The following is a 57,671-nucleotide window of genomic DNA, read 5'->3' as shown; positions in this document are numbered from 1 at the left end:
AAACCGAAGAGCATGGTTTTGTTTGCCAAAAAGCAACAATCGACGATGATGACTATTGTCTGCAGTTTGAAACGCTCACATCCACCGAACAACAAGATTGACCCGGAGGTTAGATGAGCGATACGCCAATACTTTTCAAATACATGCCCTACAGGAAGGAGTCCTTCGAAAATTTCTTCCTGCGCTGCACACCACGCAGTGCACTGAACGACCCGTTCGAGCTGCGGCCCTCCAACGAATATATGTTTGACCACACGTTGGATATACATGCCCAGCTAGAGATGACGCCAGAGACAGACGTCAGCAAAGAACTATTCGACTTCAACCGTAGTTTTTTAAAGCGAGCTTTCAAAAAAATAGGCATCGTCTCCTTCACTGAAACCAGCGATAACCTGCTGATGTGGAGTCATTACGCCGGCAACCACCGCGGAATCGTAGTTGCCTTCGATACCTCCCATAACTTCTTTAAAGAAGACGGTAGTAAATCCAGGCAATTAGGCCGGGTTCATTACCGCAAAGACAGAATGAAAGCCCTCCCCCAGAGACTGAAGAGCAGCTTTCATATGGCTGACAGCACCCGAATCTATTTCGAGAAGTCTGATGAATGGATCTACGAAAAGGAACATCGCCTACTCAGCGACCTGTACGCCGTCGATGCCACTTTGTGCACTTCGGACTATTACGACACGAAACTCCACTACAAGTATCCAGATTACGAACCTACGCCAGTCACGGATAACCTGGTGTCGATAGGCGATATCAAAAACGGTAATCCCCCCACTCCGATATACCCACAATGCTCCGTTGCAGATCGCCACAGCCAGCTTAGAATCTTAATTAACTGATGACCCCACAGCTGAGCTTGGGATGCAGGATTGCTGGTGTTTGTATCATCTGGATTTGAGGGTTGGTGGTACGTTTCGGCAATCGGGTCATCAGTTGTTTTATGCATTGCCACAAGGTGTTTAGATGAACATAACCTCCTACGAAGATCTGATTCTGACGGCCATGAGCCAGCCGGAACCACAACGCCTGTTATTTGTGATGGCCAGGTCTGAATTACCTGAAGGCTACAGCCAGGAACAACAGCAGAATTTTGAAAACGGCAGTGGTGGTGTGCTCAGCCCGGTGTTGTGTGTGGATAAGTTACCTGGTGAGGTGATGCATTTTCACGAACTGGTAAAGGAATCAGAACGAACCGGGCAAAACTGGGACATTACTTTTGTCAGTTCAATGGCCGGGCACGATGGTTTCCCACCTCAGGCGGAAGAAGCCGATCAGTATCTGCAGCTGATGGTCAATAAAATAACCAGCGGTATGATTGCCGAATACCTGACCTTTAACCGCAGCGGCGAACTGATCGCGCTTTACTAGCGCTCGTTAACAGGCACTAGTCTGCTTGCTCGGCAGCCAGTTGTTGCTGCCGGCTATGAATACCACTGATCAGCTTCATTAACGCTGACGGAATTCTGTCTGCCAGCTCAAGCCGGTCAATCAGATTTTTCAGTTCCAGTCCCAGTTCAGTATCCCCGGTGATCAACAGCCGGCGCTGAAAAAATAGCGTATCCGGGTCAATTTCAGCGTGTAACATTTCCAGCAGCGCCTGCTGATCGGTACGTAAGGTTACCTGTGCTTCCCTGGCCGGTACTCTGACGTGAATTTTATTCCCCAGCAGGGTGGTACTGAAACAAAAATTCAGATCCGTGATATTGACAGTGGCCATTTTACGCTGCAGAAAATCCAGCTCCCCCTGCGCGATTTCCGTCGCCATTAAATGATTCAGGCCAACGGCAATCAGCTGCTCCAGCACCAGGTCTGGCGTATAGCGGGTAATCACAGCCGGCAGTTTGATCAGATTATGCTGCAACAACACAGCGGGATTTAACAAAGCCATAGTCAGGTTCTCAATCAGCGTCATGCCAGCATAAAAACTTTGTAGCAAGCAGACAAAACCTATTAATGAGTAATTTAAAACTACCCCTAATTGGGTTTAGCGACAAACACCCGGCTCTAATACCATACGCTGGAAGTTTATTACGGCGGATAATGTATGGAGTTATTGTGCCCGGCGGGAAGTTTACCCGCTCTGAAAGCAGCCATTAATCAGGGAGCCGATGCGGTTTATGTTGGCCTGCGCGGCGATACCAACGCGCGCCATTTTGCCGGCCTTAATCTCGCGGGTTCTGGCCTGGATGAAGCCGTTGCCTACACTCATCGTCATGGCCGTAAAATCCATGTCGCCATCAATACCTTTGCCCATACCGATCACTGGAAACGCTGGCAACAGGCCGTCGATAGCGCCGTCAACAGCGGCGCTGATGTATTAATTCTGGCCGATATTTCATTGCTCGAATACGCTCACGAGCGTTATCCGGGAATTGAAAAACATTTATCCGTGCAGGCTTCTGCCACCAATCCGGCAGCCATTGATTTTTACCGCAGTCTGGGGGTCAGCCGGGTGGTATTGCCGCGGGTGTTATCCATATCTCAGGTTAAAGCACTGACCCGGATGTCGGATATGGCGCTGGAAGTTTTTGCCTTTGGCAGTTTATGTATTATGGCGGAGGGTCGCTGTTATCTGAGCTCTTACATGACCGGTGAATCACCCAACACCGCCGGTGTCTGCTCGCCGGCGGCTTATGTACGCTGGGAAGAAAAAGCCGACGGCACACTGGAATCACGGCTAAACGGCGTCACAATCGATCGTTTTAAAGCCGGTGAAAATGCCGGTTACCCAACTCTGTGTAAAGGCCGTTTTCGGGTGGAAGATGAAGTCTTTAATGTGCTGGAAGAACCCACCAGCCTGAACACCCTGGAGCTGTTACCTGAGTTATATAACGATGGAATCTGCTCTCTTAAAATCGAGGGACGTCAGCGCAGTCCGGCCTATGTCGAAAAAATCACCCGTGTCTGGCGCCAGGCAATCGATACCCTGATGGCAGACCCACAGCGCTTTCAGGTACAGGACGAATGGAACCGAACCCTCAGTTTATTATCAGAAGGCAGCCAGACCACTCTGGGCGCCTATCACCGTAAGTGGAAATAACCCATGAAATTATCGCTGGGAGCTATTCAGTATTATTGGCCCAAAGAGCAGGTTATCCGTTTTTACCAACAGGCCGCAGAATCGGATGCGGATATTATTTACCTTGGCGAAACCGTGTGCAGCAAACGCCGGGAACTGAACCTGAAAGATTATCAGCAGATTGCCCTGACTTTAAGAGAAGCCGGCAAACAGGTGTGTTTGTCGACCATGACCCTGCTGGAAAGCCCGACACTGGTGCGTGAAATGACGCGTTACATCGACAACGGTGAATTTGTCGTGGAAGCGAATGATATCGGCGCAGTACAGCTTGCGAAAGAAAAAAACTTACCTTTTATTGCTGGACCCGCCATCAGTTGTTACAACCAGAATACCCTGAAATACCTGATTAACGCCGGCCTGCAACGCTGGGTAATGCCGCTTGAACTATCACGCGACTGGCTGGAATCTCTGTTGTATCAGAAAGTGATTCGTAATGTACGCAGTCAGTTTGAAACCGAAGTGTTTGCCTTTGGCCATATGCCGCTGGCCTGGTCGGCCCGCTGTTTTACTGCACGTTCTGAAAATCGCCAAAAAGATCAGTGTGAACTGTGTTGTATTAACTACCCTAAAGGCCGGCAAGTATATAGCCAGGATGGCCAGCCCTTGTTTGTATTAAATGGTATTCAGACCCAGTCGGGGATGCGTTATAACCTGATTAACGACCTGCCCTCGATGCCACCTCTGGTCGATGTGGTGCGCCTCAGCCCGGAGCCGGAAGGCACCTTCGAGTGGCTGAAAAAATTCCGCGCCAATATGAAAGGACAACAACCGGTCACACTGGGCAGCAAAGAAAGTAACGGCTACTGGAACCGGCTGGCGGGTATGGCGCTGGTGGAATAGCCAGCGCTCATAAACTAATCAGTGGAATAATGTCACTTTTAATCAAGTCAGAAAAATGTTTCACATCAGCGTCGCTGTACTCTTCGTGCTGACGTTTTTTCAAACCAAAATCAGACAGCAACAAATGATGATCCGCCGTCACACCAATATGATGTAGACTTTTCTGTACACAACACAGTGGACAGCCATCAATTGCCAGCACCGGCCGGCCTGAGCGGGCCAGTTTCAGAATGGCTTTAACCTGGCCGCCAATTCCGGCAATACAGGACATCTCAGCAACGTCATTACGATCCAGATCCACCGCAATCCGGTTCGCCAGCTGAGCAACCTGGGAACAGCCCGAGCAGGAATAGACCAGTGGTTTATTGGTATTTTTCATGCCTCGCTCCGTAGGTAATAAAATGCCCGCCACCAAGCAGTGCGGGCACAGAGTTTTTATTTGGCTTTTTGCTGGCTGAAATAGGCCGCCAGGTTAGCAATATCCTGGTCGGTCAGGGTTTTTGCCATCGGCGCCATCACCGCTGCATTACCTCCGGTGCGCTGACCGTCACGGTAGGCTTTTAATGCGCTTTCAAGATACGCCGCATGTTGCCCTGCCAGTTTAGGGTACATAGGAACCATGCTGTTGCCGTCGGTGTTATGGCACGCCACACACATACCGGATTTTGCTTCACCGGCGGCCGCGTCTCCTGCCGCTGAGCTGACAGAGCTGAAGGCCATGGTCATCACCGCAGTAGCCAGAAGTAATTTTTTCATCATCAATCTCCTTAAGGTTGCCCGAAGGCTCATAGCTGCCTGATGGCAGTCATTGTTACCGCAGAAACGGTCAGAATTAACCAGCCCTGCAGAATTCGTTGCCAGATCAACGGAGCCCGGTTCAGCTCCATAAAATAGCGGATAATCCACAAACCTTTAACGACGGTTACCAACCAGACCGAAACAGCCAGCATCAGCCAGTGCTGGCGCGGCAAAACAACCACCGTCAGCGTCAGCAATAACATTAACAGCCATAATCCTGTTACCCGGCGGGTATTGCTGTTGATCAAACCATCACCTTTATTCAGCCTAGTACATACAGCGTGGGAAATAAGACAATCCACACCAGATCAACCATGTGCCAGTAACAGGCGACACTTTCTGCCCCTTTACGGCGGCCGAGCGGATCGCTGTTGTTCTGCTTCAGCCAGGCTTGTGTCAGCAGCAACAATATGACGCCTGCCAGTACATGTAATAAATGAAAAAAAGTCGTGAAAAAATAAAAGCCGAAAAATATATCGTAATGTAATGAATAACCGTCAGTATAGAGTTGTTGATACTCACTGATCTTGATAATGATATAAATCATGCCACAGGCGGCAGCGGCAAAAAAATATCCGCCCGGCGACATTTCTGTATGACGCACACGTTCAACCGCTAACACCAGAAAATAACTGCCCGATAACAACACCAGCGTATTGGCAATGCCGGCCGCCATATGTAACTGCTGCAGACCGTGATAAAACATCTCAGGATACTGCAGCCTGACCAGACAAAAGCCGATAATTAATAAACCAAACACGGCCAGCTCAGCACACAGAAAAAACCATAATGCCAGGTCTCCGGGCAACTCTCGGGCCTCAGACGAATAAACACGGCTCACGAATTCAGCCCGGTCAGGTTCAGGTAAAGACGAGGCAACATACGCGGTAACTGATCGGCCCGTTCGATGCGGAAATAGCCAAGATGACCAAACACGTAAGGCACATAATCCTGGCAGTCCTGATCGATCGTGACACAATGAGTGGTGATGCCTTTACGATGGGCTTCAATAATCGCCATGCGGGTGTCTTCTAAACCATATTGTCCTTCATAAAGATCGAGATCGTTGGGTTTGCCATCGGTCAGAATTAATAACAGCCGCTGCTCAGCCGGCTGATCCTGCAGTATTTCATTCGCCTGGCGGATGGCCGCCCCCATCCGGGTGTAATAGCCCGGCGTCAGTGCTTTAATCCGGCCATGAATCTGTTGTCCCCAGGGTTCATTAAAATTTTTCACCATATTAATGCGCACATGATCACGCCGCCGGGAAGAAAAACCATACATGGCAAACTGATCATGGCTGGCATCCAGTGCTTCACCCATTAAATGCAGACTGTCGCGGATTACGTCGATCACCTGCTTGTCATTATTAGCCCAGGCATCGGTAGACAATGACAAATCAGCCAGCAGCAAACAGGCCAGATCGCGTTGATTACGCTGTGGTTGCCGCCACACCGGGGCCAGGCTGTCGCCGTTTCCCTGTTGCTGTCTGGCCTGCTGCGCAATCAGCGCATCAATATCCAGCTGGGTCCCCTGCAGCTGATGCCGCATCAGCTGTGGCTGAGTATTAAATGAGGCAAACTGCTGACGCAAACGCCGCGCCACGGGCTGTAAGGCCGCAGGCAGGCCGGTCGCGGCAACAGCGCGTGGCAACATCGGAATCACCCGGCAATAATCCGGCAACAACCGTTGTTTACGATAATCCCATTCCGCAAATAACCGGCCATCGCTTAATGGAATATCATCTTCTGCAGCACAAGGCAGATCGAGATCTAAGCGTATTTTTGACGCCTGGCGACTGCGTTGCTGCGATAACGTAATCACATCCAGGTCTTCGGCAATACGCAGGCTGTCGTCTTCATCGTCATTGTCATCGGCAGTCCGGTCCAGCGGAATAAACTCCGACCACGACAATAAACTCTCCAGCCGGAACACCATCAGGCCATCACGCCCGTCCGGGTCTTCGGTCAATGTTGCACGCCGCCGGATATTGGCTTTTGGTTGTGCCGCGGGATGATCCGCGGCTGTCGCTGCCACATCATCCGTGCGACTCAACGCCGGCCCCTGAGTCTGTGGGTATAACCACAACGGCACCGGATCCGCATCCCCCGGTCCGGCGGGCAGATAGCTCACCGAACCCGGCTGCAGAATCGCCTGGCGCAGTGTCTGCTCTCTGGGCAAGGCCGCCTGGCTGAGGGTCAGGCGCTGATCACGCTGTTCCACCTCCGCCACCGCCAAACGACGATAAACACTGACCAGGCCGGGAAAGCGTTGCAGGCAAAGCGTGACACAGCGCTGATTCAGCAGCAGCCAATGTGGCTGCTGCGCTTGTGCCTTATGCTGTTGTTCATGCTGTCGTGGTTCCGAACAGGCTGCCAGAGCCGCCAGCCACAGATATAAATCACGGTTCAGCCCGGCATCGGGATAAAAATCCAGCCGTTCCGGCAGATACAGGCAGGATTCGTCACGCCAGGCCAGTGCCTGACGCAACCCCGAGCCGGCGACTTTCTGTACCCAGCTGCGCGACGTTTTCAGCCGTTGCTCTGCCGCCAGCGCCAGACGTAATCCGGCATTACCGGACAATGCCCGGAACACAGTTGCCAGACTCGCCTGCTGCTCGGCAAAACAGGCACTCGCCTGCGGGTAAGTCCGCACCGCCATGCGGGTAATAAAATGGTGCCAACGGATACCAACAGCTTCTTCCATTGTTATGACTCCTGTTAGCTGGCTGCTGCCGGCTGACAGCAGCCAGGGCTGCGACTAACCATCTCAGGCACTGGCTGGCAATGCCGGAGCATCCTCAGCGGTTTTACCAGCCACCACAAAGCTGTAAAGGTACATCAGTACACCGGCACCAAAACCCAGTCCGGCCAGCAGACGTCCCCAATACACCGGCGTAATTAAATCCTGGGTCGCCATATAACCGAGGGCGATACCATCGGCCGGCAAGCGCTGCTGCATCACCTGAATAACACCCGCGGCGGTTAATAACAGCGTAATGATCAGCATCGAAACACACATCACCCAGATCGATGCAATTTCCAGTTTTTGCGCCTGCGGACTGTTACTTAACCGGCCTTTCAGTTGCGGCCAGGCATAAGAAATAATTGCCAGAACAATCATCACGTAAGCGCCAAAAAACGCCAGATGACCATGCGCAGCAGTTATCTGAGAACCGTGGGTATAATAATTAACCGGTGCCAGGGTATGCAGGAAACCCCAGACTCCGGCTCCGAGAAATGCCATCACAGTACAACCGGCAGCCCAGGCAACCGCCGCTTTATTGGGATGTTCACGGCGACGTTTTTTAATCATACTGAAGGCAAATACCATCATCATAAAAAACGGCAAAGGTTCGACCGCAGAAAATACCGAACCAATCCATAACCAGTATTGTGGTGCGCCAATAAAGAAATAGTGATGCCCCGTACCAAGAATGCCACTGATCAGCGCCATCGCAATAATCAGGTATAACCACTTCTCCACCACTTCGCGGTCCACACCGGTGGTTTTAATCAGGATAAATGCCAGAATACTGCCGAGGATCAGCTCCCAGACTCCTTCCACCCACAGGTGCACCACCCACCACCAGAAATATTTATCCAGCGTCAGCGACGCCGGGTTATAAAACGAAAACAGGAAAAATACCGCAAGCCCTAATAAACCGCTGATTAATACCATGTTCACCACTGTTTTGCGGCCGCGTAAAATGGTCATTCCGACATTAAACAAAAACCCCAGTGCAACAATCACAATACCGATTTTGGTAATGGTTGGCTGCTCAAGGAATTCCCGCCCCATGGTGGGTAACAGGTTGTTATAGGTTATTTCCGCCAGAGTGGCGTAAGGCACCGATAAATAGCCGACAATCGTCAGTGTCCCGGCAACAGCAAACGCCCAGAACAGAATCCAGGCCAGTTTAGGGCTGTACAGTTCACACTGGCATTCTTCCGGCACCAGATAATAGGTTGCCCCCATAAAACCGCATAACAACCAGACGATCAGCAGATTGGTATGCACCATCCGGGCGACATTAAACGGAATTTCCGGGAATAAAAAATCGCCGATTACATACTGTGTGCCAAGAATCAGACCAAAAACAATCTGACCAACAAACAGCAGCATGGCAAAGGCGAAATACGGTTTTGCAACCGCCTGACTCTGATATTTCATGATGTTTGATCCTTAGTGTATTAATTCGTGCGGCTCGCCATGTTTCAGCCTTCGATGTTCGGTGGCCAGTTATTGGTATCGATACGCGAGGTCCAGATCAGGAACTCAGCCAGGTCATTAATTTCGTTGTCCTGCAGATGGAACTGCGGCATCTGGCGTCGTCCCTCAACTCCGGTTGGCATCGCCTTCATCCAGGCGGAAAAATACATTTTAAATGCCTGTTCATTGCCCATACCGCGGCGCTGAAACACATTGCCCAGCTCCGGCGCAAAGTACGCACCTTCACCCAGCAGCGAATGACAGCCAACACAGTTATTTTTTTCCCAGATCTCCTTACCGTGAGCCACTTCAGCGGTCAGCAATTCACGGTTTTCGCGCTTAGGCAATACCGTGACTGTGTCCACCGTCAGGGCGATAAATAACAGGAAGAAAAACGCTCCCCCGCCATAATAAATATTTCGGGCCATGCCCTTAGTAAAACGTTCAGACATACACTGTCCTCATCACGATTGCTGAAAAGTGCTCACTGCCCGGCTGGCAACAGAGCGTGAATAATCTGACGAATCGCCTGCTGTGTGGCAGCTTCGTCACTGAGTGCTTCGGTCAGTGCGGCTTCCGTGGCAACCTGTGGCGGCAAACCGCTGTTAATCAGCCGGGCACAATGAATCAGCAGCCGGGTTGACGGTGGCTGCTCTAAATCGGCATCACTCAGGCTGCGTAACGCCGCGGCAATGGCACATAACGATTCGGCCAGCGGCAGTTCAACCCCACTCTCTCGCTGAACGATGCGGGCTTCTCGGGCCGCATCCGGGTAGTCAAATGCAACGCTGACAAAGCGCTGGCGGGTGCTGGGTTTCAGGCCCTTCATCAGATTGCGGTAACCGGGGTTATACGACATCACCAGCATAAAACCCGGTGCTGCGGTTAACTGCTCGGCGGTGGCATCCAGCGGCAGAATACGGCGCTCGTCGGTGAGTGGATGAATAACCACCGTGGTGTCTTTACGCGCCTCAATAACTTCATCCAGGTAACAGATCGCGCCTTCGCGAACCGCGCGGGTCAGCGGGCCGTCCTGCCAGAAAGTACCGTCTTTGCCAATCAGGTAGCGGCCCACCAAATCAGCTGCTGTTAGGTCGTCATGGCAGGCAACGGTGTACAACGGCCGTTGCAGCTGTTCGGCCATATGCTCGACAAACCGGGTTTTGCCACAACCGGTAGGACCTTTGATCAGAACCGGTAACTGGTTCTGGCTGGCATGCAGAAATAATTCAACTTCGCGCCCATGTGGCTGATAAAAGCGGCGTCCGGTATCCGCCGGTGAACTGACAGGAGCATTCATAGCGCGACCTTATGATTCAGTGAATGGCACTCATGCTCGCCGTTAATAATCAGGTCTTAAATACCAAAATTTAAATAGCCAACTACCTATTATTAGGTATAAACGACGTATAAAAGAAAAATAAACCCAACAAAATGATTTTTAATTTCTTACCAGAATTAAATATAAGTACTTGAATTTAAATGATTTCTTAAAAAATAAAACAATCACCAAAAATAAAAATGGTAAATAAAACCTAGCAAATGGTTAAAAATACACTTTTATAAAAAACACCAACACAGATCAATTTTATTTCCTTAAGAAAGCCGCTTTTTTATCTTTTTGATCTGTGTCAGTTTTTTATCGGCCGAGCTGATTAAGCATGCAGGCTCATTCAGCAACATGTGGATACCCGGATGTGTCACCAACCTCTGAAGCTGTCACTGCTCATCGCGTTATTGTCCGCCAGCTGCACCTCAGTGGCTGAAGATGCCACCACCCGCCTGCCGACTATGGTGGTTTCTGCCGCCGGGTATCAGCAACAGACCTTGTTAGCCCCGGCCACCGTCAGTGTGATTGAGGTGCAGCAATTATCCCAACCGAGCGCCAGTCTGGCGGAGGCATTACGCGATATTCCCGGCGTCACACTGACCGACGCCTCCACTCCGGGGCTGAAACGTCTTTCACTGCGCGGTGAAAAAGCCCGCCGGGTATTAATTAAAATTAATGGCCAGCCGCTGGCCGATCATTCCAACTACGGCACACCACTGCTGATCGACCTGGCCATGGTCGAACGGGTTGAAATCGTGCGCGGAGCCGCCTCAGTGGTGCACGGCAGTAATGCCATTGGTGGAGTGGTTAACATCATTACCCGGCAATTACAGCCCGGCGATCAACAACTGCTGCTCAGCAGTGGTTATTATTCCGCCAGCCGCGGCCGGCGCCTGGCCGTTGCAGCACTGACGGCAACAGAACACTGGGATGGCCGGCTTGAAGCCAGCCGGAATAACCATAACGACCAGCTGTCAGCTTCCGGCCGGCTCAGGGATACCGCCTCCGAGCAGCAGGCCGTAGCGGGCGAAATAGGTTACCGCCTTAACTCCCGGCAACGCCTCAGCCTGCAGGCCGACTACTTCGACAGCGAAGCCAGTGCCTGGGTCGAACAGAATCCGGGGGTCGACCATTTGCGTTTTCCACAACGCAGCGCCGCCAGAACGGCACTCAGTTATCAGTATCAGAATGACGACGCAATGCTGCAACGACTCACCGCCCGCCTTTATCAGCACCGTGGCATACGCCGCTTTAACACCGCCATCAGCAGTCACAGCGCGACCATGTCGGTAGCCATCGATAATTATTCCGACGACACACTGCTGACCGATGGCGTTCAGCTGGCGACCGAGTCCTCACTGCTGGCAGCCGGGCGGACGTTATGGGGGCTGGAATATCAGCACGACGAACTCGACAGCGATAAAAAAACCGTCACCCGGATTCAGAACAGCCTGCCGATGCCGCCCTCCGGCACAACGGAAAAAACATCACAACAACTGGCCGAACAACGTTTGTTGTCAGCCTATGTGCAACAACAATTAACCTTCAGCCCACAGCTGGAAGCGCATATCGGCAGTCGCCTGTATCAGATCAGATCCCGCCTGATCCGCAGTACGGAACGCAGTCGCAGCGACAAACAGGAAACTCAGACAGTGGCATCAGCAGCGCTGGTCTGGTTACCGCAGCCAGACCTGGCACTGCGCAGCAATATCGCTCAGGGCTATAGCTACCCATCGCTGACGCAACAGTTTTCGGTCACCAGTGGCGGCAGCGATGTGCACTTTGGTAACCCACAACTGGAAGCGGAACAGTCGACCACCATCGAGCTCGGACTGAGACTGGAAAACCACCGCTGGAGCCTGGATCTGAGCGGCTATCACAGCGTCGCCCGCAACTATATCGACCGCCAGGCCCTGACCGCCGTGCCGGACGAATACAGCACCGACCCCGGCGCCCGCAAACGCTTATGGCGCTGGGTCAATGTGAATAAAGCCAACAACCTGGGGCTGGAAACCAGCCTGATGTACGTCGCGCCATCGACCCGGCTGCGGCCCTACCTGTACGCCAGCATGCAACGCCGTGAGCTGGAATTTGCCAACGGCTATCACACCAGCCACAGCGGTTTGCCGGGCTATCAGCTACGCACCGGCATGCAGTGGGACCTGTCCGGTCAGCTGACACTGGACGGTTACCTGAGCCGTTATGGCGATGCCAGCCGCCGCGATAACAACGGCCAGCAGAGCGAACACTACGGCGCCTACACCAGCTTTACGCTGACAGCACAGTATCAGCCATCCGCACAACTGAGCGTTAACGCCGCGTTACGCAACCTGACCAACATCCGTTACCAGAACCCTGAAGAATTGCCAGCTGCAGGCCGAGCTGTAGACGCCGAACTCCACTGGCGTTTCTGACCTGAGCCGACGATACCGGAACTGAGAGAAGAGAGAGGATATTCTATGAAGCTGTTAAAACACCCACTGTGGCTTGCGGTCGCAACCTTTTGCCTGACCGCACACGCCGTCCCGAACCCGGAAAATGCCGCTGCCGCTTATCAGGGCGAAGCCTCGGCCATCGATCCGGCACTGGCCAAAGTGGTTCGTTCCCCCGGCGCCCCGGATCTGACCGAGGCGGAATTTAATCATGCCAAAGAAATTTATTTTCAGCGCTGCGCCGGCTGTCATGGTGTCTTGCGTAAAGGCGCCACCGGCAAACCATTAACCCCGGATATTACCCAGGAAAAAGGGCTGGCGTACCTGCAGGCACTGATTGGTTACGGTTCACCGGCAGGCATGCCTAACTGGGGATCATCCGGGCAGTTCAGCGAAGAAGAAGTGACGCTGATGGCAAAATACGTGATGCATGAGCCACCGACGCCGCCGGAATGGGGCATGCAACAAATGCGTGATTCCTGGAAAGTGCTGGTAAAACCGGAAGATCGCCCGACCAAACAAATGAACCGCTTAAATCTGGATAATCTGTTCTCAGTAACGCTGCGCGACGATGGCAAAATTGCGTTAATTGATGGCGACAGTCACCGCATTGTGAAAACCATCGAAACCGGTTATGCCGTCCATATTTCCCGGCTGTCGGCTTCCGGCCGTTACCTGCTGGTGATTGGCCGCGATGCCCGTATCGATATGATTGACCTGTGGATGAAAGAACCCGCCCGGGTGGCGGAAATTAAAGTGGGCATTGAAGCCCGTTCGGTGGAAACCTCCAAATACCATGGCTACGAGGATAAATACGCCATTGCCGGCTCATACTGGCCACCGCAATACACTATTATGGACGGCGAAACACTGGAACCGTTACGGATTGAATCCACCCGGGGGATGACCGTCGACAATCAGGAATATCACCCGGAACCCCGGGTGGCGGCGATCATCGCGTCACATGAACATCCTGAGTTTATCGTTAACGTCAAAGAAACCGGTAAAGTGATGCTGGTGAACTATGAAGATATCGATAACCTGAGCACCACCACCATTGGTACCGCCCCCTTCCTGCATGACGGAGGCTGGGATGTCAGCCACCGCTATTTTATGACAGCGGCCAACCAGTCGAACAAAATTGCCGTGATCGACTCGCGGCAACGTAAAATGGCCGCCCTGGTCGAAGTTGGAAAAATTCCGCACCCCGGACGTGGCGCCAACTTCAGGCACCCTGAATTTGGTCCGGTGTGGGCAACCAGTCATTTAGGCGATGCCAGTATTTCACTGATTGGCACCGATCCGGACAATCACCCGGAACACGCCTGGAAGGTGGTGCAAACACTGCAAGGCCAGGGCGGCGGTTCGTTATTTATTAAAACCCATCCAAAATCCACTCACCTGTATCTCGATACCACCTTCCATCCGGACCCTGAAGTAAGCCAGTCGGTTGCGGTATTTGATATCAACAACCTGGATAACGGCTATAACGTTCTGCCAATTGGCAAATGGTCGGGCATTAAAGAAGGTGCAAAACGGGTTGTTCAGCCGGAATTTAATGCCGCCGGTGACGAGGTCTGGTTTTCGGTCTGGAACGGTCAGGAGGAAACCTCTGCCATTGTGGTTGTTGATGATAAAACACTGCAGCTGAAAAAGGTCATTAAGGATAAACGTCTGATTACTCCCACCGGTAAATTTAACGTTAAAAACACACAATTTGATATCTATTAATCCTGCAGCATAACTCGTCAGGGCGGCCGCTTATGGCCGCCTTTTTATTGCAGAAAAAAGACAACTCACCGCCAGCAACACAATCCGGTCAGTCAGGGAAACTTTTCCGGATCAGGCTCATTTTGTCCGGGACATTACGGGCCAGCATTTCTTCATAAGCTGTTATTAAAACGTCTTAAGGCCGTAGTGAATAAGACAAAAAATATTGCGCTAAATCAGGAAGTAACAAGCAACTCCCATAAAATTGATCTGAGCCCTGCTCACTACTCACAAAGGGGTATGTCGACCCCGGAAGATGACTGCGACAATTTGACACATCTATCAGCCTGAACCAGTTTTATGGCCGGGCCGACGTCGTATAGGAAATAAATCATGTCTGTTGTAGTCCATACGTTAAAGAAAATTTTCTGTCTTATGCCGCTGCTATTGCTGGCGCTGGTTCTGCCGGCCAGCGCCGACAATACCGACCTTGAGCGCATTCATCAGCTGTTACCCGAAACAACCCGGATTACCGATCCGGAAGGTGAATATGGCATCCGCCGGGTGCTGGCCGGAGATACCCTGCTGGGTTATCTGTTCGAAACCATTAATGTCGCCAATATTCCGGCCTACTCCGGTAAACCCATTAACATGCAGGTCATTCTCAGCCCTGAGGCGGTGATTCTCGATTCCTGGTTACTGGAACATCACGAACCCATTCTGCTGGTTGGTATTCCGGAGCAGAAACTGGTGGATTTTGGTGTTGCCTACCAGGGCATTAAAGCCGACCAGCGGGTCGTGGTGGGCAGCACCAGTGACGAATCCGCCGTTACCGTAGATGCCATTACCGGCGCCACCGTCACCGTGATGGTCGTCAACGAAATTATTATGAAAGCCAGCCACGCCGTCGCTGCCTCACTCGGCCTGGTGGAGGCACAGCTGGCACAGCGGCAAAAACCGGCCAATATTCTGACCGATGTTTTTACCCCAGCCGACTGGCAAACACTGACCGGCGACGGCTCTATTCGCCGCATGCAACTGCTGCGTTCCGACGTTGATACAGCGTTTCAGGGCACTGCCGCAGAACATATTGATACCGCCAGCGCCGATCAGGCGGATGACACCTTTATCGATCTGTACCTTGCCTATCTGAATGCCCCGACCGTCGGACGTAATCTGCTGGGCGATAACCAATACCGTTTTCTGATGCAGGAACTGAAAGCCGGCGAACATGCCATCGCGGTATTGGCCAACGGCATGTATTCCTTCAAAGGTTCAGGCTATGTACGTGGCGGTATTTTTGATCGCGTACAACTGCGCCAGTTCAGCGATGTCATCAGTTTCCGCGACCTTGATCAGCAACGTCTGTATGACGTCATGGCTGACGGCACTCCGGAATTTAATGAAAAGTCAGTGTTTATTATTCGTGATAAAGCACACTTTGACCCAGGCACCGACTGGACTCTGGAATTACTGGTGCGCCGCCAGACCGGCCCGGTTGACGGCGTCTTCACCAGCTTTGAGCTGGGTTATCAGCTGCCACAAAATTATTTTGAACGCCCGCCGCTGACTGCCGAAGAACTGGCCGCCATTGAAGAAGCCAACCGTCCGTTATGGCTGAATATCTGGTACCAGAAGAGCTTCCAGATCGGTGTGCTGATCAGTGCTCTGCTGGTATTACTGGTGATTTTATTTCTGCAGGATTATTTCGCCAGCAAACCCCGCTTCTTACACTGGTTGCGTCGTGGCTACCTGATGTTCACCGTATTTTTTATCGGCTGGTATTGCCTTGGCCAGCTATCGATCGTCAATGTACTGACCTTCGTACATGCACTGATGCAGGATTTCCGCTGGGAATTATTCCTCAGTGACCCGGTTATTTTTATTCTCTGGGCCTTTACCGCGGCCACCATTCTGTTGTGGGGACGAGGTGTGTTCTGTGGCTGGTTATGCCCGTTCGGAGCGTTACAGGAACTGATCAATGAAGCGGCACGCAAATTAAAAATCCGTCAGTTCGAATTACCCTTTGCCGTCCACGAACGTCTGTGGGCGATCAAATATATGGTACTGCTGGCGCTGTTCGGTCTTTCACTCGAATCTCTGGCAACCGCCGAGCGCTATGCCGAAGTGGAGCCGTTTAAAACAGCCATCATGCTGAAGTTCAGCCGTGAGTGGGGATTTGTTTTTTATGCCGCGTTATTACTGGTGATTAATATCTTCACCCGCAAAGTCTATTGCCGCTATATCTGCCCGTTAGGCGCTGCATTAACCATCCCAAGCAAAGCAAGAATGTTCGACTGGCTGAAACGCCGTAAAGAATGTGGTCAGCCCTGCCAGCTGTGTGCCAACGAATGTGAAATTCAGGCCATTCACCCTAATGGCGAAATCAATCACAACGAGTGCCACTATTGCCTCGACTGTCAGATGACTTACCACAACGACCATAAATGTCCGCCGTTAATTGCCAAGCGCAGAAAACAACAGCGGCAAAAAGCTCCCCCGCAACGAATCCCGGCGGTAGAGGTAGATTCGTCTAATTAAAAATCAGACCTTGTTTAAGGAGATTGACCATGACTGACAGCAAAAAAGAAGTCGTGACTGAAAATGAAGAAACCGGCATGAGCCGCCGGGGTTTTCTCGGCGCCAGTGCCCTGACCGGTGCCGGTGCTGCTCTGGTGGGTGCCACCGGATTGGGTACAGCGGTCATGAGCCGCGAGACCTGGGCAGCCGCAGTAAAAGATGCCAAACAGAAATTTCATGTCGCCCCGGGTGAACTGGATGAGTATTACGGCTTCTGGAGTGGCGGTCACCAGGGTGAAGTCCGGGTACTGGGTATTCCGTCGATGCGTGAACTGATGCGGATTCCGGTGTTTAACATCGACTCCGCCACCGGCTGGGGTATTACCGATGAAAGTAAAGCCATCATGGGCGAAAGTGCCAAATACCAGAACGGCGACTGTCACCACCCTCACCTGTCGATGACCGACGGCAGTTATGATGGTAAATACCTGTTTATTAATGACAAAGCCAACAGCCGTGTCGCCCGTATCCGTCTGGATATCATGAAGTGCGACAAAATGCTGACCGTGCCTAACGTTCAGGCAATTCATGGTCTGCGGCTGCAAAAAGTGCCTCATACCAAATACGTTTTTGCCAATGCAGAGTTTGTTATCCCACATCCGAATGATGGCAAACATTTCGATTTGCAGGCTGATTACAGCTACACCATGTTTAACGTCATCGATGCAGAGAAAATGGAAGTGGCGTTCCAGATTATGGTGGATGGTAACCTGGATAACTGCGATGCCGACTACAGCGGTAAATACGCGGCATCCACCTGTTATAACTCGGAAAAAGCCTACGACCTCGGTGGCATGATGCGTAATGAACGCGACTGGGTGGTGGTCTTTAATATCGAACAGGCCGAAAAAGCTGTTAAAGCCGGTGACTTTATCACCCTGGACGATTCCAGGGTTCCGGTACTGGATGGCCGTAAGAAAAATGGTAAAAACAGCCCGTTCACCCGCTATGTGCCGGTGCCGAAAAACCCACACGGTCTGAACACCTCTCCGGACGGTAAATATTTTATTGCCAACGGTAAATTATCACCCACCGTTTCGATTATCGAAATCGACCGTCTCGACGATTTATTCGCCGGCAAATATCAGGACGACCGCGACGTGATCGTCGGTGAGCCGGAACTGGGACTTGGGCCACTGCATACCACCTTCGATGGTCGTGGTTTTGCGTATACCACTCTGTTTATCGACAGCCAGGTGGTGAAATGGAATATCCAGGATGCCATCAAAGCCTACACTCAGGAAGGCGTCAGTTATATCCGTCAGAAACTGGACGTACAATATCAGCCCGGCCACAACCACGCGTCGTTAACTGAAACCAAAGACGCCGACGGTAAATGGCTGGTTGTATTGTGTAAGTTCTCCAAAGACCGCTTCCTGCTGACAGGTCCGTTACACCCGGAGAATGATCAGCTGATCGATATTTCCGGTGACGAAATGAAACTGGTACACGACGGTCCGACCTACGCCGAGCCACACGATTGTATTATGGCGCGTCGTGATCAGATCCGGCCGCGCAAAATCTGGGATCGTAACGACCCGTATTTTGCCAATATCGTGGCGATGGCCAAAGCAGACGGTATTAACCTGGAGACAGACAACAAAGTTATCCGCAAGGGTAATAAAGTGCGGGTATATATGACTTCAATGGCGCCGACCTACGGCATCAATGAGTTTAAAGTAAAACAGGGCGATGAAGTCACGGTGGTGATTACCAATATCGACCAGATCGAAGACGTTTCGCATGGCTTCTGTATGACCAATCACGGCGTCAGTATGGAAATCAGCCCACAACAAACCTCGTCAGTTACCTTTGTTGCCGACAAACCCGGCATGCACTGGTACTACTGCAACTGGTTCTGTCACGCGCTGCACATGGAAATGGTTGGCCGTATGTTGGTTGAACCAGCCTGATCGCTATTCAGGGGGGCTTGCCCCCCCTGCTGTTTTAAATGGCCCATTTATGAAATATATATTGCGGTATTATTGGCTCACAGCTTTGTTGTCTGTCAACCTGGCTGAAGCCCAGCCCGACGTCACCCGGCCTCTTCCGCTGAGCGTCGCAGAAAACGGCCATTATTATCTGGCCGAAGGGCACTATCGTGGCAATTTCCGGATCAGCAGTCCGGCCACCATCGAATGTCATAAACACGCCATTATTGATGGCATGGGTCAGGGCAATGCTCTGCTGATCGATGCCGAAAATGTCAGCCTCAGTGGCTGCACTTTGCGTAATGCCGGCAGCAATTTAACCGATATGAACGCGGCTGTTTTTGTAACCGCACGCTCGCACAATACCACCATCCGCCAGAACCACATCCGTGGTAAAGGCTTTGGCATCTGGGTTGACGGTGCCCGCCAGGTTAAACTGCTGGATAATACCATCCGCGGTGACGACAGCGTCCGCTCCCAGGACCGCGGCAACGGCATTCATTTATACGCGGTACAGAATGCGCTGGTGCAGGGTAACCGGATTGAAAAAACCCGCGATGGTATTTATATCGATACCTCAAACCACAACCACCTGGATAACAATGTCATCAGTGATCTGCGGTATGGCATTCATTATATGTTTTCCAATAACAACCGGGTGACCAATAACCACACCCGCAATACCCGCACCGGTTATGCGCTGATGCAAAGCCGCAAGCTGACGGTGACCAGTAACACCTCCGAGAATGATCAGAATTACGGCATTCTGATGAACTACATTACCTATTCTACCCTGCAGCATAATAACGTCAGCGGCGTACGCAGCGGTTCCAGCGGCAACAACCAGATTGACGGTGCTGAAGGTAAAGCATTATTTATTTACAACTCCGTATTTAATGAAATTTCAGCCAATCATTTCAGTAACAGCAGCCTGGGCATTCATCTCACTGCCGGTTCAGAAGACAACAAAATTTTCAGCAACGCCTTTATCAATAATGAGCAACAGGTTAAATACGTTGCCACCCGGACTCAGGAATGGTCTGACAAGGGGCGAGGTAATTACTGGAGTGATTACCTCGGTTGGGACCGCAACGCCGACGACATCGGCGATATCAGCTACGAACCGAATGACAATATCGACCGCCTGATCTGGATGTACCCACAAATGCGTTTATTACTGAACAGTCCGGCAATCGAATTATTGCGCTGGGTACAGCAGGCTTTTCCGGTGGTTAAATCCCCCGGCGTAAAAGACAGTTTCCCACTGATGACCCCAGCGCTGACAGAGGCTCCTTAATATGAATTTAATCGAACTGAACGATGTCAGCCTGGCTTATGGTTCCATGCCGGTGGTGCATAACCTGTCGTTAAACCTGGCCGAAGGGGAAATATTAGGCCTGTTTGGCCATAATGGTGCGGGCAAAACCACCACCATGAAACTGATTCTGGGTCTGTTAACCGCCAGCAGCGGTCAGGCCCGGGTATTTGGCCAGGCCCCCAGCCACCCTCAGGTTCGCCAGCAACTTGGTTACCTGCCGGAAAACGTTATGTTTTATCCACAACTGAGTGGCCGCGAAACGCTGCGTTATTTCGCCCGGCTGAAAAATGCCCGGCCACAACAGGTTGACGAATTATTGGAAAAAGTAGGTCTGACAGCTGCCGCCGGGCGCAGAGTAAAAACCTATTCCAAAGGCATGCGTCAGCGGCTTGGGCTGGCCCAGGCGCTACTGGCACAGCCGCGCTTATTATTACTGGACGAACCCACGGTAGGCCTCGATCCGGTGGCCACTCAGGAACTGTATCAGCTACTCAATGACCTGCGTGAAAATGGCAGCGGCATTATTCTCTGCTCCCATGTATTACCCGGCGTAGAACCTTATATCAGTCGTGCCGCTATTTTATCGGCCGGAAAATTACGTGCCTGCGGCACCCTCAGTGAATTGCGCCAGCAGGTATCACTGCCAACCCGTATCCGCCTGAACAACCTCAGCCAGCCGGAGCAATGGCAGATCACATTATCCGCTCAGGGAGTGAATGCCCAGCGGGTTGGTCATGATGCACTGGAAGTGTATTGCCACAACGGCGCCGGCAGGGAACTGCTGAACCACCTGGTTAACGACAGCAGCAGCGGCGAGCTGGAAGTTTCACCGCCATCACTCGACGACCTGTACCGTCACTTCGTTAATAATCTGAATCCGCAGGAGAGCCGGCCATGATGCAGATCTGGAATATTGCCGTCAAAGAGCTGAACGATGGCTTACGTAACCGCTGGTTGTTAGCCATCAGTGTCTTATTTGCGTTATTAGCCGCCGGTATTGCCTGGTTTGGTTCTGCCGCCGCCGGCCAGGTTGGCTTCAGCTCAATTGAAGCCACCATCGCCAGCCTGGCCAGCCTGGCTACTTTTCTGGTTCCTCTGATTGCCTTATTGCTGGCCTACGATGCCATCGTCGGCGAAGATGAAGGTGGCACACTGTTATTACTACTGACCTATCCACTGAGTCGCAGCCAGTTATTATTAGGAAAATTTATTGGCCACGGCCTGATTCTGGCACTGGCCACCAGCTTAGGATTTGGCAGTGCCGCCATTGCTATTGGTTTATTGGTTGCCGATCTGGATTTAGCCCTGCTGCTGCAATCGTTTTCCCGGTTTATTATTTCCGCCACCTTGCTGGGCTGGGTATTTCTGGCGATTGCCTATTTTATCAGCAGCAAAGCCAGCGAAAAATCCAGTGCCGCCGGCCTGGCGCTGGGCATCTGGTTTTTATTTGTGCTGGTGTTCGATCTGAGTCTGCTGGCGTTACTGGTGTTCAGTAAAGGCCAGCTGAATCCGGAACTGCTGCCCTGGCTGTTATTGCTTAACCCCACCGATATTTTCCGCCAGATCAACCTTTATGGTCTGGCCGACAGCAACAACATGAGCGGCGTGATGACCCTGGCTCAGGACCTGCCGTTTGGCAATCCCGGCTTATGGCTGTCGCTGATTATCTGGCTGGCCAGCAGCCTGACGCTGGCACATTTCACCTTACGTCGCCGACCTGTTTAATCCCAAAGGGCTATATTATGAAATTATCACAACACCTTCTGACCACCGCAATGATTGTATTGTCTGCCTTGTTGGTTGCCTGTAACCAGCAGGATAAACAGCAGCAGGTACAACATAACCCGGTTGCCTTTCATTCCGCAGATGAATGCCATGTCTGCGGTATGGCCATCACCCGCTTTCCCGGCCCCAAAGGTCAGGCGATTAATGCCCAGGGAAAAGTAAAAAAGTTTTGCTCGTCAGCAGAAATGCTCAACTGGTGGCTGCAACCGGAAAACCAGGTCAGCGCCAGCGCCATTTATGTTCACGATATGAGTCAGGGCAGCTGGGATAAACCGGATGACGGCCACCTGATCGAAGCGCAACTGGCCTATTATGTGGTTGCTCCGGATATGCCAGGCTCCATGGGCACTCCGATTGCCAGCTTTGCCGATCAACAGGCGGCGGAATTATTTGCCGCTGACCGGAAAACCACGGTGATGAACTTCAGTCAGTTAAAAGACGCATTATTGCAGCAACAGTTATCGTCTGCGGCACAACATGCCGATCATCAGCATATGAACCACTGAGAGGAAATGATCATGATGGGAATCAGCGCCTGGCAACTTATGATTGTGTTATTAATTCTGATTATTCTGTTTGGCGGCAAACGAATCCGCTCACTCGGCGGTGATCTGGGAGCCAGTATCCGCGACTTCCGGAAAAGCGCACGCCACGACCGACTTGAGGAAAAATAATCCCTGAATCCCTGTCTCCACCCTAACCGGGTGGAGATAGCCGTGGCAGTTTTTACCATAAAAGCGGTGACTGAATATTGTCAGCCGCCGGCGAGCGGAGTTATTTTCCCGGACGAAAAACAGTAATAACGTCGCCGTCACATTCCAGGTACGGCCCTTCAAGCAGATCAATGCAATACGGCACGGCCGGAAAAACAGCATCCAGACACTGACGAATAGCACTGGGTTTTCCGGGTAAATTAATAATTAATGCCTGATGACGTAACCCGGCAGTCTGACGCGATAAAATGGCAGTGGCGACATATTTCAGCGATTCAGCCCGCATCAGTTCACCAAAACCCGGCATCATACGATCACACACGGCGGCTGTTGCTTCCGGGGTCACATCGCGTTTAGCCGGTCCGGTGCCACCGGTGGTCACGACCAGGCAACACCCCTCGTCATCCACCAGCTGACACAACGCCGCTTCAATCTGATCACGCTCATCGGCCACCAGACGATAACAGGCAGTCCAGGGCGATGTCAGATATTGCTGTAAGGTGCTGTTAATGGCCGCGCCGGAAATATCCTCGTACACACCGGCACTGGCACGATCACTTACGGTAACAATACCAATTTTTATTCGCTCAGCCATGTTATGCCCCTGTAAAAATTATCAGAATGAATTCTGTTAGTTTACGTCAGACAACCGCCGGGCTGGCACTGGCATAACGGATTAACCCATGATTGCCACGTTTACCCACTGCGGGGTATTCCGCCGCCCGGCCTGTCGGCCGACAATAATATCCGGTCGGACCTTTCACAGGCCGCCACTTTCCCCGTCCCCGAATGATGTTTTCAGCTGTTGCAGGAACAACCATGCCCGATGAAACCGCTTCTGTCCGTGCCGCCTTTGGCCATAATTTTCTTGGCCAGTCGCCGCGCTGGTATAAACACACCATACTGCTATTTCTGTTGCTTAACCCTCTGCTGTTTTTCCTGAGCGGCCCGGCGGTCACCGCCTGGGCACTGATTGCCGAATTTATCTTTACCCTGGCGATGGCATTAAAATGTTATCCATTATTACCCGGCGGCTTATTAGCGGTTGAGGCGCTGTTATTAGGCCTGGCAACCACCGATACCCTGTATCAGGAAGTCGAAAAAAATCTGCCGGTGATTCTGCTGCTGATGTTTATGGTGGCGGGCATTTATTTTATGAAAAACCTGCTACTGGTCGTGTTCACTAATATCCTGATCAGAATCCGCTCAAAATACCTGTTGTCACTGACGTTTTGCAGCACCGCCGCATTATTATCGGCATTTCTTGATGCCCTGACTGTCACAGCCGTTATTATCAGTGTGGCGGTTGGTTTTTATTCGGTTTATCACAAAGTGGCATCCGGCAAAGGTTACCAGCAAACCGATCACAACCATGGTAACGATCAGCAGGTTTCGGAACTGCACCGTGAGCACCTGGATATCTTCCGCGCCTTTTTGCGCAGCCTGTTAATGCACGGAGCCGTCGGTACGGCGTTAGGTGGTGTCTGTACTATGGTGGGCGAACCACAAAACCTGCTGATTGCCAAAGTTGCCGGCTGGGATTTCATCACCTTTTTCCGGCTGATGTCGCCGATTTCATTACCGGTGCTGGCGGCCGGGCTGTTGACCTGTGTGCTGCTGGAGAAGCTGCGCTGGTTTGGTTACGGCGCCCGGCTACCCAAAGCGGTGCTGGCGGTACTGAAGGACTTTGCCGATTCAGAAAAAGCCCGGCGTAATAACAGCCAGAAAGCGGCTCTGGCCATTCAGCTGCTGGCCGCCATTATTCTGGTTGCCGGGTTGTCTTTTCACATTGCCGAAGTAGGGCTTATCGGCTTACTGGTCATTATTATTATCGCCTCGTTTAATGGCGTCACCGATGAACATCAGATCGGAAAAGCGTTTACCGAAGCGCTGCCGTTTACCGCCCTGTTGGTGGTGTTTTTTGCCATCGTAGCGGTGATTCATCAGCAACATCTGTTCAGTCCTGTTATTCACTGGGTACTGAGCCTGCCCCAGGAACAACAGCCGGGTATGTTTTTTATCGCCAACGGCCTGTTATCCATGATCAGTGATAATGTGTTTGTCGCCACTGTCTATATCTCAGAAATACAACAGGCATTAAGCGATGGCAGTATCAGCCGGCAACATTTTGATCATTTGGCCATTGCCATCAATACCGGCACGAACCTGCCCAGCGTCGCCACCCCGAATGGTCAGGCGGCTTTTTTGTTTTTATTAACGTCTGCTATTGCGCCACTGGTACGCCTGTCGTATGGCCGTATGGTCATCATGGCCCTGCCCTATACCCTGGTTATGAGCAGCATCGGTTTGCTGGCCGTGGTTTTGTGGCTGTGATTTTATGACTGTGCTTTTATGGTTGTCGGAAGTGACGGTGGTGCAACAAAGCTGTGAATCCAGAACGGCCGGGGGATGTTTTACCGGGCCGCCTGAATCCTTGTTTATTGCCGTTATTTACTGGCAACTGCCACAGCAGCTGGTGTTTTCGGAAATTTCTTCCGGGATAAATAAAAAATAATTTTCCAGCGTTATATGTTGCATCAGGTCATCGGCAAATTCTTCCAGATTCTGATACAGGGTGCGCCAGCTGTTGCAGGCGCCCGCCGGAGCTTTCATATTATTGGTCAGACTGAATAAACGGTTAATCATTTGCAGGTGTTCGATATGTTCATCCTGCATCACATTAATCGGCCCGTTAGGGTAAATACCACCAGCCAGCATCGGAAACAGGATCTGCTCCTCTTTCATCATATGGCTTTCCAGCTCATGACTGATATCACGCAACAGCTCGGTTAATCCCTGCGGACAACCGGCAGCACGGGCATGCACCCGCTCGACTTTAGCCGCCAGAAACATTAACGCCGGCAGCTGCTCACGGTGGCGGGCGTGATAACGCTCAAGAATATGACTGATCAGCCGGGTACGTGGTTGCTCTGTCCAGTTTACCGGCGAATCCTGTTCGCTGCTCTGCAGTTGTTTCAGCGCCTCAACCAGCTGCTCGGCGTCCAGGTCCTTGCTACTCACCACCTGCGATAAACTCAGCTGACCTTCGCTGCAGAAATCAATATCCAGCTGACGTAATAACGCCGGGGCACCGGGAATCGTAGTAACAATATCGCTCAGACGACGATCCAGAATTTCCATAAACTCTCCTGACAAATACACAGATAGGTTTTAAAACAACACATCAGCGAGATACAGGAGCAAGATACAGGCCAGCCAACAAGCCCGGTTATTGCGCCGCGTCAAACCATAACGGGTACAAATAACCCGGGTTTTGATTGTAGAATTTACTTTCTGGTAATTTTCACCGTGTTATGGAATATCACATGCCCGAATATCAATTGTTGTCTGAATTAATCCGCGATGTACCAACCGGTGAACGTCTGGATGATATGGTCAAACGTATCCATGAGCGGTTTGATTGTGGTGCTGTGGTGTTATTGCAGCTACAGGGCGAGTTTTTACGCCCGGTGGCGGTTTCCGGGCTGGTTGCCGAAGCCCACGGCCGCAAATTCAGTCTGGCACAGCACCCGCGGCTGTCCGCCCTGATGACCACCCAGAACGCGATGCGTTTTCCGCCCGACAGTCCGCTGCCCGACCCTTACGACGGTTTACTGGAAAGCCACCCCGGCACGGCCTTAGCGGTACACGACTGTATGGGCAGTTGCCTGTGGCTTAACGGTGAACGCTGGGGTGCCATAACACTGGACTCGCTGACACCCGGCACCTTCGATCAGCAACGCCTGGAAAAGCTGGACAGCTACCGCCCGGTGCTGGAAACGGCCATCCATATCAGCATGATGGAAAAAGAAATACGTGCCCTGCGACGCACCCATCTGACCCATCCCACTACCCTCGCCGGCACCAGCGATGCCGACCAGGACATCATTGGTAACAGCCCGGCCATCCGGCAGATCAAAAAAGAGCTGGAAGTGGTCGCCGGTTCGGATTTACCGGTGTTATTACTGGGCGAAACCGGCGTCGGCAAAGAAGTCTTTGCCAGTTACACCCATCGCCATAGTGCCCGTGCCAGCCAGCCGATGATTTATATCAACTGCGCGGCATTACCGGAACAACTGGCAGAAAGTGAATTGTTTGGTCATGTCAAAGGCGCGTTTTCCGGCGCCACCAGCGATCGTGCCGGACGCTTCGAAAGTGCCGACAAAGGCACACTGTTTCTTGATGAAGTGGGTGAGTTACCGCTGCCGGTTCAGGCCAAGCTGTTACGGGTGTTACAGAACGGTGAAATTCAGCGCCTCGGCAGTGATAAAACCCGCCATGTGGATGTACGTTTATTAGCGGCAACCAACCGCTCGCTGAAACAGCAGATTACCGAGGGTGCCTTCCGCGCCGATTTATACCATCGCTTATCTGTCTATCCGATTCCGATTCCGCCATTGCGCGAGCGGCCTCAGGATATTGCACCACTGGCCGGTCATTTCCTCGAACTCAACCGCACCCGGCTGGGGCTGCGCAGCCTGCGCTTGTCGGCCGATGCCGAAGCGGCGTTACAACAATACAGCTGGCCGGGAAATATCCGCGAGCTGGAACACGTCATCAGCCGGGCAGCAATTAAAGCACTCAGCCGCGGTGCCCAACAGCACGATATTGTGACGCTCAATTGTCAGTTACTGGATCTCGATTTACCGCTGAGCAATCCGGCAGCATTAATGACTGACGATACAACAACGGCCGGAATCTGGTCAGAGGTACAGGGAATGGTGATGAAAGATGCGGTCAAACAGTTTCAGAAAAATCTGGTACTGCAGGAACTGCAGCGCCAGCAGGGCAGCTGGAGTAAAACCGCCCGCCAACTGGGAATGGACCCCAGCAATCTGCATAAACTGGCACAGAAACTCGGGCTGAAATAACACGCCGGCCGCCGCTGGCAATCGGCGTCGGGCCAAAGTTACATCTGGCCCAAGTTACATCTGGCCAAGGTTACGCCTTGCCTTCGGCCTGCTGATTAACCATCCAAACCGCCGCTTCGACACGCGACCGTAAGCCGAGTTTTTTCAGTAAATGTTTAACATGTACTTTGACGGTACCATCGGAAATATCCAGTTCCCGGGCAATCACTTTATTACTCATACCTTTGGCGATGCATTCCAGAATTTCCACCTCCCGTACCGTCAGTGCATCCAGCTCCGATGCCGGGCGGACAGCCGGGCGGCGGATCGCGGTAGCCAGCACCTCAGTCACGGCTTCACTGAGCACCATTTTGCCATCCACCGCTTGTTTAATCTGTTCCAGTAAAACATCCGGATCGGTATCTTTTAATAAATAACCATCCGCTCCCTGGCTGATGGCAGCCAGCACATCATCATCCGCATCAGATACCGTCAGCATAACAATCCGCGAACTGACACCACGGTCGCGTAACCGGGTAAGTGTCTGCAGACCATCCATACCCTGCATATGCAGATCCAGAATAATCAGGTCCGGCTCATTATCAGCAGCCAGATCGATTGCTTCCACACCACTTTTGGCTTCTGCAATAACCTCCAGGTCCTCTTCAAAGGCGAGTAATTGTTTCAGACCTTTGCGCAATAACGGGTGGTCATCTACCAACAAAATTGTCGATTTTTTATTGTTCATTTTCATAAACCAGTCAAGCCAAATATGGGTTCATACTAATATTCGGTAAAGTAAAGTCAATTGCCACAGAGCAAGGACTGACAGCACTGGCCGCACTTGTCTATTAATAGGTATTCCCGGTTAAACCCGCCATGCGGCGGATAATCAGCGCCTGACGTCAGCGGACGATAAAAATGACTGAGCTGAGGCGTTGCAATAATCAGCCACAGGGGAGGCCCGACTACCCACAAAGAGGCATACAGCTATCCCAGGAAGCCAATACCCGGGCTACGCTTCAGCCGTTATATTTTGCTGACGCCGAGCGGGTGTGCCTAATGCCGTTTTGTATTTAACCGGGATTTTTAACGGTGGCTGTTTTTAACAGTTGTGATTAACGGTTATGGCGCATCAGCCGTGGCAATTCTGCCACCGGGAAGCCGGGGAAACCCTGCCTCCTCCCACGTTTGGAAAGGTGTTTTATGTTAACCGACCGCTTTGCCCGGCATTTTACCTATCTGCGTTTATCACTGACCGAACGCTGTAATTTCCGCTGCAATTATTGTTTACCCGATGGCAACGACTGTGACCTGGGTGCGGATGATTTAACCCTCGGTGAAATCCGCCGGCTGGTCACCGCGTTTGCCCGCCAGGGCACCCGCAAAGTTCGCCTGACCGGCGGTGAGCCAGCGTTACGGCGTGATTTATGTGACATTATTGCATTGTGTAAAACCACCCCGGGAATTGAACAGGTCGCCCTGACAAGCAATGGCTATAACCTGAAAAAATCATTATCCGGCTGGCAACAGGCCGGGCTGGATGCGCTGAATATCAGTGTCGACAGTCTCGACCCGGCAATTTTTTCCCGTATTACCGGTGCCGACCGGCTGCACGATATTCTCAGCGGTATCGATCAGGCACTGACGATGAATTTTCATAAAATAAAACTCAACAGCGTGTTACTGCGTCAGCATAACGGTCAGTCGCTGCCGGCCTTTTTGCGTTTTATCCGCGACCGGCCGCTGTCGCTGCGATTTATTGAGTTAATGCGTACCAACGACAACACCCGGTTTTATCAGCAACAACACCTCAGTGGCGATAGTATCCGCCAACAATTATTAGCCGATGGCTGGCAGCTGCAACCACGCTCGGATACCGACGGTCCGGCGCTGGAGTATGCTCACCCGGACTATGCCGGACGAATTGGTTTAATCATGCCGTACAGCAAAGATTTCTGCAGCAGCTGTAACCGTTTACGGGTATCCAGTCAGGCAGAATTATTTTTATGTTTATTTGCCGAACAACATCAGTCGTTCCGCCATTTATTACAATCCGACGACAGCCGTGCAGTGGAAGATTTTCTGCAACAGGCGATTGTGGGGAAAAAAGAAAGTCATTTTCTGCATCAGCAAAACAGCGGCCAGACTCGTCACCTGGCCATGATAGGAGGCTGATATGGCCATACCTCCCTTCAGCGCCATTATTCTGGCCGGAGGCCAGTCCAGCCGGATGGGACGGGATAAAGCCCTGCTGTGCTGGCAGGGAATTCCGCTGTGGCAACACCAGCAAAACGTTCTGCGGCAAACCGGCTGTGATGACATTCTGTTAAGTCACCCGCAGTTTGGGGTTACCGATGTCAAACCCGGCTTCGGGCCACTGTCCGGCCTGCAGTCGCTGTTGCCTCAGTGCCGTCATCAGTGGGTGCTGGTGATTGCGGTGGATATGCCGTTACTGACCACGGCTACCCTGCATACCCTGCTGACGGCGGCGCAACAACAACCGGCGTATTACCGCAACAGCGCGTTACCCTGCGTATTACACAAAACACCGGAATTAATCCGCTACCTGGATCACCACACTCACCCGCGGGGCAAACGTTCGGTCAGCGCCCTGCTGCAGTTCTGCGAAGCCCGCGCCATTGATTGCCCGCAGCCGGACACACTGATCAATATTAATACCCCGGCACAGTGGCAGACATTAATCAGCAATCAACCTGAGAAATCATCATGAGCGATGCCACTAAACACCCGTTTTTCCCGCTTAATATCGCCATCCTGACGTTATCCGACCGCCGCAGCAGCGCCGACGACAGCAGCGGCGATCTGATTTTCAAACTGGCGCAGGATGACGGCCATACCGTTCGTGCCCGCGCCTTACTGAAACATAACCGTTACGATATCCGCGCCTGTGTCAGCAGCTGGATCGCCAGCCAGGATATTCAGGTGATTATTATTAATGGTGGTACCGGATTCTCTGCCGGCAACTGCACACCGGAAGCCATTCGTCCGTTACTGGATCAGGAAGTGGAAGGCTTCGGAGAACAGTTCCGGCAATTAAGTTTCGCCGATATCGCCAGCAGCAGCCTGCAATCACGCGCCCTGGCCGGGCTGGCCAACAACACTCTGATTGTTGCTTTGCCGGGCTCAGGAGGCGCTTGCCGGCTGGCCTGGCAAAGCTTAATTGCTCCCCAGATCGACAGCCGCACCGGCCCCTGTAATTTTGTTGCTCACCTTAAAAACAGCCCGCTTAAACCCGGCCGCTGAGGTAATCTGATGTCGCAACTCACCTGGATCCGCACGGCTATGCCCGGGTAGTCGTTATAATGCCGGGCGGATAACGTGATACGGGTCTCCGCGACCATCCACTGCCGCCCACTCTTCTTCGGTCAGCCACAGGGTCGGTTGCTGGCCACATAACTGCGCCAGCGACGCCAGCACATGGGCCCAGCTACAGGCGTTAACAAATAACAGAGTTTCGCTGTCGAGCGTGCCGCCACGATTAATATACCCCAGTGCTCGGGTACGCTGCGGACCCAGATCCAGCAAGCGGCAACAGGCCAGCAAAGGTTCGGCGCGACCATGGGTTAACAACAAACGATACCGCACCCGGGCCGGAAACAACGCCTGCAGCACCGCCGGGTCAGCGACCACCTCTGCCTCCCAGCGATCTCTGGGCTGGCGGAAACGACCCGGCTCCAGCAGATACACCAGCGAGTGTGATACCCGCTGCTGACGCAGGCGATCTGAAGCTTTCAGCATCTGTTGCAACTGCAGCGCACCACAGGCAACCAACTGCAGTTCAGCGCCACAATGACCACGCACACACACAGCACCATCCTGTACCAGCTGAGTCGCCTGGCGGGGCGAAAAAAAGGCCGGCATCACCGTACGGCTGACCACCAGGTTCCAGACAACCCCCAGATCACCATAACAATTACGTAAACACGCCATGGCACTGTTGGCATCGGGCGGAAACACCACCCGCGCCATATCGGCCATTTTCAGCATCAGGCCTTCGGATAAGGCGCAGTCCTGATGACTCTGATCGTGTTCGCCGTTTTCCCAGATCAGCGACGTGGTCACCACCGGAAAACCGAGCCAGCCGGCGGCGTCACCGGCTTCTTTCTGTTGCCGCGAAAAAATAATGGTTTGCCGCAGGGCACATAACATTTTGATGGCAAAAGCTTCATAAGCCACCACCAGATTAATGCCCGCCTGGTTGGCAAGACAGGCACTGACCACCGCCTCTTCATTAAGAGCCGTCACCACACAGCCATCGATGGCTTCTGCGGCTGAAATTTCCGGCCGGGTGACGCGGTGACGAAACTGATCAAGCGTCTGGCTCATGCCATTACTGCGTAACTCGTCCGGGTTTCCGACCCGCACCCGTAAAGCCGGATTGACCTCAGTAATTTCAATAAAATAACGATCGATCGCCGCCATCGCCGACTCCCGCCGATCCGACCAGTCCGGCTCAGGGCAGTTCACCGCGACCATAGGCGCGCTTGCGCCCTGCGGCTGAGTCAGTAAGGCAGCCGCTTCACGCCAGTCCTGGTGTGGCTGAAATAACGCCTGAGCACCCTGATTAAAAAATGCCAGTGCTTCCGGATTACGGGCCGGATAAGCACCCAGCGGTAAATCATGGGCCGCACCGGTACCCGCCGCCGGAAAACCAAAACCTTTCACCGTTTCGGCGATGCAATACGGCAGCGCCACCGGATATTCAGCGTCTCCCCGGCGGATACGTTCGTAAGCCTGGCTCAGCTGAATTTCCATATAATAAATCGCGCACATATAAGCCGCCGGATCACGGCCATCAATTACAAACGGTGCAAATCCCTGATTGCGTAAATGACTGACAAACCAGCTGCTGCCACCCTGCTGGGCGATGGTGGTACGCTGATCGATACGCCGGCCGTTGGCAATCATCAGTGGTGCAATCAGGCCGGTATCCTCTCCCCGCCACCAGCGCGCCGCCCAGTCAGTACCGCGTTGTTCTTCGAAGGCACCGTCACTTAAAAACGCCACCAGCCGTTCGCCGGGCAACGGCATATGGGCGTATTGCATACCGGCAAAGCCGAGGTAACCACCTTCCATTCTGGCACCGGCAGTATGTACATTAACGTGTGCTCCCAGGGTGGAAATCTGTCGGCCGCCAGCATCCAGCCGGGTGTCGTAACAGTCAGCGACAAAACGGCTGAGGCCGTCATCGTCGAGTGGATACAATTGTTGTCGTTCGGGAATGGCCGTTGCCGTTAACAGTTGCAGCGCATCAATAGCAGCAACACAATGGCCCTGACCTAATAACCAGGCGCGCGGCTGCCTGGTAAAATGATTCACCGCCAGCAAGCCGGCATAAGCCGGCACCATATTCAGCGCCCCCCCGGTATGACCGCGCGGCAGCGGTTTAAAATCCGCTGCGGCCAGCGCCCGGCCATCGAGATATAAACGCCGCGCATAGGTCATATGTACCACCAGCCACATCGACTGCAGCGTCAGACAATCCAGCGCCATTAAGCGCTGAAAAAAATCGCCGCTGGTGCTGATCAGACCTTTCTGCAATAACGACTCAGCCATCAGATGTGCCTGGATCTGCGTCGCCGGGCGATGACAAATAATGCCACGCCCTGCCGCCCAGCGGGCCAGCGCCGGGTTTTGCCGGCGCAGCCGCTGTGCCTCTTCCGTCAGGTAATCGGCAGACAGGGGATAACTGGTTTGCTGGTACAGGTTAAGCGTCATAATCGATCCACCACGAGCTGAATTCTGATCAAACGCGTTTTTGCCTGGCCGAGCCATACCCCGGTGGTAATAGATCGGCCATAACCATGACTCAGATCAGCTGGCGGCACTCAGTGGCAGTGGCCGGGGCTGACGATGGTAATGCCGCAAAGCATGTTCTTTACGCCGCCCAGCGCTGAAGGCCGAGGTCCGTTTAAGATACCCAATCACCCGGGTGGCGTAATCAATATCCGGCGAGCCACAACGGTCACACTGTTCCAGCGTACGTTTATCTATGGCTTCACAGTGATTACAAATGGTGATTTTTACGTTGATACAAAAATAATTACAGCCGGTGCCTGCCGCAATATTCAGCAGCGCCAGATAACCCTCCGTGGTCAGTTTTTCCTCCAGATTCAGGTGTAACGCCGAACCACCATCAAGGTAATCAAGTAACTCCTGGCCATGTAACTGGAATTTATCCAGTACATTGGTGTCGTCATCCTCAACCCGGTAGAAATATGAGTTATAACACTCCCTGGAAACCTGATAACCATCTTTTTTATCCCATCGGGCATTCTTAACACCAAGGTTTTCTGCCGGAACAAATTCGGTATTAAACATATAACCATATTCAAGCTTGGCGGCTTTATTCGCCTCATAAATCACTTTCAGATTATCCCTTACGAATTCTTTATACTGCCGGTTATTGCCGACCGGAATTCCCAAAGATTCCGCCGCTTCCACCATGCCATTAATACCAATGGTAAGAAATTGTTTATCCAGAGAAATAAAACCAGCGTTATAGACCGTCAGCATACCGGCCTGCAGATATTCATCCATCAGCTGCCGATAGGCTACCTGATAACGCTGCACCTTAGCGACTTCTGTCGCCAGATCGCGGCCGTCCTGGATCAGCCGGTTCATATTCAGGGTAATAACATTCACCGATCCGGTTGCCACGCCACCGGCACCCAGTGAGTAAGAAAAAGTATTATCACTGATTTCACTGCGTAACCGGCAACAGGATGCCAGACTGTCGGCGCTGTCCGACTGATAGATAAAAAAGGAACTGCCACGATTCAGCTGGGCAGCCATAGCACGGGCAAACGCCTGATCTTTGCATTGCCCGTCTTCAGTCAGCATGGCGACGGTGACCACCGGAAACGTCAGAATACTTTTGCTGCGCTCAGCGTTAAACCAATCAAGGAAAAACTCCTGCAGTTTTGCCAGAGTCTGCCAGCAGGGTTTGCTGTAATCCGGAAACACGAAATCACCAAACATACTGTCGAAATAGTATTTGTCGTAGATCGATAAATTCCAGAACACACTCTGATAACCACGCGCTGCCGCCGGCTGATTAATAGCATAAACCACATGCTGAAGATGGTTAGCAATCTGATCCCGGTGCGTGGTGAGATAATCGTCACCATAATCTTTGCGGGCAAAATAGTCGAAATAGGTTAAAAATTCGACCGTCGCCACGGCACCGGCAAACTGACTGCTGACAGCAAATACAAAATTCACAAACGCACCACAAAACGATTCGATGTGTTTCGGTGCCAGTGATTCGCCCCCCAGCCTGGTCAGCCCATCCAGCAGGAAGGGATACATAGTAACGGAGACACAATAGGGTTTCAGACTGGTTTCATCGTGTACATAAATTTCATGATTCTCGATCTGGCGGATATATTCCTGTGCCAGTTCATCCCCGAATAAATCAGCAATTTTTGCTGAAACCTGAGCCCGGTTAATCTGCACGAAATAGTCTTTCATCATTTCGGCTTCCAGCGTGGCAATATTTTTTTCCGTCACATTGGCGTTGGCATCCATCCGCGAACCATCGGCGGCATTATGAGCTGCCAGATAATGGTGGATAAAGTCCAGCTTCTGATGAATATGATCCGAGCTCAGCTTCAGCATATTAATTCTCCTTACGGTCATTCTCTGTTATTGATGAAATTTTTCATTCAGGCAGCGCTGGCTGCGTAAATCGATAAAACGCTGATTGGTTGTCGGCGATTCCAGGCCACCCAGCTGGGCGATCCAGGGGCCGGTTTTCAGGTATGTCAGCTGCTGTTTCAGCGTATCCGGCACGTCATCCAGGCCAGTGTACAAACAACGCTTAATACCCCGCTCCGCGACCCGGCGTAACAACCCCAGCAACACATCCGGCTGCCACTCGCCACCGAGAAACAACACACAACTGATCAGACCGTGATAATCATCCAGCCGCTGACACAGATAACTTTCCGTCAGGCGCTGGCCGGCGGTCGGAGGCCAGGTCGCGGCACTATGACAACCGGCACAGCGCAACGGGCAACCACTGATGGTGTAGGCCAGAGAGACTTCTCCCGGCACTTCCTGGAACACAACCTGTTCCTGTGAGAAATTCATAAACCCCATATCTAGTGCCAACCAATCAAAAGAAACACAACATGATGTGGAGATTAGCGATAGACCATTCAAATAAATTGATATAAATCAATTTTTAGCCAGCACTACTCCTTCAGGGGTAATGGCAATAATGATCACTCGTTCAGACAACGGCAGGTTTTACAGCCACAAAAAAGGCCGGTAATCACCGGCCTTAAAGCGCAAAGAAGCAGAGAGTTCAGCCCGCTTTGCCATCCGGACGAGGGCTCAGTAACAACGCGGCATAACACACAACAAACAACAGAAAGGCCAGACACCATAAAGCGGCGGACAACGCCAGGGTAAACATTACCCCGGCAGGCCAGAGGATGATCAGCAGCGAGCGTAACAGCGCGGCCAATAACAGTGCGACAAAGGCCAGTGACATCAGCGGCCGGGGTTGCAGCGGACGCCCAGAATGGCCCAGCGAAACCCGGGCAATCATCGCCAGGATCATACCGCCCACGGCACCGGCGATAAGGGCATGTAAAGCCGTACTGAAAGACACCGCCAGCCCCAGATAATGTAACGCCAGCAGCAGCAATCCCAGTGGTATAAACCAATAGGACAGATGCAGCGACCACAACAGCGGAATACGACGGGTCACCTGAATACGCCAGCGCGCAACCCGCCAGCCCTGGGCAACCGCAGCCAGCAGTAATAACGCCGCCAGCACAGTGTCATTCAGCTGTTGGTATAAACGACTGACAAACAACAGCAACAACAGCGCGCTGCTGAACAGCACCAGTTTTTCCAGCCAGGGCAATGGCTCAACTTTCGCTGTCATACTGCCATTAGCGGTAAACATCGGCATCACCCGGCCACCAATCAGGGTAATCATCAGCACCAGCAACCAGCTGACGTTATAACTGCCCCATTGCAGCAGCGCCGGATTGTTGTCAGCCGCGCCCCAATGCATCAGGGCATTACTGGCCGTGACCAGTAATAACAGTGCCACAAAAACATAATTGCGCCGTTGCTTAACACGCCACAACATGCGCCCGAACAGCCAGGCCACCAATGGCACAAACGCCAGGTCAACCGCGGCCGTCAGCCACCAGGGAAATACATCGCCCGCCAGCATCATCAGCCGGGCGGCCAGCCACAGTAATGTCAGCCACAGCAGCGCTGCGCCGTGAGTGGCACGCTGGCCAGTCCAGTTCTGGACTGCGGTTAATAAAAATCCTGCCACCACCGCCATGGCGAAACCAAACAACATTTCGTGGCTATGCCAGAATAGCGATTGAGTTGCGCTCATTAACGGCAGGCCCTGCAGACTGGCGCCCCATAACAACATCGCCAGGCTGCTGAAGCCGGCTGCCAATAAAAACAGTGGCCGGAACGCCTGCCCCCACAACGGATGGTTTGCTTTCAGTACATGATTCATAACCGCTCACACTTCCACAGATAACACCGGTATCGGCTGGTTTGCTGCTCAGGCATTCAGTTCCTGTTCGATCTGGCGATCAACCGATGACACATAATAGTCATCCGAAAATGCCGACTCCGGTTCTTTCAGCCATAACAGGCACACCACCCAGCTGATAAAGCCCCCGGTCGCAATGATAAAGAAGAACTGATTGGCGTCCACGAAGGTATAAATGGTGAGATAAAATACCGCGCCGACGTTGCCGTAAGCCCCCGCCATACCGGAAATCTGTCCGGTCAGGCGGCGTTTAATCGAGGGAATAATACCAAAGGTTGCCCCTTCAGCGCCCTGCACAAAAAACGAGGTAAACACCGTTATAGCCACCGCCACGACCAGCGGCCAGGAGGAATTCAGCAGCCCCATTAACGCAAAACCAATAGCAATCCCCAGCATATAACTGAGCATCACAAAGCGACGATTACCCAACCGGTCAGACACCAGCCCACCCATCGGCCGGGCCACCAAATTCACGAAGGCAAACGAGGCCGCAATCAGACCGGCCGCGGTGGCCGATAAATCCCAGGTGCTTTCAAAAAACATCGGTAACATGGAAACCACCGCCAACTCTGCACCAAAATTGGCAAAATAAGTACTGTTTAATGCCGCCACACTGCTGAACGGATATTTATCATCCTCCGGCACCCCTTTCTTCAGAATGGGAACATTCACCCTGAGAATCTGAATGATCTGATACACCACCACCACCAGAATCACCCCGTAGGCCAGCCAGGCGCCCTGATCATCAAGATAGCCCAGCTGCTGAATACGCCATACCAGCACCGCCAGAATGCCCACTAACGGAATGGTCCACAGAATCAGTTTTACCATATCGGCCCAGCTGCTGACTTCCAGTGCCGATGCCTTACGTGGTTTCCGGTGCACTGTACCCGCCGGGCCATCGCTGATCGCAAACCAGTAATACACCCCATACGCAGCCATCACCACCGCACTTTGTGCAATCGCCCAGCGCCAGCCGTCGTCGCCGCCGTACATATTGATAGCAATCGTGGGTAACGTCATCGCGGCAGCGGCCGAACCAAAGTTTCCCCAGCCGGCATAAAAACCTTCGGCAAAACCTATGTCTTTGGGTTTAAACCACATCGCCGTCATATGGATACCAATAACGAAACTGGCTCCGATAGAACTTAACACCAGGCGGCTGATTAACAGCTGTGTGCGGGTTTCACCAAAAGCAAACATCAGTGCCGGCACCGACATCAGAATTAATAACAACGAAAAAACCCGCCGCGGACCAAAACGGTCGAGTGCCATACCGACGATAATACGAGCCGGAATCGTCAGCGCCACATTACAGATGGCAAACAGTTTCAGATCTTCCTCCGTCAGCCAGTCCACACTTTTCAGCATACTGCTGGCCAGTGGCGCCATATTAAACCAGACATAAAATGTGATAAAAAACGCAATCCACGTCAGGTGTAGTGCTTTTATTTCAGGATTTTTAAACTTAAATACGTCTGCAACCTGCATAACGATCTCCTGTCGATATCTCTACAAACTGGGCAGAATTAATAACGGACATTCAGCACGCCGGGTTAAAAAAGAGCTGACACTGCCGAAGGTCATATAATCGAGTTCGTCAACAAAATAGGTCAGCGAGCGGGCAATAAAGCCGCCATCCGGTTCATGACTGTGACGGGCAATGACCAGCAAATCCGGACGCAGCTTTTCAGTGGCTGCCAGCAACATCTTGCGGGCATCACCATCCAGCAACAGCGTTTCGGCCGCGATATTTTCGTCCTGGCAAACCTGGCTGGCTTCCGCCAGACAGGTTTTCAGTTCAGCAAGCTCGTCGTTAAACAGAGCTTCGTTATTCTCTGTGATATCACGCGGATTCTCGGCCACTGCGACCAGCAATAACCGCGGCTGTAATGGCCGGAACATAGTGATGGTTCGTGCCAGAGCAAGCCGGGCATTACGTGAACCGTCATAAGCAATCATAATTTTCATACGATAACTCCGTATCCAGACGATCAGTTATGGATTGTAAATTTCTGAGTGCTTACGCAGATAAAACCACCAGTTAATAACCAGACAAACGGCGTAAAATACAGCAAACCCATACATCGCCATTTCCGGAGTGCCGGCTTTGATTTCCGCGCCCATCACCTTAGGAGCAATAAAAGCACCATAAGCGGCAACAGCAGAGGTCCACCCCAGTACCGGCCCTTTCATTTGCTGGTCAAAAATAACGCCGATGCTGCGGAAGGTAGAACCATTACCGATGCCACTGGCGGCAAACAGCACAATAAACAGCACCATAAATACCAGGAAATAATCGTTTGGCGTGGCCGAGTTATAGGCTTCCATCATCACATAACCGGTTGCCACAGAAGCAACCACCATCACGGCAGAAATAATCTGGGTCACAATCGAACCGCCGACTTTATCGGAAATCCAGCCACCCACCGGGCGGATAAGAGCGCCGACAAACGGACCAATCCAGGCCCAGGTTAATGCACTGGGAGCATCCGGATTGACCACCCGGATAATGTCGCCGCTGTCGTTAAGCAGCGACATTTTTCCGAAAATAACACTGATGGATAACGGTAACGCTGCCGAGAAGCCGATAAACGAACCAAACGTCAGAATATAAAGCACCGTCATCGACCAGGTGTGTTTATTGGAAAAAATCCGGAACTGATTTTTGATATTGGGCTGAATACTGCCAGGAATCATACGTAACAGCGCCAGTGTCAGCACGATGGTAAAAGGCAACGCCAGCCACATGCCGATAATCCCCATCATGTAAGCTCCCAGCGCCGCGGTGCATAACGCGATGGCATACAGGCCGATGATTTTTCCGAACGCCGCCAGCGGATGACCCGGTTCCGGGGTAACCAGGTTAATGTTATGCATGCCAAACCAGCCAGCGAATGCCAGCGGGATTAACATCAGCAGCCAGATAAAACCGGCATTCTGAATCCAGGTTTCAGCACCGGCATCAATGCGCCCGACCAGCGTACCGCTGGCGGATTGTAAGGTCATGGAATCACCCGCCAGCGGGCCAAACAAACCAACGGTCATCACCAGCGGAATCAGAATCTGCATGGTGGTTACACCAAAGTTCCCTAACCCGGCATTCATTCCCAGGCCATAACCTTGCTGATTTTTTGGGAAAAAGGTGCTGATATTACTCATCGAACAAGCGAAGTTGCCGCCACCGATTCCTGACAATAAAGCCATTAACTGGAACATCCAGTAAGGTGTGGCCGGATCCATCAGCGCCAGTCCGGTTCCCAGTGCCGGAATCATTAATAACGCGGTGGTCAGAAAAACGGTATTACGGCCACCGGCAATGCGGATCATAAATGACGCCGGAATCCTCAGTGTGGCTCCGGATAAGCCGGCAATGGCTACCAGTGAAAAAAGCTGCTCGGTGGAAAAAGAAAATCCCAGGTTTTTCATCTGAGTCGTGATCATTCCCCACATCAGCCAGACGGCAAAACCAACCAGTAAACTCGGAATAGAAATCCATAAGTTACGACTGGCAATACGTTTACCTTGTTGCTCCCAGAACTGGTTGTTTTCCACATCCCAGGTTTCTATATAGGCAGAATTTTGAGTCACCATGCTGATCCCCTGTTATCAAGTCATGGCACCATCTTCACCCTCTGATAAATTGCCGGCAAGCCGCTGAAAATCTGCAGTTTCAGCGGCTGAAATGCCGCTCTACCTACAAGGTGGGTCGCATTTAATGATGTAAATCAATGATCCTCTTGCACGCCCTGCAACAGCGATAACAAGGTCAATAAAAAACGTACATCAGAGGTACCTACTTTGGCTGCCGGCTACCCAAAAAAAACGCCTGCAAGCAGGCGTAAAGAGGGGAAGAAAAAGGTCAGAACGACAACTGGGTCCAGAGCCAGAATTTCTGGCTGTCGGCCTGCCCGGCCACGCCATTAAAGTCTGCGTATTTAATACCAAGGTTAAGCTGTTTGCTGGCGTTGTAGCCCAGTTTCAGATTAGTTTCACCGCCCAGTTCATCATGGCCGCGATCGCTGTAATAGCGGTGATACACAGCCAGCGCATTAAACGCCGTTAAGCGATAACTCAGGCTCAGGTAATTATCCGATAAACCACGATCCGGTGTTTTCAGAAAGCGATCGGCCCAGCCATTAAACGCATGTTTGGTCGCCAGCGGCGTCTGAAAACCATAATCACCGGCGTCACTGCCCAGGGTTTCATTGCCCAGGGTCAGACGGCTGTGTTTCAGTGTTATTCCCGCCTCCAGGCGATAATATAACGCCTCCCGGTCGTCGCCGTTGTCAGCACTCTGGTAAGCGATTTCGGCACGGTAGTGGCTGTTAATCCCGGCCAGTTCGGTATCACCACTGAGACTGGTGCCATAACTGTGGTAATAAACGGCGCTGTCATCAAAATCCAGCCAGTAGGCATAAGCACTCAGCCGGGCAGCGTCGGCGGAGTGATTTTTAATATGAATAACATGACTATCGACTTCCGTTGCGCCAAAAAATATATCGTTCACCTGATCCAGGTAGGCGTAAGTCAGCTCAAAATCCGCAGCGTTATAACGCACTAATGCCGCATCATACGTTTGCTCGTTTTGTCGCCAGCCAACGTTACCGATAAAACGTGCATTATCCAGGATAATCCGTTGCCTGCCGAACGTCGCCGCCAGCTGCTGTTGCTGATAGTGTAACTGAGCGCGGTTAATCTCCCGGTTCTGCGGATCCGCCACCGTCAGGTAACGGTTATCCTGTGGTGTATATTCATCAATCAGCGCGGCAACGTCTTCGGCTTCAGCCAACAGGCTGACACCGGCAAATACCGGGCTCTGATAACCAATGCGGCTGCGTAACGTCAGCGCAGTTGCGTCCTTCTTCTGCTGATCGGACTGGTGAGTTTCATAACGCAGGCGAAAATCGCCGCTAAATTCGCCTGCGGTGGCATTCAGCGGCTGTGCTGCGGCGAATAATGGCGTCAGCAGCAGCCCGGCGGTTAGTGCAGTTTTTTTCATTGTGCTCTCCTTTTTTTAGAATTCAGCGCTGAGCACATTGTTGGATCACTGCATCAGAGGTGAGTCTGATAACGAGAAATCAAAACCTTCTAAACGGGTTTCCTGAATCAGTGACTGGATATAGTGTGCAGTCGCTTTGGCTTTTACCCGTTCATTCAGATATTGCCGTATACGCGCTTCCACCTGCGGGTAGTCGAGAGGTTTACCGGCAATTTTCCGGTCGATATACACCAGGTGAAAGCCATAACGACTTTCAATCGCAGCGGGTAACAGCCCCGGTTCGGCGGCAAAGACCTGACGCTCAAACTCAGGCACAGTTTGCCCGGCACTGATCTGCCCCAGGCTGCCGGCGGTATTTTTTGACGGGCAGGCAGAATATTGCTTAGCCAGTTCCGCAAAATCAGCTCCGCCGCGTAGTTTCAGTAACAAAGAGTCTGCCAGTGTCTGGCTATCGGCCCGCTGCACCTCATCCTGCGGGTCAGCGGCTAATAAAATATGACGCAACTCCAGTAACGGAGAGGTACTGAAGCGTTGTCGGTTTTTATCAAAATAGTGATGACATTCTTCGTCACTGGCATACGGAAGATCAATATCCTGAGCCATCAGCTGTTCGATAAAATCATTCTGCCCGGCCTGTTCGTGACTGTCTGCCACATCAATGCCCAGGTGACTGGCGCGCTGCCGTAAAATTTCACCAATCACCAGAGTTTCTGCAGCTTTTAACATCGCCTGACGCTGACTGTCGGCCGGGTGATATTGCATTTCTTCATGAATCGCGCTTTCGGCAATCGCCACGTCATTCACTTTGATCATAATTTTCTCCCTGCCGGCACCGGAGCAGACAAACGCCGGTGCCAGCGAATGGCTTAACGGGCAAAACGTTTACGGACGATCTGATGCTGACGCGTAAGGTATTGCAACGGCACACTGAACATATGTACCAGCCGGCTGAACGGGAACAGCATAAATAAGGTCATGCCCAGTAAAACATGCGCCTTAAATATCCAGTGCACATCACTGATATAGGCTGCCGCATCAATCATATCGAAGGTCATAATATTCTGAGCCCATAACATCAGCTTGGTCATTTCTTTACCATCCAGATGACCCATGGAAACAAAAATAGAAATTAATCCGAGCACCAGCTGGGCGTACAACAACAATAAAATAATGATATCCATTTTCTTACTGCTGGCCCGTACTCTGGGATTCGATAACCGGCGTATGATCAGTATGCTCAGACCGGCAAAACAAATCAGGCCAAACAGACCACCGGCAACCATAGCAACCAGTTGTTTCAGCGACGCTTCAACACCTAACATATGCCACAACTCCAGTGGCGTCAGTAAACCAAACAAATGGCCGAAAAAGATGCCTAACACCCCGATATGAAACAGGATACTGCCCAGCCGCAACTGCTTTTTTTCCAGCAGCTGACTGGAACTGGCCTTCCAGCTGTATTGTTCCCGGTCATAACGGATCCAGCTTGCCAGCAATAACGTAGACATCGCGATATAAGGATAAACTCCAAATGCCAGCGTATTAAAATAACTCATAACCACCTCCTCAGGCCCGGTCAACGGCGGATGCATTTAACAGTTCGGTATTCAGGGGAATATGCTGGTCGCGGCGCTGCCCTTCACTCGGCCGGTTATTATTGCCACAGGATGATTCGGCATTATCCATAAAGTTAACCATCTCCTCTTCCCAGACTTTATCCAGTGCTTTTGCGGTATGGTCCGGTTCTTCTGCCGCAATCTGGCTGCGTAAATCATCCAGATCCAGTGCCATATCGCTGAGCTGTATCAGGCTATGAAATAACACCGCATAATCCGCTTCACGCTGCTCCAGACGACAGGCTAACAGCGCCAGAATATGCGCAACTTCCTGTAATCCCAGGCGGCCGTTTTCTTCGCCCTGAGTACTGAGAAAATCCAGATAAAGCGGGATAAAATCGGGCAGCTCATTGACTGCGATACCCAGCCCGGCCTGTTTATACTGATTCACCAGATCCACCATCGCCTGACCGCGGTCACGCGACTCACCGTGGACATGTTCAAACAACAACAATGACAACGACCGGCCGCGCTCAAATAAACCATCGTATTGCTCCTGCCAGCTGAGCAGGTCCTGCTGACAATGCTGGCGGATAAACAGCAACAATGCCTGCTGCTGTTCTTCAGCCAGCGGAGATTGCTGTACCGCGCGGCTCAGTTCTTGCTCAGCGGCCACCAGTTCAGCCGTCGGATAATCCATTAATAACGAAATCACACGTAAAATTTTCATCATCATTTCTCCACCACAACCGGAATAACCTGGCGTACCGCCGCTGATTGTGAACCAAACAGGTTCACGTCGTTATTGCCATCACTGCAACCATTGCCAAAACTGAAGCCACAGCTGTTTTTCAGATCGTAGGCATTTTCTGCATAGCTGGTGTGGCTGGTTGGAATAACAAAACGGTCTTCGTAATTAGCCAGCGCCATATAACGATACATCTCTTCCACCTGCTGGCTGCTCAGGCCGGCCTGCTGCAGCACTTCCAGATCTTCCACACCATCGACCTGTTGTGATCGTTTAAAGGCGCGCATCGCAATCATTTTTTCCAGCGCGGCAATTACCGGTTTTTCATCACCGGCGGTTAACAGGTTGGCGAGATAACGCAGCGGAATACGTAATGACCTGAGGTCAGGAATCATGCCGTTCATACCAACGTGGCCAGCCTCTGCGGCCGTCTGGATCGGTGACAGCGGCGGCACATACCACACCATAGGTAAAGTGCGGTACTCAGGGTGCAGTGGCAGTGCTACTTTCCAGTCCATCGCCATTTTATAAACCGGTGAGCGCTGAGCGGCTTTAATCCAGTTATCGCTGATGCCTTCTTTACGCGCGGCTTCGATAACCTGTGGATCGTCGGGATCAAGGAACAGGTCCAGCTGAGCCTGGTACAGATCCTTTTCATTGGCGGTCGTGGCTGCGGCTTCAATCTTATCGGCGTCATACAATAAAACACCCAGATAACGAATCCGGCCAACACAGGTTTCGGAGCAGACGGTTGGTTGTCCGGCTTCGATTCTCGGGAAGCAGAAAATACATTTTTCTGACTTGCCCGATTTCCAGTTGTAATAAATCTTTTTATACGGACAGGCAGAGACACACATCCGCCAGCCACGACATTTTTCCTGGTCGATCAGGACGATGCCATCTTCTTCACGTTTGTAGATAGCACCGGATGGACAAGCCGCCACACACGCCGGGTTAAGGCAATGTTCACACAAGCGTGGCAGATACATCATGAAGGTTTTTTCAAACTGGCCATAGATGTCTTTCTGAACCACATCGGTAAAGTTTTTATCCACTTTACGTTTTTCGAATTCGGTACCCAGAATTTCTTCCCAGTTTGGCCCCCATTCGATTTTTTCCATCCGCTGACCGGAAATTAATGACCGTGGCCGCGCAACCGGCTGGTGTTTACTGTCAGCGGCGTTATGCAGGTGCTGATAATCAAAGTCGAACGGCTCGTAATAATCGTCTATTTCCGGCAGATCCGGGTTAGCAAAAATATTAGCTAATACCCGTAACTTACCACCGATTTTTAACTGCAGTTTGCCCTTGGCATCGCGCTTCCAGCCGCCGTTCCATTTCTCCTGATTTTCCCATTCCTTGGGGAAACCAATACCCGGTTTGGTTTCAACATTATTGAACCAGGCGTATTCAACCCCTTCCCGCGAGGTCCAGACATTTTTGCAGGTGATGGAGCAAGTGTGACAACCAATACACTTATCCAGATTCAGCACCATGCCAATTTGTGCTCTTACTTTCATAGTATTACCTCACTCCGGCGTTATTCAGTGTCGAGCCAGTCGACTTTGCTCATCTTACGCACCACCACAAACTCATCGCGGTTGCAGCCCACTGTGCCGTAATAGTTAAAGCCATAGGCCTGCTGGGCATAACCACCAATCATATGGGTGGGCTTCATCACTGCCCGGGTGACCGAGTTATGGATGCCACCCCGGGTGCCGGTCATTTCCGATCCGGGTACATTTACAATACGTTCCTGAGCGTGATACATCATGCTCATACCTTCCGGTACCCGTTGTGACACCACCGCCCGCGCAGCAATTGAACCGTTAACATTAAATATTTCGATCCAGTCGTTATCGGCAATGCCGGCTGCTTTGGCATCGGTTTCACTGATCCAGACAATCGGACCACCACGCGATAACGTCAGCATCAGCAGGTTGTCTGAATAGGTGCTGTGAATGCCCCATTTCTGGTGTGGGGTAATCCAGTTCAGGACAATTTCTTTATTACCGTTAGGATTTTTATTCAGGACCGGCTCGACCGTTTTCAGATTGATCGGTGGCTTGTAGGCGCACAGTTGCTCACCAAAATCACGCATCCAGTCATGATCCTGGTAAAACTGCTGCCGGCCGGTAATGGTGCGCCACGGAATCAGTTCATGCACATTGGTATAACCGGCGTTATAGGAAACGTGTTCGTCTTCCAGACCGGACCAGGTCGGAGAAGAAATAATTTTACGCGGCTGCGCCACGATATCGCGCCAGCGGATTTTTTCTTCCTCCTTCGGTTTCGCCAGATGGGTATGATCCAGGCCGGTAATTTCTCCTAATGCCTGCCAGGCTTTAACAGCGACATGGCCGTTGGTTTCCGGTGCCAGACTAAGGATCATTTCACAGGCATCAATCGCGCTGTCCAGTTTGGCTAAACCTTTATTGGCGCCCTCTTCGGTATGGGTATAATTCAGCTGACGTAACAGCCCCACCTCTTCTTTTGTATCCCAGCTGATGCCTTTACCACCGTTTCCGATGTTTTCCAGCAGCGGGCCGATTGAAGTAAAGCGGGCATAGGTGTTGGGGTAATCGCGCTCCACCACATTCAGATGCGGCATGGTTTTACCCGGCACGGGTTCGCACTCCCCTTTCCACCAGGCTTTCACCCCATAAGGCTGGGCCAGTTCGGCCGGAGTGTCGTGATGCATCGGTGTGGTTACCAGATCGGTTTCCTGACCCAGATGGCCTTCACACACGCGGGAAAATTCTTTGGCAATGCCTTTAAAAATTTCCCAGTCGGAACGCGCTTCCCAAACCGGGTCGATGGCGGCACTGAGTGGATGAATAAACGGATGCATATCCGAGGTATTCATATCGTCTTTTTCGTACCAGGTCGCGGTTGGCAATACGATATCGGAATACAAACAAGTGGTAGACATGCGGAAGTCCAGCGTGACCCACAGATCAACCTTACCTTCGGCTCCTTCATCCTGCCATTCAACATCCTGTGGTTTCTGGCCACCAAAATCACCCAGATCTTTTCCTAACAAACCATGCTTGGTGCCGAGGAAATGTTTCAGCATATATTCATGGCCTTTACCGGAGGAACCGAGCAAATTTGAACGCCAGACAAACATATTGCGCGGGAAATTTTTTGGATTATCCGGTTGTTCACAGGCAAATTTCAGCTCGCCGCTTTTCAGCTGAGCAACGACATAATCCTGTACCGTCATACCCGCCTGTTCTGCGGCTTTATGCAGATGCAAAGGGTTGGTGCCTAACTGAGGTGCAGACGGTAACCAGCCCATACGTTCAGCGCGGCTGTTAAAGTCAATAATGCTGCCATTCCACTTTTCTTTTGGCGCCAGCGGTGAGATTACCTCCTGCATATTCAGTTTTTCATAACGCCACTGACTGGAATGGTTATAGAAAAACGAGGTACCGTTCATATGCCGCGGCGGGCGTTGCCAGTCGAGTCCGAAAGCTAACGGCGTCCAGCCGGTTTGTGGGCGTAATTTTTCCTGGCCAACATAATGCGCCCAGCCGCCGCCGGTCTGACCGATGCAGCCACACATCATCAGCATATTGATCAGGCCACGGTAATTCATATCCATGTGATACCAGTGGTTCAGCGCCGCTCCGACAATCACCATGGAACGGCCACGGGTTTTTTCGGCATTTTCAGCGAACTCGCGGGCGATACGAATCACATCCTGACGGGCAACACCGGTAATCGCTTCCTGCCAGGCCGGTGTATAAGGGACGTTATCGTCAAAGCCAGAAGCACGATTATTATCACCAATACCATTATCGACGCCGTAATGGGCCAGCATCAGATCGAATACGGTGGCGACCTGTGCCTGACTGCCATCCGCCAGTTCAATGGTTTTCACCGGCACTTTACGTAACTGAATATTACCGTGTTCGGTATGCTGGAAATAATCGTACTCATGAGGTGCGTCACCAAAATACGGGAATGCCACTTCAGCGAATTCTGCACTCTGATCCTTCAGCGACAGCGCCAGATTGATATCACCATTGCGGTCTTTTGCTTCCAGATTCCATTTGCCTTTTTCACCCCAGCGATAACCAATAGCACCGTTCGGGCTGGTCAGTTTGCCATCCTGGTTAACGGCGATGGTTTTCCAGTCCGGGTTATTGTCTTCCCCAAGATTATCCAGCAGGTCGGCCGCGCGCAGGAAACGACCACCAGTCAAGTGGCCATTACTTTGTTCCAGCATAACCAACATTGGCATATCGGTATAACGGCGGCTGTATTCATCAAAATAAGCACTTTGTTTATTGACATAAAATTCCTGCAGAATCACATGGCCAAACGCCATCGCCAGTGCCGCATCGGTTCCCTGACGGGGCGCCAGCCAGGTATCGCCGAATTTTGATGCTTCGGAATAATCGGAGGTAATCACACAGGTTTTGGTACCTTTGTAACGTACCTCGGTCAGGAAGTGGGCATCCGGTGTACGGGTCTGAGGAACGTTAGACCCCCAGACGATAATGTAATTGGAGTTATACCAGTCGGCCGATTCCGGCACATCGGTTTGCTCACCCCAGATCTGTGGGGACGCCGGTGGTAAATCACAATACCAGTCATAAAAACTCAGACAGTTACCACCGATCAGCGACAGATAACGCGCACCCGCAGCATACGACACCATCGACATAGCCGGGATTGGTGAAAAACCGGTGACCCGGTCCGGGCCATATTGTTTGGTGGTATACACGTTGGAAGCGGCAATCAGCTCATTCACTTCATCCCAGCTGGCGCGGACAAAACCACCCAGTCCACGGCGTTCTTTATAGCTGCGTGCTTTGTCAGGATCTGTGACGATGGATTCCCAGGCTTTCACCGGATCACTGTGTTGTGCTCTGGCTTCACGCCACAGTTTCATCAACTGGCCGCGAACTTTGGGGTATTTAAGCCGGTTAGCGCTGTAGATATACCAGGAATAACTGGCGCCGCGCGGACAGCCACGAGGTTCGTGATTAGGCAAATCGGGACGGGTACGGGGGTAGTCGGTTTGTTGGGTTTCCCAGGTTACCAGTCCGTCTTTGACATAAATTTTCCAGCTACAGGAGCCAGTACAGTTTACCCCGTGCGTAGAGCGGACAACTTTATCGTGCTGCCAGCGCTGACGGTAACCTTTTTCCCAACTTCTGTCTTCGTCCGTTGTGGCACCGTGGCCATTGGAAAAAGTTTCTTTCCGGGTTCTGAAAAACCTGAGCTTTTCCAGTAGATGACTCATAGCTAACTCCTGAAGCGTCCCTAAAGACCAACTAAAATATACGCCTACATACTGTAATATTTAGGCAAGCGGGAATAGCTCGGGAAAAGCTGACAAAAGCCGACAACAGGCCTCGGATTACCCCTTATTGGGTAGCCCTGAAAATCAACAAACCTTTGATTTTATTGGACTTTTAAAGATTCCATAAAAAATTACTGCGACAGATCAAGGGCATAAATTCAAGGGGGGTAGCTATAATTAATCGCCATTATCAATAATCATTATCAGATAATCAGACATTTACCCGTATCGCTGAAGAAATCCAGTGGGTAATATAAAGCTTCATTTTTCTGCATCGTTTTCAGCCATGAAACAAACCTCCGTCATCACCCGCATTAATCTCGCCATGAGTGTCATTATATTAATGGCAATATCAACAATAATGGTGTCCTACTGGTTATCCAATCAGACAGATAACGATGCTTACGCTATTAACAGTGCCGGATCGCTGCGTATGCACAGTTACCGTTTATTACTGCCGGGGGGAAACGAATCAGATAGCCAGGCCGTTATTAACGCTATTTTTACTAATAATATTATGAAAAACGTGGTAAGAAATTCCGGTGCAACCCCGCTGTTTGATGAATTACGTGAGCGTGGCAAAAACCTGAGTTCATTACTCGGAAATACGGCGCTGAGCAATGGTGAAAAAACGGTCATTATCAATAATTTTGTCGATGACCTTAATAAACTGGTGCTGATTATCCAGCAGAATACCGAACAGAAAATAAAGAAACTCCGTACTTTTCAGATTATTGCGTTTTTTATCACCGTTATTTTATCCGCCATTGTTATTTACTGGATACACCTGCAATTGACCGTGCCGCTGGTCAGCCTGACCAAAACCGCACGCCAGATCAGTATGGGAGATTTTTCCTGCCAGCTGCCAACAGCCAGTGGTAGCGACGAACTCAGCGTTTTGTCGCGCTCGTTTGAACATATGTGTAAAGCCATCGCTTATATGTACGAATCACTGGAAAAACAGGTAGAAGAAAAAACCGAGGAACTGAGAAACAGCAATAAAACCCTGAGTTTTCTTTATAAGCTTGCCCGGCGCACCAGCACCCATGATATTAAAAGAGACGATTTTAATGCCATCCTCAATGATCTTTCACTGATCACCGGCATCAGCGACATCGAACTGTGCCTGCTGACGGAAAGCGGTGATATTCCTTACCTGCAGATTAATGGCAATAAAGAACTGGATGATGACTGCAAAGCCAGAAACTGCCGGGATTGCCTGAATCCGGATATGCAACAAGCGGCAGCGATTAATTTTCCGATTTCACGGGAGAACCGTGAATACGGGGTGTTAAGTATTCATCAGCAGCCGGGGACTCTGCTGGACTGGCAAAAAGATTTATTCACTTCGGTCGCCAATCTGTTTGCGATTGCCATGAGCCTGCAGGGCGAGGAGGAAAATATTCGCCGTATCACCCTGATGAAGGAGCGCAACGTCATTGCCCGGGAGCTGCACGACTCACTGGCACAGGCGTTATCTTACCTGAAAATTCAGGTAACGCGCCTGAACCGGGCCATGGGAAAATCAGATTTTGAGATAATGATGGATGTATCCGGCGAGCTGAAACAGGGGCTGGACTCCGCCTACCGGCAATTACGTGAATTATTAACCACCTTCCGCTTAAAAGTAGACAGTAAAGGATTGCTGGAAGCGCTGCAGAAAACCGTCGACCAGTTTCATGAACAGTCTGATATGGACATATCACTGAACTACGATATTTTTAATATTCCGCTGTCGCCGCAGGAAGAAATTCACCTGTTACAAATCATTCGTGAAGCCAGCCAGAACGCCGTACATCATTCTCACGGCGAAAATATTCATATCAATCTGTATCGTGACACACAACACCAGGTGATACTGGAAATTGAAGATGATGGCATCGGCATCGGTAACGACCCTGAAAAGCGTAACCATTACGGCATGGCCATTATTCAGGAACGGGCACATCAGCTGGCCGGTAACGTGGAAATAAAAAAACGCGACAGTGGTGGCACCGGTGTGTATTTCCGCTTTACACCGGAAGCGATGAGAAAACCCGCAGCGCAATACTGAAGCCTGGTTTTGATACTGACAGGTGTGATCTTGGCAGTTGTGATGCTGGCGTCACAAAATCCAGTACAACGCCTCCAGCGCCACCGCTACCTGTATGCGGTTTTCGGCCAGCGGTCGCGGCAACATAGCTTCGGCCCTGGCCAGCCGGCGTAACAGCGTATTACGATGGGTATGCAGCCGTTTTGCCGCCTCACTGGCGTTGCAGCCACATTCAAGAAATACATGTAACGACTGACGTACCACTGCCGGTGCCTGCGCCAAATCTCCCAGCACATGGCCGGAATAATGCTGAATGGATTTTGCGTCTTTGGCTAAAAACGCCATCAGCCGCACACGATCATAACTCACCAGCTGAACATGAGATTTCAGCCGCCCTAATACCCGCTGCGCCGCCTGGGCATCCAGATGCGAGCGGCGAAAACCATCCATACCACAGCCACCTTCACCATAACTGAGGCGGATATGGGCTTTATTTTTTGGGTAAGCGGATTAAATGGTTGATCTTACCTTTGCATGAGAGTGAGACAGACCGGCATCTCATCGGATTATCTGGTTGATGCTTCACCTACTGCTGGTGCATGTTTCCTTCGCTAATTCCAGCAAGAACCCCACACGCCTCTACTTCCCGGTCATCGTTGCAACTCGCTCTCAGTGAAACGAGTTGTTTCTCAAGCGCTTGCAGAGCGGTTATCTGCGACCGCACATGAGAGATGTGATCATCGAGCAAGGCGTTGACGGCGGTACAAGGCTGATGAGGGTCGTCCTGATAGCTCTGTAGTTCGTGAATCTCAGCCAGTGACAGGCCCAGGATTCTGCAGCGACGGATGAAGGCCAGCCCCTCACCATGCTTCTCGGTATAGACACGGTAACCGTTGTCCTGCCGATCAGGCGGCGGCAACAAGCCCTGCTGTTCATAGAAGCGGATCGTCTGTGTTTCGACCCCTACCAACTGCGCCAACTGACCAATGCGCATCAGCCTCCTCCCCAACGGATTCTTTACTCTATTGACCTTATAGTAGCTTTATAGTTTTAAATGGTACCACAACATTGTTCAAGTGGAGTCGTATCATGAGCAAATCCTGTGGTGGCGCCTGTGGCGGTGATGCAATGTCCGCAGCGGATACCGATATACAGGCCTCCTCCGAGGCGCCAGGGGAATGGGTCAGTGTTTATGCCGTGCCGAAGATGGACTGTCCATCAGAAGAACGAATGATTCGCCTAGCCCTGAACGGCTTTGAGGAGATTCGGGCGCTGTCCTTCGACTTGTCGAACCGCCGGCTGAAGGTCGTGCATGACGGCGAGGTCGAGCCCGTCACCTCGAAACTGAAGACCTTGGGGCTAGGCGCCTCGCTTCAGGAAACCGTCGCTGCAAATCCGGAGACCATCAAGGCCGCCGAGTTTTCGGCAGCTTCTGCTAAGCAAGAATCCGGGACCCTGCGCTGGTTGCTCGGCATCAATGCACTTCTGTTCCTGGTGGAAATGACTGCCGGTCTGATCGCCCAGTCAACTGGCCTCATTGCAGAGTCCCTGGACAATTTTGCCGATGCGGCGGTGTACGGGCTTGCCCTTTATGCGGTTGGACATAGCGTGAAAATGCAGGTACGTGCCGCGCATCTTGCTGGTGTACTGCAACTGATCTTGGCTGTGGGCGTGCTCGTAGAGGTGGTGAGACGCTTTGTATTCGGTAGTGAGCCTGAATCGCTGGTGATGATGGCTATCGCATTCGTCGCATTGATTGCCAATACCAGTTGTCTGCTGCTCATATCCAAACATCGGGAAGGCGGGGCGCACATGAAGGCAAGCTGGATATTCTCGGCCAACGACGTGGTGATCAACCTGGGGGTCATCACCGCCGGCGCCCTGGTCGTGTGGACCGGTTCCAATTATCCGGATCTAATTATCGGCACCATCGCGGGGCTCGTCGTGCTTAACGGTGCCAGGCGCATTCTGGCGCTCAAGGGTTAAATAATGCTCATTATCGGCAAAAAGCTCTCGCCGTACGCCCTGTTGTCCATATCGGGCCTGCTGGCAACGTCTGATCAAGCTGTAAAGTGGCTGGTGCAGCAATCAATGGCCTATGGCGAGTCTGTTTCGGTGACCCCGTTCTTTAACTGGGTGCACCTAAGGAACACCGGTGCCGCATTCAGTCTTTTTGCGAATGGTGGAGGCTGGCAGCGCTACTTTTTTATCGGGATCGCGGTGGCGGTCTCAATTTTTCTGATCAAGCTGATCCTTGAAAATCGTCATAAAGGAGAAGCCATCGCTTACAGTCTTATCCTCGGTGGCGCCATGGGCAACCTGATTGACCGGGTCTTTCGTGGCTATGTTGTGGATTCCTTTGATTTCTATTGGCGAGACTGGCATTGGCCGGCCTTCAACCTGGCTGATATTGCAATTGTCCTCGGTGCCTTACTTTTCGTTTCCGGCAGCTTTTTGGGTAAAAAAACAAACACCAATGCCGAGTCGGATGGATCTGACTGAAACCTTCGCCTATACAACACCATGACCGAACTTCCCGACAACATCCTTCACCTGCCGCAATACCAAGTACTGGGCTGCAAAACCACCGACGACGACATGCACTTCCAAGTGGACGCGCCCGATCCCATTGCCTGCGAAGAATGCGGAGTGCAGGGTGAGTTCGTACGGTTCGGCAAGCGTGACGTTCCCTATCGTGATCTGCCCATCCACGGCAAGCGGGTCACTCTCTGGGTGGTCCGCCGCCGATACACCTGCCGGGCCTGCAAGACAACATTCAGGCCCCAGCTACCGGAGATGGTGGACGGATTCCGTATGACACTGCGGCTGCATGAGTACGTGGAGAAGGAATCCTTCAACCACCCCTACACCTTTGTGGCGGCACAGACCGGCCTGGACGAGAAGACGGTGCGCGACATCTTCAACGCCCGCGCCGAGTTCCTGGGGCGCTGGCACCGCTTCGAGACGCCCCGCATCCTGGGCATTGACGAGCTATACCTGAACAAGCGCTACCGCTGCATTCTGACCAACATTGAGGAGCGAACCCTGCTCGACCTGCTGGCCACCCGCCGCCAGGACGTGGTGACCAACTACCTGATGAAGCTGAAAGACCGGCAGAAGGTCGAGATCGTCAGCATGGACATGTGGAACCCCTACCGGGCAGCGGTCAAGGCTGTGCTGCCCCAGGCCCGTATCGTGGTCGATAAGTTCCATGTGGTGCGCATGGCCAACGATGCCCTAGAGAGAGTGCGCAAGGGCCTCAGAAAGGAGCTGAAACCGTCCCAGAGCCGGACCGGAAAATCCTGCTGAAACGCGCTCACGAAGTCTCAGACCGGGAGCGCCTCATCATGGAGACCTGGACAGGCGCGTTCCCGCAACTGCTGGCCGCCTACGAGCACAAGGAGCGCTTCTACGGCATCTGGGACGCCACCACACGGCTCCAGGCAGAAGCCGCCCTGGACGAGTGGATAGCCACCATCCCGAAGGGCCAAAAGGAAGTCTGGAGCGATCTGGTCAGGGCAGTGGGAAACTGGCGCGAAGAGACCATGACCTACTTCGAGACGGACATGCCCGTCACCAACGCTTACACGGAGTCCATCAACCAACTGGCCAAGGACAAGAACCGTGAAGGGCGCGGTTACTCCTTCGAGGTGATGCGGGCACGAATGCTCTACACCACGAAGCACAAGAAGAAGGCACCGACTGCGAAGGTCTCTCCTTTCTACAAGAAAACCATCGGTTACGGACTGCCGGACTTCGCAGAGGAACTCAACTACGGAGTCGATCTATCAACCATCTGAGGGTGGTATCAGATTGATGGGGTGAAGGTGCCCCATCAACCATTAAATCCGTATACCCTATTTTTTAGCACTTTTTCGTTTAGCGGGTATTCTGCTGCCGTCCAGACCCAGATTAGCGCCGGACTGACAATAATTTTTAACGCCCGGCTTTGCTGGCAGGCTTTCTGAAACGCACTGGCCAGTTGTTCCAGATCTGCAATTTCCGTATCAATTTCTTCACTCCAGATGATCGCACTGTGATGGGGCTGGCTAAACGGATAATTCAGCAGCCGTTCGGCGTCCTGTAAAGCGACAGCATCACCGGCCACGATGCGCGAGATAAGCTCACGCTGCTGTTCCGCTAAGCCCGCTTTGCGGCTTTCTTCATCCTGTTTTATACGCTGCATCGCCAGCTGCAGGCTGTCGTCGATAAAGGCACTGATCGACAATGAGGAAATTTCCAGCAACTGCTGTAATTCAGCCGGTTCCCGGGTCAGCTGAAAAACAATTTTCATCCAGTATTGCCAGGCGATGTCCTGCACTGAGCGGGCATTGTTCAACAACACCTGGGGCGCCTGATCGGGGAAAATTTCATTCAGGCTGAGTACCGCTTCCTCCACCAGAAACGCACTCACCGGCTGGTCCGGGTGCTCAATCACCGCGTTTAACCAATGAATGGTGGCGGCACGGATGGCCCGTCGTTGTTTCACTGACAGCAGTGGGTCAAGGTACTGATTATCTGCTCCGACGGCTCTGAAATTGCCCCCTTCCAGCTGATCCAGCACTTCCGGACTGGTCGCCAGCTGCAGTGCCAGTTCAGCACCACAGCGCAGCAGTTCAACGATTCTGGGGGTGATCCCGGGCCAGCGCTGGCGGGTACTGACGGCAAGTTTCATATTGTCTCCGCGGCCATAAAAAGTGCAAATTGCACCAAATATATCCCCTTTAGTGTTGTTTTGTACATTGATGACCCACTGATCCGTTCATAAGATGATCAGTCTCAGCCTCGTAAGCCTGTTACAGGCCCCAGGCAAACCACAATAACAACAACCCGGACGGTAGCCGTTTGTCATCGCCACCAGGCCGGCACAGGGAAACACCATGACCAGACACCCACAACCGGCCATTGAGGCCCGCAAAGATATCGACTTTGGACTGGATTCTGATTTTCCGAAGTACTGGAACGCGGACGATCCGTTTAAAACCCGCATTATGGATGCGCTGCAGCTCAGCTTTCCGGATGGTGAGCGCTATTTTATTTCCAGTGTGCGTGCCTTCCGGGATCGTATCAGCGACAGCCAGCTGCAGCACGATGTAAAAGAGTTCACCCAGCAGGAAGCGCAACACGGCATTGCGCATACCCGTTTTAATCAGCTGCTGGCTGCCCAGGGTATGCCGATGGAAAAAATTCTGAACGAGCTTAAAGACTACATTAAACGCGACCAGGCACGTTATTCGGATGAATTTAATCTGGCATTAACCGCCGCTTACGAACATTTTACCGCGCTGCTGGCCGAAACCTTTTTTTCCCGAAAGGAAGTGACTGCTGATATCCACCCGAAAATGTGCGCCATGTTTGCCTGGCATGCCATTGAAGAAATGGAACACCGTTCAGTCGCCTTTAACGTGATGAAAACGGTTGCTAAGGTAGGGTATATAAAACGTTGCATCGCCATGGTGATCGCCACCCGGCATACCACCTCGGTGATGTTTAACTATGCCGATGAATTGCTGCAGGCCGATGGTTTTTCCTGGTGGCAACGTCGTTTAATGGTGCTGAAAAACCTCAACTGGATGTACGGCCGCAGAGGTATTCTGTCGTCGATGTTGCCCAAACTACTGATGTATTTTAAACCCGGCTTTCACCCGGAAAATATTCCCGTTATTCATAATTATGGTGAATGGGTCAGGGTGTATGATGAGACCGGCAATCCGCATCAGGCCTGCGATGCATTATTAGCAGCTGCTTATTAAAACAGCGAAAACGGCCCGGGAAGTTCTTTCCCGGGCCGTTTTATCAGCACATCTGATCGCCGTGAATATTATTTTTTAGGCTTGCGTTTTTTCTTCGGATAAAACGGCTCTTCGCCT

The 57,671-nt window shown here is 51.9% G+C and carries 52 protein-coding genes, 1 pseudogene and 1 riboswitch (2 of these 54 running past the window's edge); of the genes and pseudogenes, 24 read left to right on the top strand and 29 right to left on the bottom strand.

The features are described 5' to 3' along the window. The 3 genes from ACFOMG_RS14815 to ACFOMG_RS14805 form a co-directional block, all read left to right on the top strand. Window positions 1–101: the 3' portion of a hypothetical protein gene (locus ACFOMG_RS14815; RefSeq protein WP_376867741.1), read on the top strand. Its footprint begins 229 nt before the window's first position; only the last 101 of its 330 coding nucleotides appear in the window; the start codon falls outside the window, past its left edge; its stop codon occupies window positions 99–101. Between the two features lie 12 nt (window positions 102–113). After that, window positions 114–845: a DUF2971 domain-containing protein gene (locus ACFOMG_RS14810; protein ID WP_376867739.1), complete on the top strand. Its 732-nt coding sequence runs from the start codon at window positions 114–116 to the stop codon at window positions 843–845. A 124-nt stretch (window positions 846–969) separates the two neighbouring features. Further along, the gene (locus tag ACFOMG_RS14805; RefSeq protein WP_376867737.1) at window positions 970–1,374 is read left to right on the top strand and encodes a ribonucleotide reductase subunit alpha; all 405 of its coding nucleotides are present in this window, start codon (window positions 970–972) and stop codon (window positions 1,372–1,374) included. 16 nt (window positions 1,375–1,390) lie between these two features. Here ACFOMG_RS14805 and ubiT read toward each other — a convergent pair whose 3' ends face one another. Continuing rightward, the gene (gene ubiT, locus ACFOMG_RS14800) at window positions 1,391–1,894 is read right to left on the bottom strand and encodes a ubiquinone anaerobic biosynthesis accessory factor UbiT (RefSeq protein WP_376867735.1); all 504 of its coding nucleotides are present in this window, start codon (window positions 1,892–1,894) and stop codon (window positions 1,391–1,393) included. A 156-nt stretch (window positions 1,895–2,050) separates the two neighbouring features. On the opposite strand from ubiT, the gene ubiU reads away from it, so the two are divergent. Beyond that, window positions 2,051–3,046, top strand: coding sequence for a ubiquinone anaerobic biosynthesis protein UbiU (gene ubiU / locus ACFOMG_RS14795; RefSeq protein WP_376867734.1), 996 nt, complete (start codon window positions 2,051–2,053; stop codon window positions 3,044–3,046). A gap of 3 nt (window positions 3,047–3,049) precedes the next feature. Next, window positions 3,050–3,925: a U32 family peptidase gene (locus tag ACFOMG_RS14790; RefSeq protein ID WP_376867732.1), complete on the top strand. Its 876-nt coding sequence runs from the start codon at window positions 3,050–3,052 to the stop codon at window positions 3,923–3,925. A 7-nt stretch (window positions 3,926–3,932) separates the two neighbouring features. On the opposite strand, the gene ACFOMG_RS14785 is transcribed toward ACFOMG_RS14790, so the two are convergent. The 8 genes from ACFOMG_RS14785 to ACFOMG_RS14750 form a co-directional block, all read right to left on the bottom strand. Further along, window positions 3,933–4,304 carry a putative zinc-binding protein gene (locus ACFOMG_RS14785; RefSeq protein WP_376867730.1) on the bottom strand — a complete coding sequence of 124 codons (372 nt, stop codon included), beginning with the start codon at window positions 4,302–4,304 and terminating at the stop codon, window positions 3,933–3,935. A gap of 56 nt (window positions 4,305–4,360) precedes the next feature. Next, on the bottom strand, window positions 4,361–4,681 hold the full coding sequence (locus ACFOMG_RS14780) for a c-type cytochrome (RefSeq protein WP_376867729.1): 321 nt from the start codon (window positions 4,679–4,681) through the stop codon (window positions 4,361–4,363). A gap of 29 nt (window positions 4,682–4,710) precedes the next feature. Next, window positions 4,711–4,971, bottom strand: coding sequence for a cytochrome C oxidase subunit IV family protein (locus ACFOMG_RS14775; protein WP_376867727.1), 261 nt, complete (start codon window positions 4,969–4,971; stop codon window positions 4,711–4,713). Between the two features lie 14 nt (window positions 4,972–4,985). Continuing rightward, the gene (locus tag ACFOMG_RS14770) at window positions 4,986–5,564 is read right to left on the bottom strand and encodes a cytochrome c oxidase subunit 3 (protein ID WP_376867725.1); all 579 of its coding nucleotides are present in this window, start codon (window positions 5,562–5,564) and stop codon (window positions 4,986–4,988) included. Next, window positions 5,561–7,429: a nitric oxide reductase activation protein NorD gene (locus ACFOMG_RS14765; RefSeq protein WP_376867723.1), complete on the bottom strand. Its 1,869-nt coding sequence runs from the start codon at window positions 7,427–7,429 to the stop codon at window positions 5,561–5,563. Before ACFOMG_RS14765 ends, ACFOMG_RS14770 begins: the two co-directional genes overlap by 4 nt. A 63-nt stretch (window positions 7,430–7,492) precedes the next feature. After that, a complete protein-coding gene (locus ACFOMG_RS14760; RefSeq protein ID WP_376867721.1) occupies window positions 7,493–8,896 on the bottom strand; it encodes a cbb3-type cytochrome c oxidase subunit I in 1,404 nt (467 codons plus the stop codon). Window positions 8,897–8,940: 44 nt separating this feature from the next. Continuing rightward, the gene (locus ACFOMG_RS14755; RefSeq protein WP_376867719.1) at window positions 8,941–9,387 is read right to left on the bottom strand and encodes a c-type cytochrome; all 447 of its coding nucleotides are present in this window, start codon (window positions 9,385–9,387) and stop codon (window positions 8,941–8,943) included. A gap of 32 nt (window positions 9,388–9,419) precedes the next feature. Beyond that, window positions 9,420–10,235: a CbbQ/NirQ/NorQ/GpvN family protein gene (locus tag ACFOMG_RS14750; protein WP_376867717.1), complete on the bottom strand. Its 816-nt coding sequence runs from the start codon at window positions 10,233–10,235 to the stop codon at window positions 9,420–9,422. 395 nt (window positions 10,236–10,630) lie between these two features. On the opposite strand from ACFOMG_RS14750, the gene ACFOMG_RS14745 reads away from it, so the two are divergent. From ACFOMG_RS14745 to tatA, 9 genes are all read left to right on the top strand, one after another. Next, window positions 10,631–12,679, top strand: a complete 2,049-nt coding sequence (locus tag ACFOMG_RS14745; protein WP_376867715.1) for a TonB-dependent receptor — start codon at window positions 10,631–10,633, stop codon at window positions 12,677–12,679. 45 nt (window positions 12,680–12,724) lie between these two features. Continuing rightward, window positions 12,725–14,428 (top strand): cytochrome D1 domain-containing protein, encoded by a 1,704-nt coding sequence (locus ACFOMG_RS14740; RefSeq protein ID WP_376867714.1) that lies wholly within the window; start codon window positions 12,725–12,727, stop codon window positions 14,426–14,428. Between the two features lie 372 nt (window positions 14,429–14,800). Continuing rightward, window positions 14,801–16,948, top strand: coding sequence for a transcriptional regulator NosR (nosR, locus tag ACFOMG_RS14735; protein WP_376867713.1), 2,148 nt, complete (start codon window positions 14,801–14,803; stop codon window positions 16,946–16,948). A gap of 29 nt (window positions 16,949–16,977) precedes the next feature. Further along, window positions 16,978–18,900: a TAT-dependent nitrous-oxide reductase gene (nosZ, locus tag ACFOMG_RS14730; RefSeq protein WP_376867711.1), complete on the top strand. Its 1,923-nt coding sequence runs from the start codon at window positions 16,978–16,980 to the stop codon at window positions 18,898–18,900. 49 nt (window positions 18,901–18,949) lie between these two features. Then, on the top strand, window positions 18,950–20,215 hold the full coding sequence (locus ACFOMG_RS14725) for a nitrous oxide reductase family maturation protein NosD (RefSeq protein WP_376867709.1): 1,266 nt from the start codon (window positions 18,950–18,952) through the stop codon (window positions 20,213–20,215). Window position 20,216: 1 nt separating this feature from the next. Then, on the top strand, window positions 20,217–21,134 hold the full coding sequence (locus ACFOMG_RS14720) for an ABC transporter ATP-binding protein (RefSeq protein ID WP_376867707.1): 918 nt from the start codon (window positions 20,217–20,219) through the stop codon (window positions 21,132–21,134). After that, entirely contained in the window at window positions 21,131–21,961 is an 831-nt protein-coding gene (locus ACFOMG_RS14715; protein WP_376867705.1) for an ABC transporter permease, read from the top strand. Before ACFOMG_RS14720 ends, ACFOMG_RS14715 begins: the two co-directional genes overlap by 4 nt. A gap of 17 nt (window positions 21,962–21,978) precedes the next feature. Further along, on the top strand, window positions 21,979–22,527 hold the full coding sequence (locus ACFOMG_RS14710; protein ID WP_376867703.1) for a nitrous oxide reductase accessory protein NosL: 549 nt from the start codon (window positions 21,979–21,981) through the stop codon (window positions 22,525–22,527). Window positions 22,528–22,539: 12 nt separating this feature from the next. Further along, entirely contained in the window at window positions 22,540–22,695 is a 156-nt protein-coding gene (gene tatA / locus ACFOMG_RS14705; RefSeq protein WP_376867702.1) for a twin-arginine translocase TatA/TatE family subunit, read from the top strand. A 100-nt stretch (window positions 22,696–22,795) separates the two neighbouring features. Here tatA and mog read toward each other — a convergent pair whose 3' ends face one another. Continuing rightward, window positions 22,796–23,329, bottom strand: coding sequence for a molybdopterin adenylyltransferase (gene mog / locus ACFOMG_RS14700; RefSeq protein WP_376867701.1), 534 nt, complete (start codon window positions 23,327–23,329; stop codon window positions 22,796–22,798). 224 nt (window positions 23,330–23,553) lie between these two features. Between mog and nhaB the strand changes: the two genes are divergently transcribed. After that, entirely contained in the window at window positions 23,554–25,068 is a 1,515-nt protein-coding gene (gene nhaB / locus ACFOMG_RS14695) for a sodium/proton antiporter NhaB (protein ID WP_376867700.1), read from the top strand. Window positions 25,069–25,185: 117 nt separating this feature from the next. Here nhaB and ric read toward each other — a convergent pair whose 3' ends face one another. Continuing rightward, window positions 25,186–25,875: an iron-sulfur cluster repair di-iron protein gene (ric, locus tag ACFOMG_RS14690; protein WP_376867699.1), complete on the bottom strand. Its 690-nt coding sequence runs from the start codon at window positions 25,873–25,875 to the stop codon at window positions 25,186–25,188. A 185-nt stretch (window positions 25,876–26,060) separates the two neighbouring features. Here ric and norR point away from each other — a divergent pair, with 185 nt between their 5' ends. Further along, the gene (gene norR / locus ACFOMG_RS14685; RefSeq protein WP_376867698.1) at window positions 26,061–27,605 is read left to right on the top strand and encodes a nitric oxide reductase transcriptional regulator NorR; all 1,545 of its coding nucleotides are present in this window, start codon (window positions 26,061–26,063) and stop codon (window positions 27,603–27,605) included. Window positions 27,606–27,675: 70 nt separating this feature from the next. Here norR and narL read toward each other — a convergent pair whose 3' ends face one another. Beyond that, window positions 27,676–28,332 (bottom strand): two-component system response regulator NarL, encoded by a 657-nt coding sequence (narL, locus tag ACFOMG_RS14680; RefSeq protein ID WP_376867697.1) that lies wholly within the window; start codon window positions 28,330–28,332, stop codon window positions 27,676–27,678. Between the two features lie 283 nt (window positions 28,333–28,615). After that, window positions 28,616–28,802: riboswitch (molybdenum cofactor riboswitch) on the top strand. Here narL and moaA point away from each other — a divergent pair. The 3 genes from moaA to moaB all read left to right on the top strand — a co-directional run bounded on the left by moaA (window position 28,791) and on the right by moaB (window position 30,851). Further along, a complete protein-coding gene (gene moaA / locus ACFOMG_RS14675; RefSeq protein WP_376867696.1) occupies window positions 28,791–29,762 on the top strand; it encodes a GTP 3',8-cyclase MoaA in 972 nt (323 codons plus the stop codon). It overlaps the preceding riboswitch by 12 nt. 1 nt (window position 29,763) lies before the next feature. Beyond that, a complete protein-coding gene (gene mobA / locus ACFOMG_RS14670) occupies window positions 29,764–30,318 on the top strand; it encodes a molybdenum cofactor guanylyltransferase (RefSeq protein ID WP_376867695.1) in 555 nt (184 codons plus the stop codon). Then, on the top strand, window positions 30,315–30,851 hold the full coding sequence (gene moaB / locus ACFOMG_RS14665; RefSeq protein ID WP_376867694.1) for a molybdenum cofactor biosynthesis protein B: 537 nt from the start codon (window positions 30,315–30,317) through the stop codon (window positions 30,849–30,851). The genes mobA and moaB overlap by 4 nt, the downstream gene beginning before the upstream one ends. 54 nt (window positions 30,852–30,905) lie before the next feature. Here the strand turns inward: moaB and ACFOMG_RS14660 are convergent, their stop codons facing one another. The 13 genes from ACFOMG_RS14660 to ACFOMG_RS14600 form a co-directional block, all read right to left on the bottom strand. Then, complete coding sequence (locus ACFOMG_RS14660) at window positions 30,906–33,326, bottom strand: phosphoketolase family protein (RefSeq protein ID WP_376867693.1); 2,421 nt, start codon at window positions 33,324–33,326, stop codon at window positions 30,906–30,908. A gap of 96 nt (window positions 33,327–33,422) precedes the next feature. Further along, window positions 33,423–35,228 carry an anaerobic ribonucleoside-triphosphate reductase gene (gene nrdD / locus ACFOMG_RS14655; RefSeq protein WP_376867692.1) on the bottom strand — a complete coding sequence of 602 codons (1,806 nt, stop codon included), beginning with the start codon at window positions 35,226–35,228 and terminating at the stop codon, window positions 33,423–33,425. Window positions 35,229–35,255: 27 nt separating this feature from the next. After that, complete coding sequence (gene nrdG / locus ACFOMG_RS14650) at window positions 35,256–35,702, bottom strand: anaerobic ribonucleoside-triphosphate reductase activating protein (protein WP_376867691.1); 447 nt, start codon at window positions 35,700–35,702, stop codon at window positions 35,256–35,258. 217 nt (window positions 35,703–35,919) lie between these two features. Further along, window positions 35,920–37,107, bottom strand: a complete 1,188-nt coding sequence (locus tag ACFOMG_RS14645) for an NnrS family protein (RefSeq protein ID WP_376867690.1) — start codon at window positions 37,105–37,107, stop codon at window positions 35,920–35,922. Between the two features lie 48 nt (window positions 37,108–37,155). Next, a complete protein-coding gene (locus tag ACFOMG_RS14640; protein ID WP_376867689.1) occupies window positions 37,156–38,637 on the bottom strand; it encodes an MFS transporter in 1,482 nt (493 codons plus the stop codon). A 21-nt stretch (window positions 38,638–38,658) separates the two neighbouring features. After that, window positions 38,659–39,117: a universal stress protein gene (locus ACFOMG_RS14635; protein WP_376867687.1), complete on the bottom strand. Its 459-nt coding sequence runs from the start codon at window positions 39,115–39,117 to the stop codon at window positions 38,659–38,661. Window positions 39,118–39,144: 27 nt separating this feature from the next. Beyond that, window positions 39,145–40,740 carry an antiporter gene (locus ACFOMG_RS14630; RefSeq protein WP_376867686.1) on the bottom strand — a complete coding sequence of 532 codons (1,596 nt, stop codon included), beginning with the start codon at window positions 40,738–40,740 and terminating at the stop codon, window positions 39,145–39,147. Between the two features lie 268 nt (window positions 40,741–41,008). Then, a complete protein-coding gene (locus tag ACFOMG_RS14625) occupies window positions 41,009–42,148 on the bottom strand; it encodes a hypothetical protein (protein WP_376867684.1) in 1,140 nt (379 codons plus the stop codon). A gap of 45 nt (window positions 42,149–42,193) precedes the next feature. Then, the gene (locus ACFOMG_RS14620) at window positions 42,194–42,961 is read right to left on the bottom strand and encodes a peptidylprolyl isomerase (protein ID WP_376867682.1); all 768 of its coding nucleotides are present in this window, start codon (window positions 42,959–42,961) and stop codon (window positions 42,194–42,196) included. Window positions 42,962–43,014: 53 nt separating this feature from the next. After that, entirely contained in the window at window positions 43,015–43,704 is a 690-nt protein-coding gene (narI, locus tag ACFOMG_RS14615) for a respiratory nitrate reductase subunit gamma (RefSeq protein WP_376867681.1), read from the bottom strand. Window positions 43,705–43,714: 10 nt separating this feature from the next. Next, a complete protein-coding gene (gene narJ, locus ACFOMG_RS14610) occupies window positions 43,715–44,434 on the bottom strand; it encodes a nitrate reductase molybdenum cofactor assembly chaperone (RefSeq protein WP_376867680.1) in 720 nt (239 codons plus the stop codon). Between the two features lie 2 nt (window positions 44,435–44,436). Then, window positions 44,437–45,972, bottom strand: a complete 1,536-nt coding sequence (gene narH, locus ACFOMG_RS14605; RefSeq protein WP_376867679.1) for a nitrate reductase subunit beta — start codon at window positions 45,970–45,972, stop codon at window positions 44,437–44,439. 20 nt (window positions 45,973–45,992) lie between these two features. After that, the gene (locus ACFOMG_RS14600) at window positions 45,993–49,709 is read right to left on the bottom strand and encodes a nitrate reductase subunit alpha (protein WP_376867677.1); all 3,717 of its coding nucleotides are present in this window, start codon (window positions 49,707–49,709) and stop codon (window positions 45,993–45,995) included. A gap of 346 nt (window positions 49,710–50,055) precedes the next feature. Between ACFOMG_RS14600 and ACFOMG_RS14595 the strand changes: the two genes are divergently transcribed. Continuing rightward, window positions 50,056–51,822 carry a histidine kinase gene (locus ACFOMG_RS14595; protein ID WP_376867675.1) on the top strand — a complete coding sequence of 589 codons (1,767 nt, stop codon included), beginning with the start codon at window positions 50,056–50,058 and terminating at the stop codon, window positions 51,820–51,822. Window positions 51,823–51,873: 51 nt separating this feature from the next. Here ACFOMG_RS14595 and ACFOMG_RS14590 read toward each other — a convergent pair whose 3' ends face one another. Beyond that, the gene (locus tag ACFOMG_RS14590; protein WP_376867673.1) at window positions 51,874–52,251 is read right to left on the bottom strand and encodes a helix-turn-helix domain-containing protein; all 378 of its coding nucleotides are present in this window, start codon (window positions 52,249–52,251) and stop codon (window positions 51,874–51,876) included. Between the two features lie 136 nt (window positions 52,252–52,387). Continuing rightward, the gene (cadR, locus tag ACFOMG_RS14585) at window positions 52,388–52,795 is read right to left on the bottom strand and encodes a Cd(II)/Pb(II)-responsive transcriptional regulator (protein WP_004364961.1); all 408 of its coding nucleotides are present in this window, start codon (window positions 52,793–52,795) and stop codon (window positions 52,388–52,390) included. Window positions 52,796–52,890: 95 nt separating this feature from the next. On the opposite strand from cadR, the gene ACFOMG_RS14580 reads away from it, so the two are divergent. The 3 genes and pseudogenes from ACFOMG_RS14580 to ACFOMG_RS14570 all read left to right on the top strand — a co-directional run bounded on the left by ACFOMG_RS14580 (window position 52,891) and on the right by ACFOMG_RS14570 (window position 55,601). Further along, the gene (locus ACFOMG_RS14580) at window positions 52,891–53,787 is read left to right on the top strand and encodes a cation transporter (protein WP_376867657.1); all 897 of its coding nucleotides are present in this window, start codon (window positions 52,891–52,893) and stop codon (window positions 53,785–53,787) included. 3 nt (window positions 53,788–53,790) lie between these two features. Beyond that, window positions 53,791–54,303, top strand: a complete 513-nt coding sequence (lspA, locus tag ACFOMG_RS14575) for a signal peptidase II (RefSeq protein WP_006956201.1) — start codon at window positions 53,791–53,793, stop codon at window positions 54,301–54,303. Between the two features lie 21 nt (window positions 54,304–54,324). Further along, window positions 54,325–55,601, top strand: a pseudogene (locus tag ACFOMG_RS14570) (ISL3 family transposase). Window positions 55,602–55,636: 35 nt separating this feature from the next. Here the strand turns inward: ACFOMG_RS14570 and ACFOMG_RS14565 are convergent. Continuing rightward, window positions 55,637–56,476, bottom strand: a complete 840-nt coding sequence (locus tag ACFOMG_RS14565; RefSeq protein WP_376867656.1) for a hypothetical protein — start codon at window positions 56,474–56,476, stop codon at window positions 55,637–55,639. Window positions 56,477–56,681: 205 nt separating this feature from the next. Here ACFOMG_RS14565 and ACFOMG_RS14560 point away from each other — a divergent pair, with 205 nt between their 5' ends. Beyond that, window positions 56,682–57,554 (top strand): metal-dependent hydrolase, encoded by an 873-nt coding sequence (locus ACFOMG_RS14560; RefSeq protein ID WP_376867655.1) that lies wholly within the window; start codon window positions 56,682–56,684, stop codon window positions 57,552–57,554. Between the two features lie 68 nt (window positions 57,555–57,622). Here ACFOMG_RS14560 and ACFOMG_RS14555 read toward each other — a convergent pair whose 3' ends face one another. Beyond that, a protein-coding gene (locus tag ACFOMG_RS14555; protein ID WP_376867654.1) for an LpxL/LpxP family acyltransferase crosses the window boundary here: on the bottom strand, window positions 57,623–57,671 show its final stretch. It continues 902 nt past the right edge of the window; only the last 49 of its 951 coding nucleotides appear in the window; the start codon falls outside the window, past its right edge; the stop codon is at window positions 57,623–57,625.

This window comes from Bacterioplanoides pacificum (genome assembly GCF_042648445.1).
Lineage (GTDB): Bacteria > Pseudomonadota > Gammaproteobacteria > Pseudomonadales > Oceanobacteraceae > Bacterioplanoides > Bacterioplanoides pacificum.
The sequence above is the reverse complement of the archived record's forward strand: the minus strand, read 5'-3'. Positions and strand labels throughout refer to the sequence as shown.

Coding starts and splice junctions, on each gene's coding strand:
- ACFOMG_RS14620 (WP_376867682.1), bottom strand. CDS start 42,961: ATGATCAAAGTGAATGACGTGGCGATTGCCGAAAGCGCGATTCATGAA.
- ACFOMG_RS14765 (WP_376867723.1), bottom strand. CDS start 7,429: ATGGAAGAAGCTGTTGGTATCCGTTGGCACCATTTTATTACCCGCATG.
- ACFOMG_RS14780 (WP_376867729.1), bottom strand. CDS start 4,681: ATGAAAAAATTACTTCTGGCTACTGCGGTGATGACCATGGCCTTCAGC.
- nrdD (WP_376867692.1), bottom strand. CDS start 35,228: ATGCTGAAGCTGAGCTCGGATCATATTCATCAGAAGCTGGACTTTATC.
- lspA (WP_006956201.1), top strand. CDS start 53,791: ATGCTCATTATCGGCAAAAAGCTCTCGCCGTACGCCCTGTTGTCCATA.
- narH (WP_376867679.1), bottom strand. CDS start 45,972: ATGAAAGTAAGAGCACAAATTGGCATGGTGCTGAATCTGGATAAGTGT.
- nrdG (WP_376867691.1), bottom strand. CDS start 35,702: ATGAATTTCTCACAGGAACAGGTTGTGTTCCAGGAAGTGCCGGGAGAA.
- ACFOMG_RS14805 (WP_376867737.1), top strand. CDS start 970: ATGAACATAACCTCCTACGAAGATCTGATTCTGACGGCCATGAGCCAG.
- ubiT (WP_376867735.1), bottom strand. CDS start 1,894: ATGGCTTTGTTAAATCCCGCTGTGTTGTTGCAGCATAATCTGATCAAA.
- ACFOMG_RS14595 (WP_376867675.1), top strand. CDS start 50,056: ATGAAACAAACCTCCGTCATCACCCGCATTAATCTCGCCATGAGTGTC.
- ACFOMG_RS14710 (WP_376867703.1), top strand. CDS start 21,979: ATGAAATTATCACAACACCTTCTGACCACCGCAATGATTGTATTGTCT.
- ACFOMG_RS14750 (WP_376867717.1), bottom strand. CDS start 10,235: ATGAATGCTCCTGTCAGTTCACCGGCGGATACCGGACGCCGCTTTTAT.
- ACFOMG_RS14755 (WP_376867719.1), bottom strand. CDS start 9,387: ATGTCTGAACGTTTTACTAAGGGCATGGCCCGAAATATTTATTATGGC.
- moaA (WP_376867696.1), top strand. CDS start 28,791: ATGTTAACCGACCGCTTTGCCCGGCATTTTACCTATCTGCGTTTATCA.
- ACFOMG_RS14810 (WP_376867739.1), top strand. CDS start 114: ATGAGCGATACGCCAATACTTTTCAAATACATGCCCTACAGGAAGGAG.
- mog (WP_376867701.1), bottom strand. CDS start 23,329: ATGGCTGAGCGAATAAAAATTGGTATTGTTACCGTAAGTGATCGTGCC.
- ACFOMG_RS14790 (WP_376867732.1), top strand. CDS start 3,050: ATGAAATTATCGCTGGGAGCTATTCAGTATTATTGGCCCAAAGAGCAG.
- ric (WP_376867699.1), bottom strand. CDS start 25,875: ATGGAAATTCTGGATCGTCGTCTGAGCGATATTGTTACTACGATTCCC.
- narL (WP_376867697.1), bottom strand. CDS start 28,332: ATGAACAATAAAAAATCGACAATTTTGTTGGTAGATGACCACCCGTTA.
- ACFOMG_RS14625 (WP_376867684.1), bottom strand. CDS start 42,148: ATGAAAAAAACTGCACTAACCGCCGGGCTGCTGCTGACGCCATTATTC.
- moaB (WP_376867694.1), top strand. CDS start 30,315: ATGAGCGATGCCACTAAACACCCGTTTTTCCCGCTTAATATCGCCATC.
- tatA (WP_376867702.1), top strand. CDS start 22,540: ATGATGGGAATCAGCGCCTGGCAACTTATGATTGTGTTATTAATTCTG.
- ubiU (WP_376867734.1), top strand. CDS start 2,051: ATGGAGTTATTGTGCCCGGCGGGAAGTTTACCCGCTCTGAAAGCAGCC.
- nosZ (WP_376867711.1), top strand. CDS start 16,978: ATGACTGACAGCAAAAAAGAAGTCGTGACTGAAAATGAAGAAACCGGC.
- ACFOMG_RS14560 (WP_376867655.1), top strand. CDS start 56,682: ATGACCAGACACCCACAACCGGCCATTGAGGCCCGCAAAGATATCGAC.
- ACFOMG_RS14640 (WP_376867689.1), bottom strand. CDS start 38,637: ATGCAGGTTGCAGACGTATTTAAGTTTAAAAATCCTGAAATAAAAGCA.
- ACFOMG_RS14660 (WP_376867693.1), bottom strand. CDS start 33,326: ATGACGCTTAACCTGTACCAGCAAACCAGTTATCCCCTGTCTGCCGAT.
- ACFOMG_RS14600 (WP_376867677.1), bottom strand. CDS start 49,709: ATGAGTCATCTACTGGAAAAGCTCAGGTTTTTCAGAACCCGGAAAGAA.
- ACFOMG_RS14740 (WP_376867714.1), top strand. CDS start 12,725: ATGAAGCTGTTAAAACACCCACTGTGGCTTGCGGTCGCAACCTTTTGC.
- ACFOMG_RS14720 (WP_376867707.1), top strand. CDS start 20,217: ATGAATTTAATCGAACTGAACGATGTCAGCCTGGCTTATGGTTCCATG.
- ACFOMG_RS14725 (WP_376867709.1), top strand. CDS start 18,950: ATGAAATATATATTGCGGTATTATTGGCTCACAGCTTTGTTGTCTGTC.
- nhaB (WP_376867700.1), top strand. CDS start 23,554: ATGCCCGATGAAACCGCTTCTGTCCGTGCCGCCTTTGGCCATAATTTT.
- narI (WP_376867681.1), bottom strand. CDS start 43,704: ATGAGTTATTTTAATACGCTGGCATTTGGAGTTTATCCTTATATCGCG.
- narJ (WP_376867680.1), bottom strand. CDS start 44,434: ATGAAAATTTTACGTGTGATTTCGTTATTAATGGATTATCCGACGGCT.
- ACFOMG_RS14565 (WP_376867656.1), bottom strand. CDS start 56,476: ATGAAACTTGCCGTCAGTACCCGCCAGCGCTGGCCCGGGATCACCCCC.
- ACFOMG_RS14745 (WP_376867715.1), top strand. CDS start 10,631: ATGTGTCACCAACCTCTGAAGCTGTCACTGCTCATCGCGTTATTGTCC.
- ACFOMG_RS14645 (WP_376867690.1), bottom strand. CDS start 37,107: ATGAATCATGTACTGAAAGCAAACCATCCGTTGTGGGGGCAGGCGTTC.
- ACFOMG_RS14635 (WP_376867687.1), bottom strand. CDS start 39,117: ATGAAAATTATGATTGCTTATGACGGTTCACGTAATGCCCGGCTTGCT.
- mobA (WP_376867695.1), top strand. CDS start 29,764: ATGGCCATACCTCCCTTCAGCGCCATTATTCTGGCCGGAGGCCAGTCC.
- norR (WP_376867698.1), top strand. CDS start 26,061: ATGCCCGAATATCAATTGTTGTCTGAATTAATCCGCGATGTACCAACC.
- nosR (WP_376867713.1), top strand. CDS start 14,801: ATGTCTGTTGTAGTCCATACGTTAAAGAAAATTTTCTGTCTTATGCCG.
- ACFOMG_RS14785 (WP_376867730.1), bottom strand. CDS start 4,304: ATGAAAAATACCAATAAACCACTGGTCTATTCCTGCTCGGGCTGTTCC.
- cadR (WP_004364961.1), bottom strand. CDS start 52,795: ATGCGCATTGGTCAGTTGGCGCAGTTGGTAGGGGTCGAAACACAGACG.
- ACFOMG_RS14580 (WP_376867657.1), top strand. CDS start 52,891: ATGAGCAAATCCTGTGGTGGCGCCTGTGGCGGTGATGCAATGTCCGCA.
- ACFOMG_RS14760 (WP_376867721.1), bottom strand. CDS start 8,896: ATGAAATATCAGAGTCAGGCGGTTGCAAAACCGTATTTCGCCTTTGCC.
- ACFOMG_RS14630 (WP_376867686.1), bottom strand. CDS start 40,740: ATGGTGACTCAAAATTCTGCCTATATAGAAACCTGGGATGTGGAAAAC.
- ACFOMG_RS14715 (WP_376867705.1), top strand. CDS start 21,131: ATGATGCAGATCTGGAATATTGCCGTCAAAGAGCTGAACGATGGCTTA.
- ACFOMG_RS14590 (WP_376867673.1), bottom strand. CDS start 52,251: ATGGATGGTTTTCGCCGCTCGCATCTGGATGCCCAGGCGGCGCAGCGG.